Source organism: Streptomyces sp. NPDC093109, from assembly GCF_040701725.1.
Taxonomy (GTDB): Bacteria; Actinomycetota; Actinomycetes; order Streptomycetales; family Streptomycetaceae; genus Streptomyces.
This window is the reverse complement of the sequence record NZ_JBFBEZ010000013.1, coordinates 114461-171194: the sequence shown is the minus strand read 5'-3', so window position 1 is coordinate 171194 and position 56734 is coordinate 114461. Positions and strand designations below refer to the sequence as shown.

At 71.2% G+C, this 56734-nt stretch carries 56 protein-coding genes and 1 pseudogene (2 of these 57 cut by a window edge); 43 read left to right on the top strand and 14 right to left on the bottom strand.

What is annotated here, in order from left to right; translation table 11 throughout:
* Both AB0389_RS15515 and AB0389_RS15510 read right to left on the bottom strand, forming a co-directional pair.
* Positions 1-268 carry the 5' portion of a DUF3515 domain-containing protein gene (locus AB0389_RS15515; protein WP_366395897.1) on the bottom strand. Its footprint begins 218 nt before the window's first position, so the window shows 268 of its 486 coding nt (coding positions 1-268); it begins with the start codon at positions 266-268; its stop codon lies beyond the left edge, outside the window.
* Between the two features lie 156 nt (positions 269-424).
* On the bottom strand, positions 425-658 hold the full coding sequence (locus AB0389_RS15510) for an Lrp/AsnC ligand binding domain-containing protein (RefSeq protein WP_366395896.1): 234 nt from the start codon (positions 656-658) through the stop codon (positions 425-427).
* Between the two features lie 206 nt (positions 659-864).
* Between AB0389_RS15510 and AB0389_RS15505 the strand changes: the two genes are divergently transcribed.
* Entirely contained in the window at positions 865-1836 is a 972-nt protein-coding gene (locus tag AB0389_RS15505; protein WP_366395895.1) for a thiamine-phosphate kinase, read from the top strand.
* Between the two features lie 51 nt (positions 1837-1887).
* Entirely contained in the window at positions 1888-2700 is an 813-nt protein-coding gene (gene thiD, locus AB0389_RS15500) for a bifunctional hydroxymethylpyrimidine kinase/phosphomethylpyrimidine kinase (protein WP_366395894.1), read from the top strand.
* A 119-nt stretch (positions 2701-2819) separates the two neighbouring features.
* Here the strand turns inward: thiD and rpmB are convergent, their stop codons facing one another.
* Positions 2820-3005 carry a 50S ribosomal protein L28 gene (gene rpmB / locus AB0389_RS15495; protein ID WP_078877327.1) on the bottom strand — a complete coding sequence of 62 codons (186 nt, stop codon included), beginning with the start codon at positions 3003-3005 and terminating at the stop codon, positions 2820-2822.
* A 245-nt stretch (positions 3006-3250) separates the two neighbouring features.
* On the opposite strand from rpmB, the gene AB0389_RS15490 reads away from it, so the two are divergent.
* The 9 genes from AB0389_RS15490 (at position 3251) to mutM (ending at position 12618) form a co-directional block, all read left to right on the top strand.
* A complete protein-coding gene (locus AB0389_RS15490) occupies positions 3251-4987 on the top strand; it encodes a DAK2 domain-containing protein (RefSeq protein ID WP_366395893.1) in 1737 nt (578 codons plus the stop codon).
* Between the two features lie 36 nt (positions 4988-5023).
* Positions 5024-7246, top strand: coding sequence for an ATP-dependent DNA helicase RecG (recG, locus tag AB0389_RS15485; RefSeq protein WP_366395892.1), 2223 nt, complete (start codon positions 5024-5026; stop codon positions 7244-7246).
* Between the two features lie 106 nt (positions 7247-7352).
* Positions 7353-7937 (top strand): 16S rRNA (guanine(966)-N(2))-methyltransferase RsmD, encoded by a 585-nt coding sequence (gene rsmD, locus AB0389_RS15480; protein WP_366395891.1) that lies wholly within the window; start codon positions 7353-7355, stop codon positions 7935-7937.
* A gap of 26 nt (positions 7938-7963) precedes the next feature.
* Positions 7964-8452, top strand: a complete 489-nt coding sequence (gene coaD / locus AB0389_RS15475) for a pantetheine-phosphate adenylyltransferase (RefSeq protein ID WP_366395920.1) — start codon at positions 7964-7966, stop codon at positions 8450-8452.
* Between the two features lie 90 nt (positions 8453-8542).
* Entirely contained in the window at positions 8543-9727 is a 1185-nt protein-coding gene (locus AB0389_RS15470) for an ATP synthase F0 subunit B (protein WP_366395890.1), read from the top strand.
* A gap of 157 nt (positions 9728-9884) precedes the next feature.
* The gene (locus AB0389_RS15465; protein ID WP_366395919.1) at positions 9885-10529 is read left to right on the top strand and encodes a DUF177 domain-containing protein; all 645 of its coding nucleotides are present in this window, start codon (positions 9885-9887) and stop codon (positions 10527-10529) included.
* A 2-nt stretch (positions 10530-10531) separates the two neighbouring features.
* Entirely contained in the window at positions 10532-10705 is a 174-nt protein-coding gene (gene rpmF / locus AB0389_RS15460; protein WP_053675094.1) for a 50S ribosomal protein L32, read from the top strand.
* A 19-nt stretch (positions 10706-10724) separates the two neighbouring features.
* Positions 10725-11624 carry a ribonuclease III gene (rnc, locus tag AB0389_RS15455; RefSeq protein WP_366395889.1) on the top strand — a complete coding sequence of 300 codons (900 nt, stop codon included), beginning with the start codon at positions 10725-10727 and terminating at the stop codon, positions 11622-11624.
* 109 nt (positions 11625-11733) lie between these two features.
* Positions 11734-12618 (top strand): bifunctional DNA-formamidopyrimidine glycosylase/DNA-(apurinic or apyrimidinic site) lyase, encoded by an 885-nt coding sequence (gene mutM, locus AB0389_RS15450; RefSeq protein WP_366395888.1) that lies wholly within the window; start codon positions 11734-11736, stop codon positions 12616-12618.
* Here the strand turns inward: mutM and AB0389_RS15445 are convergent.
* Together AB0389_RS15445 and AB0389_RS15440 are read right to left on the bottom strand one after the other, a co-directional pair.
* Positions 12591-12986, bottom strand: coding sequence for a helix-turn-helix domain-containing protein (locus AB0389_RS15445; RefSeq protein WP_366395887.1), 396 nt, complete (start codon positions 12984-12986; stop codon positions 12591-12593). The genes mutM and AB0389_RS15445 overlap by 28 nt on opposite strands.
* 70 nt (positions 12987-13056) lie before the next feature.
* Positions 13057-14088: a CAP domain-containing protein gene (locus AB0389_RS15440; protein ID WP_366395886.1), complete on the bottom strand. Its 1032-nt coding sequence runs from the start codon at positions 14086-14088 to the stop codon at positions 13057-13059.
* Between the two features lie 92 nt (positions 14089-14180).
* On the opposite strand from AB0389_RS15440, the gene AB0389_RS15435 reads away from it, so the two are divergent.
* The 5 genes from AB0389_RS15435 to ftsY all read left to right on the top strand — a co-directional run bounded on the left by AB0389_RS15435 (position 14181) and on the right by ftsY (position 22065).
* On the top strand, positions 14181-14474 hold the full coding sequence (locus AB0389_RS15435; protein ID WP_366395885.1) for an acylphosphatase: 294 nt from the start codon (positions 14181-14183) through the stop codon (positions 14472-14474).
* A gap of 401 nt (positions 14475-14875) precedes the next feature.
* Positions 14876-15094, top strand: coding sequence for a hypothetical protein (locus tag AB0389_RS15430; RefSeq protein ID WP_030351764.1), 219 nt, complete (start codon positions 14876-14878; stop codon positions 15092-15094).
* A 199-nt stretch (positions 15095-15293) separates the two neighbouring features.
* On the top strand, positions 15294-19130 hold the full coding sequence (locus AB0389_RS15425) for an AAA family ATPase (protein WP_366395884.1): 3837 nt from the start codon (positions 15294-15296) through the stop codon (positions 19128-19130).
* A gap of 274 nt (positions 19131-19404) precedes the next feature.
* The gene (locus AB0389_RS15420; RefSeq protein ID WP_366395883.1) at positions 19405-20823 is read left to right on the top strand and encodes a sugar porter family MFS transporter; all 1419 of its coding nucleotides are present in this window, start codon (positions 19405-19407) and stop codon (positions 20821-20823) included.
* A 36-nt stretch (positions 20824-20859) separates the two neighbouring features.
* On the top strand, positions 20860-22065 hold the full coding sequence (gene ftsY, locus AB0389_RS15415; RefSeq protein WP_366395882.1) for a signal recognition particle-docking protein FtsY: 1206 nt from the start codon (positions 20860-20862) through the stop codon (positions 22063-22065).
* Between the two features lie 185 nt (positions 22066-22250).
* On the opposite strand, the gene AB0389_RS15410 is transcribed toward ftsY, so the two are convergent.
* Positions 22251-22913, bottom strand: coding sequence for a bifunctional DNA primase/polymerase (locus AB0389_RS15410; protein ID WP_366395881.1), 663 nt, complete (start codon positions 22911-22913; stop codon positions 22251-22253).
* Positions 22914-23435: 522 nt separating this feature from the next.
* On the opposite strand from AB0389_RS15410, the gene AB0389_RS15405 reads away from it, so the two are divergent.
* The 5 genes from AB0389_RS15405 to ffh all read left to right on the top strand — a co-directional run bounded on the left by AB0389_RS15405 (position 23436) and on the right by ffh (position 30963).
* A complete protein-coding gene (locus AB0389_RS15405) occupies positions 23436-24845 on the top strand; it encodes a hypothetical protein (RefSeq protein ID WP_366395918.1) in 1410 nt (469 codons plus the stop codon).
* A 315-nt stretch (positions 24846-25160) separates the two neighbouring features.
* The gene (locus AB0389_RS15400; protein WP_366395880.1) at positions 25161-26444 is read left to right on the top strand and encodes an ammonium transporter; all 1284 of its coding nucleotides are present in this window, start codon (positions 25161-25163) and stop codon (positions 26442-26444) included.
* Entirely contained in the window at positions 26441-26779 is a 339-nt protein-coding gene (locus AB0389_RS15395) for a P-II family nitrogen regulator (RefSeq protein ID WP_030351756.1), read from the top strand. The genes AB0389_RS15400 and AB0389_RS15395 overlap by 4 nt, the downstream gene beginning before the upstream one ends.
* Before the next feature lie 16 nt (positions 26780-26795).
* Positions 26796-29252, top strand: coding sequence for a [protein-PII] uridylyltransferase (locus AB0389_RS15390; RefSeq protein ID WP_366395879.1), 2457 nt, complete (start codon positions 26796-26798; stop codon positions 29250-29252).
* Positions 29253-29433: 181 nt separating this feature from the next.
* A complete protein-coding gene (gene ffh, locus AB0389_RS15385) occupies positions 29434-30963 on the top strand; it encodes a signal recognition particle protein (protein ID WP_366395878.1) in 1530 nt (509 codons plus the stop codon).
* A gap of 139 nt (positions 30964-31102) precedes the next feature.
* Here the strand turns inward: ffh and AB0389_RS15380 are convergent, their stop codons facing one another.
* The gene (locus AB0389_RS15380; RefSeq protein WP_366395877.1) at positions 31103-31936 is read right to left on the bottom strand and encodes a methyltransferase domain-containing protein; all 834 of its coding nucleotides are present in this window, start codon (positions 31934-31936) and stop codon (positions 31103-31105) included.
* A gap of 661 nt (positions 31937-32597) precedes the next feature.
* Between AB0389_RS15380 and AB0389_RS15375 the strand changes: the two genes are divergently transcribed.
* The 17 genes and pseudogenes from AB0389_RS15375 (at position 32598) to AB0389_RS15295 (ending at position 45612) form a co-directional block, all read left to right on the top strand.
* Complete coding sequence (locus AB0389_RS15375; RefSeq protein ID WP_366395876.1) at positions 32598-33191, top strand: hypothetical protein; 594 nt, start codon at positions 32598-32600, stop codon at positions 33189-33191.
* 199 nt (positions 33192-33390) lie between these two features.
* The gene (gene rpsP, locus AB0389_RS15370) at positions 33391-33828 is read left to right on the top strand and encodes a 30S ribosomal protein S16 (protein WP_366395875.1); all 438 of its coding nucleotides are present in this window, start codon (positions 33391-33393) and stop codon (positions 33826-33828) included.
* Between the two features lie 2 nt (positions 33829-33830).
* Positions 33831-34070, top strand: coding sequence for an RNA-binding protein (locus tag AB0389_RS15365; protein WP_030351741.1), 240 nt, complete (start codon positions 33831-33833; stop codon positions 34068-34070).
* A gap of 91 nt (positions 34071-34161) precedes the next feature.
* Positions 34162-34734: a ribosome maturation factor RimM gene (rimM, locus tag AB0389_RS15360; RefSeq protein WP_366395874.1), complete on the top strand. Its 573-nt coding sequence runs from the start codon at positions 34162-34164 to the stop codon at positions 34732-34734.
* Positions 34731-35552 carry a tRNA (guanosine(37)-N1)-methyltransferase TrmD gene (gene trmD, locus AB0389_RS15355; RefSeq protein WP_366395873.1) on the top strand — a complete coding sequence of 274 codons (822 nt, stop codon included), beginning with the start codon at positions 34731-34733 and terminating at the stop codon, positions 35550-35552. The genes rimM and trmD overlap by 4 nt, the downstream gene beginning before the upstream one ends.
* Before the next feature lie 129 nt (positions 35553-35681).
* Positions 35682-36032 carry a 50S ribosomal protein L19 gene (gene rplS, locus AB0389_RS15350; RefSeq protein WP_366395872.1) on the top strand — a complete coding sequence of 117 codons (351 nt, stop codon included), beginning with the start codon at positions 35682-35684 and terminating at the stop codon, positions 36030-36032.
* A gap of 42 nt (positions 36033-36074) precedes the next feature.
* Positions 36075-36836, top strand: a complete 762-nt coding sequence (gene lepB, locus AB0389_RS15345) for a signal peptidase I (protein WP_366395871.1) — start codon at positions 36075-36077, stop codon at positions 36834-36836.
* A pseudogene (lepB, locus tag AB0389_RS15340) lies at positions 36829-37948 on the top strand (signal peptidase I). The gene lepB (AB0389_RS15345) and the pseudogene lepB (AB0389_RS15340) overlap by 8 nt, the downstream one beginning before the upstream one ends.
* Positions 37833-38846 carry a signal peptidase I gene (lepB, locus tag AB0389_RS15335; RefSeq protein ID WP_366395917.1) on the top strand — a complete coding sequence of 338 codons (1014 nt, stop codon included), beginning with the start codon at positions 37833-37835 and terminating at the stop codon, positions 38844-38846. The pseudogene lepB (AB0389_RS15340) and the gene lepB (AB0389_RS15335) overlap by 116 nt, the downstream one beginning before the upstream one ends.
* An 84-nt stretch (positions 38847-38930) precedes the next feature.
* Complete coding sequence (gene lepB, locus AB0389_RS15330) at positions 38931-39704, top strand: signal peptidase I (protein WP_366395870.1); 774 nt, start codon at positions 38931-38933, stop codon at positions 39702-39704.
* Complete coding sequence (locus AB0389_RS15325) at positions 39691-40215, top strand: NUDIX hydrolase (protein ID WP_366395869.1); 525 nt, start codon at positions 39691-39693, stop codon at positions 40213-40215. Before lepB (AB0389_RS15330) ends, AB0389_RS15325 begins: the two co-directional genes overlap by 14 nt.
* Positions 40216-40270: 55 nt before the next feature.
* The gene (locus AB0389_RS15320; RefSeq protein WP_366395868.1) at positions 40271-40579 is read left to right on the top strand and encodes a DUF2469 domain-containing protein; all 309 of its coding nucleotides are present in this window, start codon (positions 40271-40273) and stop codon (positions 40577-40579) included.
* 118 nt (positions 40580-40697) lie between these two features.
* The gene (locus tag AB0389_RS15315) at positions 40698-41078 is read left to right on the top strand and encodes a YraN family protein (RefSeq protein WP_366395867.1); all 381 of its coding nucleotides are present in this window, start codon (positions 40698-40700) and stop codon (positions 41076-41078) included.
* The gene (locus AB0389_RS15310) at positions 41078-42703 is read left to right on the top strand and encodes a YifB family Mg chelatase-like AAA ATPase (RefSeq protein WP_366395866.1); all 1626 of its coding nucleotides are present in this window, start codon (positions 41078-41080) and stop codon (positions 42701-42703) included. The genes AB0389_RS15315 and AB0389_RS15310 overlap by 1 nt, the downstream gene beginning before the upstream one ends.
* Complete coding sequence (dprA, locus tag AB0389_RS15305; RefSeq protein ID WP_366395865.1) at positions 42700-43863, top strand: DNA-processing protein DprA; 1164 nt, start codon at positions 42700-42702, stop codon at positions 43861-43863. Before AB0389_RS15310 ends, dprA begins: the two co-directional genes overlap by 4 nt.
* A 293-nt stretch (positions 43864-44156) precedes the next feature.
* Positions 44157-44993, top strand: coding sequence for an RNA polymerase sigma factor WhiG (whiG, locus tag AB0389_RS15300; RefSeq protein ID WP_366395864.1), 837 nt, complete (start codon positions 44157-44159; stop codon positions 44991-44993).
* 79 nt (positions 44994-45072) lie between these two features.
* Positions 45073-45612 (top strand): helix-turn-helix domain-containing protein, encoded by a 540-nt coding sequence (locus tag AB0389_RS15295; protein WP_366395916.1) that lies wholly within the window; start codon positions 45073-45075, stop codon positions 45610-45612.
* An 18-nt stretch (positions 45613-45630) separates the two neighbouring features.
* Here AB0389_RS15295 and AB0389_RS15290 read toward each other — a convergent pair whose 3' ends face one another.
* The gene (locus tag AB0389_RS15290; RefSeq protein WP_366395863.1) at positions 45631-46227 is read right to left on the bottom strand and encodes a peptidoglycan DD-metalloendopeptidase family protein; all 597 of its coding nucleotides are present in this window, start codon (positions 46225-46227) and stop codon (positions 45631-45633) included.
* Between the two features lie 279 nt (positions 46228-46506).
* On the opposite strand from AB0389_RS15290, the gene rpsB reads away from it, so the two are divergent.
* From rpsB to AB0389_RS15265, 5 genes are all read left to right on the top strand, one after another.
* Complete coding sequence (gene rpsB, locus AB0389_RS15285) at positions 46507-47436, top strand: 30S ribosomal protein S2 (RefSeq protein WP_366395862.1); 930 nt, start codon at positions 46507-46509, stop codon at positions 47434-47436.
* 105 nt (positions 47437-47541) lie between these two features.
* Entirely contained in the window at positions 47542-48378 is an 837-nt protein-coding gene (tsf, locus tag AB0389_RS15280) for a translation elongation factor Ts (RefSeq protein WP_366395861.1), read from the top strand.
* Positions 48379-48537: 159 nt separating this feature from the next.
* The gene (pyrH, locus tag AB0389_RS15275; RefSeq protein WP_181957528.1) at positions 48538-49305 is read left to right on the top strand and encodes a UMP kinase; all 768 of its coding nucleotides are present in this window, start codon (positions 48538-48540) and stop codon (positions 49303-49305) included.
* A 139-nt stretch (positions 49306-49444) separates the two neighbouring features.
* Positions 49445-50002 carry a ribosome recycling factor gene (frr, locus tag AB0389_RS15270; protein WP_114665441.1) on the top strand — a complete coding sequence of 186 codons (558 nt, stop codon included), beginning with the start codon at positions 49445-49447 and terminating at the stop codon, positions 50000-50002.
* Positions 50002-51039 carry a phosphatidate cytidylyltransferase gene (locus AB0389_RS15265; RefSeq protein WP_366395860.1) on the top strand — a complete coding sequence of 346 codons (1038 nt, stop codon included), beginning with the start codon at positions 50002-50004 and terminating at the stop codon, positions 51037-51039. Before frr ends, AB0389_RS15265 begins: the two co-directional genes overlap by 1 nt.
* A gap of 189 nt (positions 51040-51228) precedes the next feature.
* On the opposite strand, the gene AB0389_RS15260 is transcribed toward AB0389_RS15265, so the two are convergent.
* From AB0389_RS15260 to AB0389_RS15235, 6 genes are all read right to left on the bottom strand, one after another.
* Positions 51229-52470 carry a site-specific integrase gene (locus tag AB0389_RS15260; protein ID WP_366395859.1) on the bottom strand — a complete coding sequence of 414 codons (1242 nt, stop codon included), beginning with the start codon at positions 52468-52470 and terminating at the stop codon, positions 51229-51231.
* 85 nt (positions 52471-52555) lie between these two features.
* The gene (locus AB0389_RS15255) at positions 52556-52792 is read right to left on the bottom strand and encodes a helix-turn-helix domain-containing protein (protein WP_366395858.1); all 237 of its coding nucleotides are present in this window, start codon (positions 52790-52792) and stop codon (positions 52556-52558) included.
* A 433-nt stretch (positions 52793-53225) separates the two neighbouring features.
* Positions 53226-54701: an ATP-binding protein gene (locus tag AB0389_RS15250; RefSeq protein WP_366395857.1), complete on the bottom strand. Its 1476-nt coding sequence runs from the start codon at positions 54699-54701 to the stop codon at positions 53226-53228.
* A 3-nt stretch (positions 54702-54704) separates the two neighbouring features.
* Positions 54705-55559, bottom strand: coding sequence for a bifunctional DNA primase/polymerase (locus AB0389_RS15245; protein ID WP_366395856.1), 855 nt, complete (start codon positions 55557-55559; stop codon positions 54705-54707).
* Entirely contained in the window at positions 55556-56278 is a 723-nt protein-coding gene (locus AB0389_RS15240; protein WP_366395855.1) for a DNA methylase, read from the bottom strand. Before AB0389_RS15240 ends, AB0389_RS15245 begins: the two co-directional genes overlap by 4 nt.
* A 237-nt stretch (positions 56279-56515) precedes the next feature.
* Positions 56516-56734 carry the 3' portion of a hypothetical protein gene (locus tag AB0389_RS15235; protein ID WP_366395854.1) on the bottom strand. It continues 60 nt past the right edge of the window, so the window shows 219 of its 279 coding nt (coding positions 61-279); its start codon lies beyond the right edge, outside the window; the stop codon is at positions 56516-56518.

The following is a 56734-nucleotide window of genomic DNA, read 5'->3' as shown; positions in this document are numbered from 1 at the left end:
CACCGCAGCGCAGCACGATCTCGCCGTCGCCCCAGCCGGCGGTCAGTTCGGAGTGCGGCTCGGGGTCGTTGCGGCCGAGGTCGGCGACGGTCTTCGGCAGCGCCTTGTACAGGGCCCGGCAGGCCGCGGCCTCCGCGGCGGGCGGGCTCGGAACCGGTACGGACGGCGCGCCGCCCGTACCGGAACAGCCCGCCGCCGCCCACAGCAGGGCGACGGCGGTCAGACGTACGGGAAGTCGGCCGGATAGCCTGCGGCGGGAACGTATCACCGGGCAAGCGTAGACGGCGGCCGGACAGGGGCGTCCAGCGCGTGCGGGTGGGTGAGGGAGCGGGCGGGAGCCATGGTGAGCGACGACAGCGCGACCCGGCCGGGGCCGGGGCGTCCGTACGCTCCGCGCGCCGCCGCCCGCCCGGTGCCCGGCGGTCTACAGATGGACGACCGGGCAGGTCAGGGTGCGGGTGATGCCCTCCACTTGCTGGATCCTGGCGACGACCATCCGCCCCAGATCATCGACGGTGTCGGCCTGTGCGCGCACGATCACGTCGTACGGGCCTGTGACGTCCTCGGCCTGGATCACTCCCGGAATCTTTGCGATGGTCTCGGCGACGGTCGTCGCCTTGCCCACCTCGGTCTGAATAAGGATGTACGCCTGTACCACGGAACCTCCAGGGCGGCCACGAGGATCATGTGGGGTGGAAAGAGACGCCACGGTATCGCGTCGTCACGGGCCGCGGGGAGACCCGCGGGGCCGGTGGCGCCCGACGGGTGGCGGACGGAGACGTACGTTGACGCGGCTCATGACGGTACCGACAGCAGCAGAGGACCGCGACCGCAGGCGCGGCAGACGAGGAGAGGGGAGTCTCGGTGAAGGGAACCGTGGGCGAGTTGGGGGAGTTCGGGCTCATCAGGGAACTCACGTCCCGGCTCACCACCACCCCGGCGGTCCGGCTCGGGCCGGGCGACGACGCCGCGGTCGTGGCCGCGCCCGACCGGAGGGTCGTGGCGAGTACGGATCTGCTGCTGGAGGGGCGGCACTTCCGGCGTGACTGGTCGACGGCGTACGACGTGGGCCGCAAGGCGGCGGCGCAGAACCTCGCCGACATCGCGGCGATGGGCGCCGTACCCACCGCGCTGCTGCTGGGGCTGGTCGTGCCGGCCGAACTGCCGGTCACCTGGCCCACCGAGCTGATGGACGGCATCCGTGACGAGTGCCAGGTCGCGGGCGCGGCGGTGGTCGGCGGCGATGTCGTCCGCGGTGACACGATCACCATCGCGATCACCGCGCTCGGCGATCTGCGCAACCACGAGCCGGTGGTCCGCTCCGGCGCGCGCGTCGGCGATGTCGTCGCGTACACCGGCTGGTTGGGCTGGTCGGCGGCCGGACACGCGGTGCTCTCGCGCGGTTTCCGCTCCCCCCGCGCCTTTGTCGAGGCGCACCGCAGACCGGAGCCGCCCTACCACGCGGGCCCCGCGGCGGCCGGGCTCGGCGCCACCGCGATGACCGACGTCAGCGACGGTCTCGTCGCCGACCTCGGGCACATCGCGGAGGCCAGCAAGGTGCGGATCGATCTGCGGTCGGGTCTGATCGACATCCCCTCGCAGATGAACGACATCGGCCAGGCCGTCGGGATCGATCCGCTCCAGTGGGTGCTGACCGGCGGCGAGGACCACGCGATCGTCGCCACGTTCCCGCCGGACGCGAAGCTGCCGGCGCGCTGGAAGGTGATCGGTGAGGTGCTCACCCCGTCGGCGCTGCCGCAGGTGACGGTCGACGGGGCGCCCTGGACCAGCAAGGGAGGCTGGGACCACTTCGGGGACCTGGACGAGGACCACTAGACCTCCGTCCGGGCGGGCGCCGGTGGATTCGGTGCTTGTAGATTCGGTGCCATGCCGATACCCGCGTCCGTCCCCGCACCCGCGCCGCCCCGTGTTCTCACCGTCGCCGGCTCCGACTCCGGCGGCGGTGCGGGTGTTCAGGCGGACCTGAAGACCATGCTGGCGCTCGGTGTGCACGGCATGAGCGTGATCACCGCCGTCACGGCGCAGAACTCGCTGGGGGTGCGCGGCGTCTGGGAACTGCCCGTGGAAGCGGTACGGGCCCAGTACCGCGCCGTCGTCGACGACATCGGCGTACAGGCCGTGAAGACCGGAATGCTCTCCTCCGCCGAACTGACCGCCGCCGTCGCCGAACTCCTCGCCGCGACCGGCGTCCCCGTGGTCGTCGACCCCGTCGGCGTCTCCAAGCACGGCGACGCGCTGCTGGCGTCCTCGGCGCTGGAGACCGTAAGGACGGCGCTGCTGCCCGTCGCGACCGTCGCCACCCCCAACCTCGACGAAGTGGCACAGCTCACGGGCGTACGGGTCGAGGACGAGAGGGATCTGCGGCGCGCGGCCGACGCCGTTCTCGCGTTCGGTCCGCGCTGGGCGCTGATCAAGGGCGGCCATCTGCCCGGGGACGCGGTGGATCTGCTCACCGACGGCACCGAGGAGCACTGGCTGCGGGCGCCGCGCCTCGACAACCGGCACACCCACGGCACGGGCTGTACCTACGCGTCCGCGATCGCCGCCGGGCTGGCCGGCGGGCAGGGCGTGGTGGAGGCGGTGACGGCGGCCAAGGAGTATGTGACGGGCGCGATCGCCCATGGCTTCGCGCTGGGCGGCGGCATCGGCCCGGTGGACCACGGCTGGCGTACGCGCTGAGCCCCGGACACGGGTACGACAGAAGCGGGTAGGCAAAAAGCGGGTACGGCAAAAAGCCGGCCCACCGAGGTGGACCGGCTTTTCAAGGCAACCGCAGGGGCTGCGCTACGACGCAGGCGTCAGCGCGAGACCTTGCCGGCCTTGATGCACGAGGTGCAGACGTTGAGCCGCTTCGGCGTCCGACCGACCACGGCACGCACGCGCTGGATGTTCGGGTTCCAGCGACGGGACGTACGGCGGTGCGAGTGGGAAATGCTGTTGCCGAAGCCCGGCCCCTTGCCGCAGACGTCGCAGTTGGCAGCCACGGGTCACTCCAAAGACTTCAGATGCTCGTACAGAGAAATCCGGCGTGGCTCGAATCAATGAACTGATGTGGCGTTGCCGGAGGGATCGGCCCGACTTTCATCGGGCAACCGAAGCAGCATACAACGCCCGCTTCGGTACAAGAAAACTACCACGGCCCCACTCGGCCCCGTTCCGCGCGGTGCTCCGCACGCCCGCCCGGGGCGGTGGGGGTTACCGGCGGCTACCCTGCGGTGGAGCCCGCATCATGGCCGCTCAAGGAGGTTCCCAGGTGCCGCAGACCCTCGATGCCGCAGCGGTACGGAGCTGGTGCTCGCTGGCGCTGGACGCGCTCGGCCGGGAGCGCGAGGAGATCGACGCGATCAACGTCTACCCGGTCGCGGACGGCGACACCGGCACCAATCTCTATCTGACCGTGGAGTCCGCGGCACAGGCGGTCGAGGCCGTGTTCGCCGCGTACGAGACAGGGACGGGCGGCGCGGCAGGACCCGCGCCGGGGGACGCCGTACGGGCCATGGCGCACGGCGCGCTGATCGGGGCCAGGGGCAACTCCGGCACGATCCTGGCGCAGCTGCTGCGCGGCATGGCCGAGGTGCTGGCGCGGGAGGAACCGGCGGACACGGCCGGCGGTGGCGGGGATCACCTCGCCGAGGCGCTGCGCCGGGCCGCCGAACTGGCCCGCGAGGCCGTCGCCCATCCCGTCGAGGGCACCATCCTCAGCGTCGCCTCGGCGGCGGCGGACGCGGCGGAGACAGCGGCGGCGGTGGCGGCACAGGCGGCCGGTGCCGGGGCCGGTGCTCCCGGCGGCGCCGTCGCCCGCGCCGCGCACGCCGGGGCGCGGGCCGCGCTCGACGCGACCCCCGGCCAACTGGCCGTCCTCGGCCGCGCGGGCGTCGTGGACGCGGGCGGCCGGGGCCTCCTCGCGGTCCTCGGCGCGCTCGTACGGGCGCTCACCGGAGTGGCGCCGGCCGCCTTCCCGGCGGGCCACCGGCGGCCCGGGGAACCCGTCGCCTGCACGGACACGGGGGGCGACGCCGGAACGGACGCCACCGGGCCCGCGTTCGAGGTGATCTATCTGCTGGAGGCGGACGACCACGCCGTGGCCCGCCTCCGTGAGCGGCTCGACGGACTCGGCGACTCCCTGGTGGTGGTCGGCGGCGACGGACTCTGGAACGTCCATGTGCACGTCGACGACGCGGGCGCCGCCGTCGAGGCCGGCGTCGAGGCGGGCCGCCCGTACCGCATCCGCATCACCCACTTCGGCCCCGCCCACTCGGGCCCCGCCCGCTCCGGCGCGACGGCAGGACCGCCCCCCGAGCAGGTCCAGCGGGCCGTCGTCGCGGTCGTCCCCGGCGAGGGACTCGCCGGGCTCTGCGCCGAGGCCGGCGCGACCACCGTCCTCGCACGCCCCGGCGAGCCGCCCGCCAGCGGTGAGCTGGTCGAGGCCATCCGGCGCGCCCACGCCCGCGAGGTGGTGCTGCTGCCCAACGACGCCGCGCTGCGCCACACCGCCGCAGCCGCGGCCGAACAGGCGCGCACCGAAGGCGTACGGGTCGCCCTCATCCCCACCCGGGCCGCCGTCCAGGGCATCGCCGCGCTCGCCGTGCACCAGCCGGACCGCCGCTTCGACGAGGACGTGGTCGCCATGACCACCGCCGCCGGAGCCACCCGCTATGCCGAACTGACCGTCGCCGAACGGCAGTCCTGGACCATGGCGGGCATCTGCCAGGCCGGGGACGTACTGGGGCTGATCGAGGGCGACGTGGCGGTGATCGGCGCCGACCTCGCCGGCACCGCAGAATCGGTCCTCGACCGGATGCTGGCGGCCGGCGGCGAACTCGTCACGCTGGTGCTCGGCGAGGACGTACCGGACACGCTGGCCGACCGGCTGGAGCGGTACGTACGGGAGGGCCATCTGGCCGTCGACACCGTCGTCTACCGGGGCGGCCGGCAGTCCGTACCGCTGCTCGTCGGGGTGGAGTAGCGTCGCGCCGCCCCGCTGTCGGTGGTGCCTGCGAAGATGGATCGCGTGTCCGCGCTGGATGAATCACTCAAGAAATCGCTCGGCCCCGCCACCGCGAAGGTGATGGCCGAACACCTCGGCCTGCACACGGTCGGCGATCTGCTCCACCACTACCCGCGCCGGTACGAGGAGCGCGGCCAGCTCACCAAGCTGGCCGAACTTCCGCTGGACGAGGACGTCACCGTGGTCGCGCAGGTCGCCGACTCCCGCGTGCTGACCTTCAACGGCGGACGCGGCAAGCGGCTGGAGATCACCCTCACCGACGGCAGCGGACGGCTCCAACTGGTCTTCTTCGGCAAGGGAATCCACAAGCCGCAGAAGGATCTGCCGCCCGGCAGCCGGGGCATGTTCGCCGGCAAGGTCTCCGTCTTCAACCGCAAGCTCCAGCTCGCGCACCCCACCTACGTCCCGCTGGGCGGGGACGGCGGGGAGGAGGCCGTCGACTCGTTCGCGGGCAGGCTGATCCCGATCTACCCCGCCTGCAAGGGCCTGGAGTCCTGGAAGATCACCAAAGCGGTCGACGCGGTCCTGCCCCGGGCCGCCGAGGCCGTGGACCCGCTGCCGCCCGCCCTGCGCGCCGGGCGCGGCTTCGTCCCACTGCCCGAGGCGCTCCTCAAGGTCCACCGGCCCGCCACCCGGGCGGACATCGAGGACGCCAGACAGCGGCTGAAGTGGGACGAGGCGTTCGTCCTCCAGGTCGCCCTCGCCCGCCGCCGGCACGCGGACGCGCAACTGCCCGCCGTGGCGCGCGAACCCGTGGCGGGCGGGGTGCTCGACGCCTTCGACGCCACGCTGCCGTTCACCCTCACCGACGGCCAGCGGAAGGTCACCGCCGAGATCTTCGCCGATCTCGCCACCGAACACCCCATGCACCGGCTGCTCCAGGGCGAGGTCGGCTCGGGCAAGACCCTGGTGGCGCTGCGCGCGATGCTCGCCGTGGTCGACGCGGGCGGCCAGGCCGCGATGCTCGCGCCCACCGAGGTGCTCGCCCAGCAGCACCACCGCTCCATCACGGAGATGATGGGCGAGCTGGCCCAGGGCGGGACGCTCGGCAGCGCGGAGAACGCGACCAAGGTCGTGCTGCTCACCGGCTCCATGGGCACGGCGGCGCGGCGGCAGGCGCTGCTCGACCTGGTCACCGGCGAGGCCGGGCTGGTCATCGGCACCCACGCGCTGATCGAGGACAAGGTGAAGTTCCACGATCTCGGGCTGGTCGTGGTGGACGAGCAGCACCGCTTCGGCGTGGAGCAGCGCGACGCGCTGCGCTCCAAGGGCAAGCAGCCGCCGCATCTGCTGGTCATGACGGCCACCCCCATTCCGCGTACGGTCGCGATGACGGTCTTCGGCGATCTGGAGACCTCCGTCCTGGACCAGCTCCCGGCCGGCCGTTCGCCGATCGCCACCCATGTCGTCCCGGCCGCGGACAAGCCGCACTTCCTGGCCCGAGCCTGGGAGCGGGTGCGCGAGGAGGTCGCCAAGGGCCATCAGGCGTATGTCGTCTGCCCCCGGATCGGCGACGACGAGTCCGACGAGGGGGAGAAGGGCGGCAAGAGCGGCAAGAGCGGGAAGAAGACCAAGCCCTCCCCGGAGGACGAGGCCGAGAAGCGCCCTCCGCTCGCGGTGGTCGAGATCGCCGGGCAGCTCATCGCCGGACCGCTGGCCGGGCTGCGCGTCGAGATCCTGCACGGCCGGATGCAGCCGGACGACAAGGACGCCGTGATGCGCCGCTTCGCCGCGGGCGAGGTGGACGTCCTCGTGGCGACCACGGTCATCGAGGTCGGCGTGAACGTGCCGAACGCCACCGCCATGGTGATCATGGACGCCGACCGGTTCGGCGTCTCCCAGCTGCACCAGCTGCGCGGCCGGGTCGGCCGCGGCTCGGCCCCCGGCCTCTGTCTGCTGGTCTCCGAGATGCCGGAGGCGAGCCCGGCCAGGGCCCGGCTCGGCGCGGTCGCCGCCACGCTCGACGGCTTCGAGCTGTCCCGTATCGACCTCGAACAGCGCCGCGAGGGCGATGTGCTCGGCCAGGCCCAGTCCGGGGCGCGCTCCAGCCTGCGGATGCTCGCCGTCATCGAGGACGAGGAGATCATCGCCGCCGCCCGCGAGGAGGCGACCGCGGTGGTGGCGGCGGACCCGGAGCTGACGGACAGCCCGGAGCTGCGTACGGCGCTGGACGCGCTCCTCGACGCGGAGCGGGAGCGCTATCTCGACAAGGGCTGACGTCCCCGTTCCGTACCCACGCCATATCGTGGGGGCAGCACCCGTACCCGTACCCACCCGTACCCGCGGCTGCCCGTAGCCGCCCACGAACCGAGGACCGACACCCATGACCCGCGTGATCGCCGGTGCCGCCGGCGGACGCCGTCTCGCCGTACCGCCGGGGACCGGCACCCGCCCCACCTCCGACCGTGCGCGCGAAGGCCTCTTCTCCAGCTGGGAGTCGCTCCTCGGCACCCTGGAGGGCGTCCGGATCGCCGACCTGTACGCGGGCTCCGGCGCCGTCGGGCTCGAAGCGCTCTCGCGCGGCGCCACGCACGCCCTGCTCGTGGAGGCCGACGCCCGGGCCGCCCGCACCGTACGGGACAACGCCAGGACCGTCGGACTGCCCGGCGCGGAGGTCAGGACCGGCAAGGCCGCGCAGATCGTCGCGGGACCCGTCCCGGAGATCCCGTACGACCTGGTCTTCCTCGATCCCCCGTACGCCGTCGGCGATGACGATCTTCGGGAGATCCTCCTCACACTCCGCACCAAGGGGTGGCTCACCGACGCCGCTGTCGTCACCGTGGAACGCAGCACCAGGAACGGGGAATTCGGCTGGCCCGACGGATTCGAGCCACTGCGTTCCCGTCGCTACGGCGAGGGGACGCTTTGGTACGGTCGCGCCGCCACTCTGTGCGAAGACGCACGATGACCGGACCGGAGAGCGAGGGAAATCAGTTGCGCCGCGCAGTCTGTCCGGGGTCCTTCGACCCCATCACCAATGGCCACCTCGACATCATCGCCCGCGCCTCCAAGCTGTACGACGTCGTACATGTCGCGGTGATGATCAACCAGTCCAAGCAAGGGCTCTTCACGATCGAGGAACGGATCGAGCTGATCCGCGGGGTCACCGCCGAGTTCGGCAACGTCGAGGTCGAGTCCTTCCACGGACTGCTCGTCGACTTCTGCAAGCAGCGCGACATCCCGGCCATCGTCAAGGGCCTGCGCGCCGTCAGCGACTTCGACTACGAGCTCCAGATGGCCCAGATGAACATCGGGCTCTCGGGCGTCGAGACCCTGTTCATCCCCACCAACCCCACCTACAGCTTCCTCTCCTCCTCCCTGGTCAAAGAGGTCGCGACCTGGGGCGGCGACGTCTCCCATCTGCTGCCCCCGAGCGTCCAGGCCGCGGTCATGGAGCGCCTCGGGCAGAACGGACCCCGCTGAGGGGCCGTCACCGGGTGTCGGCGGGGCGCGAACTGGCCGTACAGTCGTGATGTCCGTCTCCATACCAGCTGAGAGAGTGGCGAGCACCCGGTGGACGTGCAGAAGAAGCTCGACGAGATCGTCGACACGGTGGGAAACGCCCGTTCCATGCCCATGTCGGCCTCCTGCGTGGTGAACCGCGCCGAGCTGCTCGCGCTGCTCGAAGAGGTACGGGAGGCGCTCCCCGACTCGCTGGCCGAGGCGCGGGAGCTGATCGGCGGCCATGAGCAGATGGCCGAGCAGGCCCGCCAGGAGGCCGAACGGATCATCGAGGGCGCGCACGCCCAGCGCTCCACACTGATCTCCGACACCGCGGTGGCCCGGCAGTCCCAGGAGGAGGCCGACCGCATCCTCGCGGAGGCCCGCAGGGACGCCGAGGAGATCCGCGCGGAGGCCGACGACTACGTCGACTCCAAGCTCGCCAACTTCGAGGTCGTCCTCACCAAGACCATCGGATCCGTCGACCGGGGCCGCGAGAAGCTCCTCGGCCGCGCCCCCGGCGGCGGCGAGGACGACGACGCCCCCGAGTACAGCGCCGACCCGGCGACCCTGATCCAGCGGGCCGACGAGTACGTCGACGCCAAGATCGGCGCCTTCGAGGCCGTGCTCTCCAAGACCCTGGAGGCGGTCGGCCGCGGCCGGCAGAAGCTCCAGGGCCGGATCGCCACGGACGAGCTGGGCGCGCACATGGCGGCCCAGGACGCGGCGGGCCCGCAGGGCCGTACCAGCGACGCGGACTTCCTCGCGGACCTCGCGGGGACGCCCCGGGAGTCCCTCCAGTCGCCCGTGGCACCGCCGGCGCCCGCGGAGACGGCCCCGGCGCCGTACGCCGACCCCGCGTACCCCGGGACACCGCCCCAGACACAGCCGCAGTACGCCGACGCCGGCTACCAGGACCCCGCCTACGCCACGGCGGCCGACCCCGGCTACTCCGGCTATCCGCAGCAGGACGCGTACGGCTACCCGCAGCAGGACCCGTACCCGTACCAGCAGCAGGACGCGTACGGACAGGTCCCCGGGCAGCTCGCCGAGCAGAACCAGGGCTACGACCCGAACTACGGCTGGCAGCAGTCCGGCGCCCAGCCGCCGATGCCCGCGGCGCTCCCCGCGCTCCCCGCCCTGCCCTCCGGCGCACCGTCGTCCGGCGATGCGGGCAGCGGGCTCGACGAGACCAGTTTCTTCGACACCAGCATGATCGACATCGATCAGCTGCGCCGGTACGAACAGGGTCTCTGAGCCGTCGGACCTGCCCCGGACCTGCCCCGGATTGGGCCTATGGCGGCCGGTCCAGTACTCTGGTTCTTCGGCCGCGTGTATGCCCGCGGCTCAGGCTGCCCGCTTCGCTTTCGCGACGGTGGCGGCCCCTCTCACGATCCGAAAGCGGGAACAAGCCCTGAACGCGCGCCTCGACCACCTCAACCCCCTCGTGTTCGACACGCACGAGCTGGGGCGGCGTCCTGGTGCGCTCCGTAAGCTGACCCGCTCGGCGCCGGCCCCCAAGGATCTCGGCATCGCGGGGGTCATCGGGGTGCCCGAGGGCGCTCCCGTGGAGCTGGACCTCCGGCTCGAATCCGTCATGGAGGGGGTGCTCGTCACGGGCACCGCCCGTGCGACGGCCGAGGGGGAGTGCGTAAGGTGTCTGGAGCCGCTCGGCGAGGAAGTGGCCGCGGACTTCCAGGAGATGTTCTCGTACCCAGAAACCGATGGCCGGGGCCGCGCCGTGCGCGCGGAATCGGCCGACGATGCCGAGGGCGAGGACGAGGACAGGTTCTTCATCGAAGACAGCCTGTTCGACCTCGAACCCGTGCTGCGTGACGCGGTGGTGCTCGCACTGCCGATGCAGCCGGTGTGCCGGGAGACCTGTGCCGGCCTGTGTTCCACATGTGGGATCAGGCTGGACGAGAACCCGGACCACCACCACGACGCCGTCGACATCCGTTGGGCGGCACTGCAGGGACTCGCCGACACCGTCAAGGACGGCGAGAAGGACAACATGGGCGGCGCCGAAGCGGGCGTCGACGAGAAGCAGGAGAAGTAGCCGTGGCTGTTCCGAAGCGGAAGATGTCGCGCAGCAACACGCGCCACCGCCGGTCGCAGTGGAAGGCTGCGGTCCCCAACCTGGTTTCGTGTGAGCGTTGCCAGGAGCCGAAGCTCCAGCACATCGCGTGCCCGAGCTGCGGCACGTACAACAAGCGCCAGGTCCTCGAGGTCTGAGCGGCTGGTGAGAGGCTCAATGTCTGAACTGTCCCATGCCAAGAAGCAGACAGACAATGTCAGCACAGCCTCGTCCCACACGCTTCTGGAAGGGCGGCTCGGGTATCAGCTCGAGACCGCCCTTCTGGTGCGTGCGCTGACCCATCGTTCGTTCGCGTACGAGAACGGCGGTCTGCCCACCAACGAGCGGCTCGAATTCCTCGGGGATTCGGTGCTCGGCCTGGTGGTCACGGACACGCTGTACCGGATCCACCCGGATCTGCCCGAAGGCCAGCTGGCCAAATTGCGGGCAGCCGTGGTCAATTCGCGTGCGCTGGCGGAAGTGGGCCGCGGCCTCGAACTCGGCTCCTTCATCCGGCTCGGCCGGGGCGAAGAGGGTACGGGTGGCCGGGACAAGGCGTCCATTCTCGCCGACACCCTTGAAGCGGTGATCGGCGCTGTCTATCTCGACCAGGGCCTCGACGCGGCGTCCGAGCTGGTTCACCGGCTCTTCGACCCGCTGATCGACAGGTCCTCCAACCTCGGGGCCGGCCTGGACTGGAAGACCAGTCTCCAGGAGCTCACCGCGGCGGAAGGGCTCGGCGTACCCGAGTACCTCGTCACGGAGACCGGGCCCGATCACGAGAAGACCTTCACAGCTGCCGCCCGCGTCGGTGGTGTCTCGTACGGCACCGGCACCGGCCGCAGCAAGAAGGAAGCGGAGCAGCAGGCGGCGGAATCCGCCTGGCGGTCCATCCGGGCCGCGGCGGACCAGCGGAAATCCGCTGCCGCCGCCGCGAAAGCGGAATCCGCGGAATCCGCGGAGTCCGCAGAGTCCGCGGAATCCGCGGATGTTCCGGACGCGGAGTCGGCCGAAGCTCCGGTCGCGGATGCTCCGGAGACGGCGGATCCGGACCGGCCCCCGGCCGATCCGGTCTAGCCCCGGGCTCCGCACCGTTCCACCGGTTCGTCCGGTACGCCCCTCACGCCCTCCCGGCGCGAGGGGCGTTCCGTTCTCCGTACGCGCCCACCACCTGGAGGAGTTTCCCGTGCCCGAGCTGCCCGAGGTCGAAGTCGTCCGGCGCGGACTGGAACGCTGGGTCGCCGGCCGGACCGTCGCCGGGACGGAGGTGCTGCATCCGCGTGCGGTACGGCGCCACCCCGCCGGGGGCGAGGACTTCGCGGCCCGCCTCCAGGGGCGGACCATCGTCGCCGCCCGCAGGCGCGGCAAGTATCTGTGGCTGCCGCTCGGATCCGAGGGGGAGAGCGACCCGGCCGACGCGGACGCCTCGATCCTGGGCCATCTCGGGATGAGCGGTCAGCTCCTGGTCCAGCCGGAGTCCGCGCCCGACGAGAAGCATCTGCGGATCCGGATCCGCTTCACCGACAGCCTCGACACCGAGCTGCGCTTTGTCGACCAGCGCACCTTCGGCGGACTCTCGCTGCACGACAACACCCCCGACGGGCTGCCGGACGTCATCGCGCACATCGCCCGCGACCCGCTGGACCCCGCGTTCGACGACGCGGCCTTCCTCGCCGCGCTGAAGCTCCGCCGTACGACGGTCAAGCGCGCCCTGCTCGACCAGTCCCTGATCAGCGGCGTGGGAAACATCTACGCCGACGAGGCGCTCTGGCGCGCCAGGCTCCACTACGAGCGCCCCACGGCGACGCTGCCCCGGCCGCGCGCGGCCGAGCTGCTCGGGCATGTACGGGACGTGATGAACGCGGCGCTCGACGCGGGCGGCACCAGTTTCGACAGTTTGTACGTCAATGTGAATGGCCAGTCGGGGTACTTCGACCGGTCGCTCGACGCGTACGGACGCGAGGACGAGGCGTGCCACCGCTGCGGGACCCCGATCCGGCGGCGGCCGTGGATGAACCGGTCCAGCTACTTCTGTCCGCGCTGTCAGCGGGCGCCGCGCGCCGCGTCGTAACGCTCCCGGGCGGTGAGCACCTCGGGCATCCGCCCCTCGACCAGCTCGATCAGAGCGGTCAGCCGCGCGGCGACCTCCTGCCCCAGCGGGGTCAGCTCGTAGTCCACGCGCGGTGGATTGACGGGCTGCGCCTCGCGGTGCACGAGTCCGTCCCGTTCCAGCGCGTGCAGCGTCTGGGAGAGCATTTTCTCGCTCACGCCGTCCACGCGACGGCGCAGTTCGTTGAAGCGCAGCCGGCTTCCGGAGAGGGCGCCGAGCGTCAGGGAGCCCCAGCGGCCCGTCACATGCTCCAGCGTGGGGCGCGAGGGACACCGCCGGGAGAAGACGTCGAACGCGAGCGCGCCGTCGTCGGGAAGGGGACTGTCCATATCGGTCACCTTACAACCGAAAAGCGCCACCCAGAAGGTGGCGCTTTCCTTACGTTAGTGAGTCCGGGGCTCAGAAGCCGAAGTTCTGGGTCCACCACGGACCGCCCGAACCGGTGGCCACTCCGACCCCGAGCCGCGTGTAGTCGCAGTTCAGTATGTTCGCGCGGTGGCCCTCGCTGTTCATCCAGGAGTCCATCACCGCCTGGGCGGTGGCCTGCCCCCGGGCTATGTTCTCGCCCGCGAGGCTCTTGACACCCGCCTTGTCGGCCCGGTCCCAGGGAGTGTTGCCGTCCGGGTCGGTGTGGTCGAAGAAGCCGCGCTTCGCCATGTCCTCGCTGAACGCCTGCGCCAGCGCGTCCAGACTCGCGTCGGCGCGGAGGGCTGCGCAGCCGACCTTCGCCCGCTCCTGGTTGACCAGGGTAAGGACGGCCGCGACGGTGGAGTCCGGCGCGGGCGCGATACCGGCGCGGTCATCGGTGGCGGTCTCGGTCGCCGGAGCCGTGGCGGCGGAGGTCTCCGTACCGGACCCCGGGTCGGCGGCGGAGCCCGCGCCCGAGCCCGAGCCGGCCGTCGCGCCGAAGCTCGGCGTGCCCTGGGCCGTCCGCTTCTTGACCGGAGCGTCGGCCTCCGCGGATTCCTTCGAAGGGGTGGCGCTCGGCTTCTTGGAAGGAGCGGCCGACGCCGCGGGCTTCTTCGTACGGTCGGCGGCGGCGCCGGCCGAGTCCGTCGCGCCGGGCGTCGGCGTGGCGGACGAACCGCCCTGCTGCTGAAGCTCGGGCGCGATGTCGCTGCGGATCTGCTCGCCCGTGGCACCGCCGCCGCTGACGGTGAACTGGCCACCGCCGGGCAGCAGGCCCGAGGCGACCGCGACCGCGCCGACCGCCATAGCCGCCGAGGCTCCGAGCAGCCCGGTCCTGACGGGCTTGGAGACCCGCCCCTTCCGGCGTGCGCCGCCGCCGCGTCCGGCCGCGGTCGCGCCGTCCCCGTGCGAGCCCCTGGTGGGGGCCGGGTCGGAGACGGCGGGCGCGCCGGGGGCTGCTGAGCGTCCGTGGCGTCCCATCTGCTGTGCCTTCCCCATGCTCTCGACGACAACGTGACTCACCCATACGAGTGAGGCTCATTGCGACCGGACTGTACGGCATGGCTGGTGGGGGCGCCGGGGTCGGTGAGCAATTGGCTGATTGGCTTACGGGCATGGATGAAGAGGTAAACGAAGAGGTACGTCTTACCGCCTGGGTGCGCGGACGGGTGCAGGGAGTCGGCTTCCGTTGGTTCACCAGGGCCAACGCGCTGGAGATCGGGGGGCTCACCGGATTCGCCCTCAATCTCGACGACGGCCGTGTGCAGGTGGTTGCCGAGGGATCGCGTGAGAATTGCCACCGCCTGCTGGCGTGGCTCCGCTCCGCCGACACACCCGGGCGGGTATCCGGAGTCACTGAGATCTGGGACACCCCGCGCGGCGGGTACGAGAGCTTCGCGATCCGCTGATCCGCCCACCGTCCGGCCAGGGGGCGCGGGGGCGTGGAGCTCCATGATTGCCGCTGACATATGCGCAGGTCGGCGATGACCTGGTGGTTGCCAGAAATGGCCGGTTGTGCCAGGCTGCCCGGTCAACGACGATCTCCGCGCCCCCGGGCCCCCGCGAGAGAGCCGGCGCCGCCCCCGGGGCGGCCCCGCGCCCCCGGCCGCCCATCGGTACAGGCTGTGATCGTGTTGACCGTCAAACTTTTTGGTGAGACTCTGGAATCCCCGCGCACCTCAGCTGTTTGGCAGTAAGAACCACCGTGAAGAACAAGCGCAGAACAAGCGCTGTCAGACACCGCGGGTGCGATTTCCCTCACGACCCACACCGCATTCGGTCGGTCACTCATTGTGGAGGACCATTCATCATGGCAAAGGCGCTTCTCGGTTATGTCGGCGGCTCCGACCCGCGACTCCTCGCCGAGATGCGACGGCTTCAGCAGCGCGTCCAGGACCTCGAATCCGAACTCGTACGGATCCAGTCCGAGAACGACGTGCTGAATGCGGCTGTCGCACAGCACCCCGGAGAGTCGCTGCTCAACGGCATCGACATTGACGTACCCCAGGCGGAGCCCGCGCTCACCTGACGTCAGCCCCTGTCGGGGCCGGGTGAGAGACACTCTCGCAAGATATGCAAGGGACGCTTCGGCGTCCCTTCTTTCTTTCCATCTCCCGCTGTGCGAAACGGTGTTGGCGGTGACGCTGCTTTCTTAACGTCTGATGTGCCCTGCGCGTTCCGCGGTGAAACCGCCGAAGGCCGATCAGCGCCGGGTAGAGTCCGGCGGCGTGCACCTCAAGGCCATGACCCTGCGCGGGTTCAAATCCTTCGCCTCCGCCACGACACTGCGCTTCGAGCCGGGTATCACCTGCGTGGTGGGCCCGAACGGGTCCGGCAAGTCGAATGTCGTGGACGCGCTCTCCTGGGTCATGGGAGAACAGGGCGCGAAGTCGCTGCGCGGCGGGAAAATGGAAGACGTGATCTTCGCCGGCACGACCGGCAGACCACCGCTGGGCCGGGCCGAGGTCTCCCTCACCATCGACAACTCCGACGGTGCCCTGCCGATCGACTATGCCGAAGTCACCATTACCCGGATCATGTTCCGCAACGGCGGCAGTGAATACCAGCTCAATGGCGATACCTGCCGGTTGCTCGATATCCAGGATCTGCTCTCCGACTCCGGCATCGGACGCGAGATGCATGTGATCGTCGGGCAGGGCCGGCTCGACTCCGTACTGCACGCCGACTCCATGGGGCGTCGCGGCCTCATCGAAGAGGCCGCGGGCGTACTGAAACACCGCAAGCGGAAAGAGAAGGCGCTGCGGAAGCTGGAGGCGATGAAGGCGAATCTCGCGCGCGTGCAGGATCTCACCGACGAACTCCGCCGTCAGCTCAAACCGCTCGGACGGCAGGCCGCGGTGGCCCGGCGCGCGGCCGTCATTCAGGCGGATCTACGGGACGCGCGGCTGAGGCTCCTCGCGGACGATCTGGTGACGCTGCGTGACGCGCTGCGTACGGAAATCGCGGACGAGGCGGAGCTGAAGCGCCGCAAGGAGGACGCCGCGCGCCGGCTCGGCGCGGCGCTTGCGCGGGAGACGGAGCTGGAGGACGAGGCACGGCGGCTCGCGCCCCGGCTCCAGCGCGCCCGGGGGACCTGGTACGAGCTCTCCCAGCTGGCCGAGCGGGTACGCGGCACGATCTCGCTGGCCGACGCCCGGGTGACCAGCGCGACCGCCGTGGCCCCGGAGGAGCCCCGGGGCAGGGACCCCGAGGACCTGGAGCGCGAGGCGGCCCGGATCCGCGAACAGGAGGCGGAGCTGACGGCCGCACTGGAGGCGGCGGAGCACGCCCGCGACGACACCGTCGCGCACCGCACCGAGCTGGAGCGCCGACTCGCGGCCGAGGAGCGCCGGCTGAGGGACGCCGCCCGCGCCCTCGCCGACCGGCGCGAGGGGCTCGCCCGGCTCGCGGGACAGGTCACCGCCGCCCGCGGCCGGGCCGCCGCCGCGCGGGCCGAGATCGGCAGGCTGGCCGCCGCCCGCGACGGAGCGGCGTCCCGCTCGGCGGCTGCGCGGGCCGAGTACGAGCAGCTCAGGGCCGAGGTGGCGGGCCTGGACGCCGACGACGAGGAGCTGGCCGAACGGTACGCGGCGGCCCGGCGCGCCCTCGCTGAAGCGGAGGCCGCTCTGACGGCCGCGCGCGACGCCACCACCGCGGCCGACCGCGAACGCGCCGCCCTCGCCGCCCGCCACGACGCGCTCGCCCTCGGCCTGCGCCGCAAGGACGGCACGGGCGCCCTGCTCGCCGCGCACGACCGGCTCACCGGCCTCCTCGGACCGGCCGCCGAACTCCTCGACGTCACCCCCGGGTACGAGATCCCCGTGGCCGCCGCGCTGGGCGCCGCCGCGGACGCGCTCGCCGTCACCACGCCCTCGGCGGCGGCCGACGCGCTCCGCCTGCTGCGCGCCGAGGACGCGGGCCGCGCGGCCCTGCTGGTGGGCGGAGCCCAGGCGGCACCCGCTCCGGCGGGCGTTCCCGGCCAGGCGGGGGAGACCGGCGAGCAGGCGCGCGACCGTACGCGTGCCGACGTGCCGGGACCTGCCGTGCCGCCGGGCGCCGGCTCCGTACCGCCGCCCGGCGATCCGGCGGCACCGGCACCGGCACCGGCACCGGCAGCGGCGGCGGCAGCGGGTCTGCCCGGGCAGGCGGTCGCCTCGCGGGACGCCGGATCCCGCTCCGTCCTGTGCGCCGGGACGGCCGGGCCCCGGGTCGCCGATCTGGTGCGCGGGCCCGCCGCGCTGCTGGAGTCCGTGGCGCGGCTGGTCAGGGACATGGTGGTCGTCGCGACGCTGGAGGACGCCGAGCGACTGGTGGCCGCGCGGCCCGGCGTGATCGCGGTGACCGGCGACGGGGACGTGCTCGGCGCGCACTTCGCGCACGGGGGCTCCGCCGGGGCGCCGAGCCTGCTGGAGGTACGGGCCTCCGTGGACGAGGCGGCCGGCGCGCTGGCGGAGCTGGCCGTACGGTGCGACGGACTCGCCGGGGACCAGCGGGCGGCGGCCGGGCGGCGGGACGAGTGTGCCGCGCTCGTGGAGGAGCTGGCGGAGCGGCGCAGGGACGCCGACCGGGCGAAGTCCGCCGTCTCCGGGCGGCTCGGGCGGCTGTCCGGGCAGGCCGGGGGAGCCGAGGGCGAGGCCGAACGGACGGCCGCCGCCGTCGCCGGGGCGCAGGAAGCGCTGGAGCGCGCCACCGCCGAGGCCGAGGAGCTGGCCGAACGGCTGCTGGTCGCCGAGGAGTCCGCCCCCGCCGGGTACGGGGACGGGGGCGGGGACGGTGAGCCCGACACCTCGGCGCGGGACCGGCTCGCCGCCGACGGCGCCAACGCCCGGCAGACCGAGATGGAGGCGCGGCTCCAGGTCCGTACGCACGAGGAGCGCGTGAAAGGCCTCGCGGGCCGGGCCGACGGCCTCGACCGGGCGGCCCGCGCCGAGCGCGATGCGCGGGCCCGCGCGGAGCGGCGCCGGGCCCGGCTGCGCCACGAGGCGGAGGTGGCCGCCGCCGTCGCGGCCGGCGCCCGGCAGCTGCTGGCGCACGTGGAGGCGTCCGTCGTACGCGCCGAGGCCGACCGGGCCGCCGCCGAGGAGGCCGGGGCGCTCCGCGAACAGGAGCTGGCCGCCGAGCGGAACCGGGGCCGTGACCTGAAGGCCGAGCTGGACCGGCTCACCGACTCCGTCCACCGGGGCGAGGTGCTCGGCGCCGAGAAGCGGTTGCGGATCGAGCAGTTGGAGGCGAAGGCGCTGGACGAACTCGGCGTGGAGCCCGCCGGGCTGATCGCCGAGTACGGGCCTGACCAGCCCGTACCGCCGTCGTCGCCGGACAGCGCCGAGCAGCGGCCGGACGCGGGGGAGGAGCCGTCGGACGGGGAGGAGGATCCGGCTGACGGGGATACGCACCCGGCCGGGACGCCCGTCCCGTATGTGCGGGCCGAGCAGGAGAAGCGGCTGCGCGCCGCCGAACGGGCGTATCAGCGGCTCGGGAAGGTGAATCCGCTGGCGCTGGAGGAGTTCGCGGCGCTGGAGGAGCGGCATCGGTTCCTCTCCGAGCAGCTCGCCGATCTGAGGAAGACCAGGACCGATCTGCTGGAGGTGATCAGAAACGTCGACGAGCGGATCGAGCAGGTCTTCACCGCGGCGTTCCGGGACACCGCCGCGCAGTTCGAGCGTGTCTTCGCGCGGCTCTTCCCGGGCGGCGAGGGCCGGCTGATCCTGACCGATCCGGCGGACATGCTCACCACGGGGGTGGAGGTCGAGGCCAGGCCGCCGGGGAAGAAGGTCAAGCGGCTCTCCCTGCTCTCCGGCGGTGAACGGTCCCTGACAGCCGTGGCGCTGCTGGTGTCGATCTTCAAGGCGAGGCCCAGCCCGTTCTATGTGATGGACGAGGTCGAGGCGGCGCTCGACGACACCAATCTCCAGCGGCTGATCCTGCTCATGCGCGAGCTGCGGGAGAGCTCCCAGCTGATCGTGATCACGCATCAGAAACGCACGATGGAGGTCGCGGACGCGCTCTACGGGGTGTCCATGCAGGGCGACGGGGTCTCGAAGGTCGTCAGCCAGCGTCTGCGCTGATGCCGTCCCTTGCTGATCCGCCCCTCGGTGATCCGTCCCTCTTCACCTGCTGTCTTCATGTTTTGAACATTTAGTTCACGGGTGCCAGGGGACCAAACCCCCTTTACCGCAGCATTGCCGAGGAGCCCCTGGAGTAATGCTTCATAGGTTGAAGGATTACGCTCGTTCGTGTTGCTTTTGCCTTCAAGTGGTGCCTGACGACAAGTTATGACCCACTGGAAGGGCTCGCCGACCCCACGCCCGGCAACGCAGCCGGGCGGCTCCAGGAGTACACGTGACCAGCACAGCGCAGGTTCCGCCGCCCAGCGGCCGAGCGGCTCAGCCCGAGCACATCGGGCACATCATCTTCATCACGGCGGCAGCCGCGATGGGCGGCTTCCTCTTCGGCTACGACAGCTCGGTCATCAACGGCGCCGTCGAGGCCATCCGCGACCGGTACGACATCGGCTCCGCCGCCCTCGCGCAGGTCATCGCCATCGCCCTGATCGGCTGCGCGATCGGCGCCGCCACGGCCGGCCGGATCGCCGACCGTATCGGCCGCATCCGCTGCATGCAGATCTCCGCCGGCCTCTTCACCATCAGCGCCGTCGGATCCGCGCTGCCCTTCGACATCTACGACCTCGCGTTCTGGCGCGTCATCGGCGGCTTCGCGATCGGCATGGCGTCGGTGATCGGCCCGGCGTACATCGCCGAGGTCTCCCCGGCGGCGTACCGCGGCCGGCTCGGCTCCTTCCAGCAGGCCGCGATCGTGATCGGTATCGCCATCTCCCAGCTGGTGAACTACGGCATCCTCCAGCTCGCCGACGGCGACCAGCGCGGCAGGATCGCCGGTCTTGAGGCCTGGCAGTGGATGCTCGGTGTGATGGTCGTCCCGGCGCTGCTGTACGGCCTGCTCTCCTTCGCGATCCCCGAGTCCCCGCGCTTCCTGATCTCGGTGGGCCGGGTGGACCGCGCCAAGGAGGTGCTCGCCGAGGTCGAGAGCGAGGGCGTCGACCTGGACGCCCGGGTCGCCGAGATCGAGCACGCGATGCACCGCGAGCACAAGTCGACCTTCAAGGACCTGATGGGCAGCCGGTTCGGCTTCCTGCCCATCGTCTGGATCGGCATCGGCCTCTCCGTCTTCCAGCAACTCGTCGGCATCAATGTCGCCTTCTACTACTCGGCGACGCTCTGGCAGTCGGTCGGTATCGATCCGTCCGGCTCGTTCTTCTATTCGTTCACGACGTCGATCGTGAACATCATCGGCACGGTGATCGCGATGGTCCTGGTCGACCGGGTCGGCCGTAAGCCGCTCGCGCTGACCGGTTCCATCGGAATGGCGGTCGCGCTCGCCTTTGAAGCGTGGGCGTTCTCGGCGAAACTCGTGGACGGCAAGCTGCCGAACACCGAGGGGACCGTCGCGCTCGTCGCGGCCCATGTGTTCGTGCTGTTCTTCGCGCTGTCCTGGGGCGTCATCGTCTGGGTCTTCCTCGGCGAGATGTTCCCCAACCGGATCCGCGCCGCCGCGCTCGGTGTCGCCGCCTCGGCGCAGTGGATCGCCAACTGGGCCATCACCGCGAGTTTCCCGAGCCTGGCCGACTGGAATCTCTCCGGTACGTACGTGATCTACGCCTGCTTCGCCACCCTCTCCATCCCGTTCGTGGTCCTGTTCGTAAAGGAGACGAAGGGCAAGACACTGGAAGAGATGGGATAACCGCGGGACGGTTCCGTGGCTGATACTGAGTGGGTTATGGAAACCGTCATCCTTGTTGTAGTCATCGCCCTGGTCGCCATCGGCGCCATCGGCGGGCTCGTGGTCGGCAGCCGCAAGAAGAAGCTGCCGCCCTCGGCGCCGTCGAGCACACCGACCATCACCGCTCCGCCCGCCGAGCCGCACGTCGGTGACGAGGCGGAGACCCCGCGCGACGAACCGCGCCGCACGATCGAGGAGGTCGGCCTACCGGACTCCGGCGGCGCGCCGGTCGCCGTCGAGGAACCGGTCCTGGGCGCACCGCCCACGATCGAGATCCCAGAACCGTCCGCCGGCCGGCTGGTCCGGCTGCGCGCGCGGCTCGCCCGTTCGCAGAACGCCCTCGGCAAGGGGCTGCTCACGCTGCTCTCCAGGGAGCACCTGGACGACGAGACGTGGGAGGAGATCGAGGACACCCTGCTGGCCGCCGACGTCGGCGTCGCGCCGACCCACGAGCTGGTGGAGCGGCTGCGCGAGCGGGTAAGGGTGCTCGGCACGCGTACCCCGCAGGAGCTGCGCACGCTGCTGCGGGAGGAGCTCGTCCTGCTGCTCGACCCGGAGTCGGACCGCGTGGTCAAGACCGAGAGCGGGCTGGACACCCCGGCCGTCGTGATGGTCGTCGGGGTCAACGGCACCGGCAAGACCACGACGACCGGCAAGCTGGCGCGGGTGCTGGTCGCGGACGGGCGCTCGGTCGTGCTCGGCGCGGCGGACACCTTCCGAGCCGCCGCCGCTGACCAGCTCCAGACCTGGGGCGAGCGGGTCGGCGCCCGTACCGTACGCGGTCCCGAGGGCGGTGACCCGGCGTCCGTGGCGTTCGACGCGGTCAAGGAGGGCATCGCGGAGGGCGCGGACGTCGTCCTCATCGACACGGCGGGCCGGCTGCACACCAAGACCGGTCTGATGGACGAGCTGGGCAAGGTCAAGCGGGTCGTGGAGAAGCACGGCCCGCTGGACGAGGTGCTGCTCGTGCTGGACGCCACCACCGGGCAGAACGGGCTGGTGCAGGCGCGGGTGTTCGCGGAGGTCGTGGACATCACCGGCATCGTGCTGACCAAGCTGGACGGTACGGCCAAGGGCGGCATCGTGATCGCGGTCCAGCGGGAGCTGGGCGTGCCGGTGAAGCTGGTGGGGCTGGGGGAGGGGCCGGACGATCTGGCTCCGTTCGAGCCCGAGGCGTTTGTGGACGCGCTGATCGGCGACTGACGTCACGACGTGCTGACGTCGGGGACGGACCACGGTGCGGGGTTACGGGCGGAGGCGGCCCGTAACCCCGCACCCGTATCCCGATCCCGCCGATTCCGCCGATTCCGCCGTGCCCGCCGATCCCGACGTGCCCGGTCCGTTCCGAAGGCCGCCCGCGCACGCCCCGCCCCGTACACGTCCCGGTGTCACCCCGGGGCGAAGCGGTGGCAGAGGTACGCCAGGGTGCCGAGCAGCAGCCGGGCCTGCGGCGGGGCCGCCGCCGTGTCCAGGGACGGCGGCCGGAGCCAGCGCACCGGGCCGAGGCCGGCCGGCCGGGTCGGCGGCGCCGCGACATGGGCGCCGGGCCCCAGCGCGTGCAGATCGAGGCCGGCGTCGTCCCAGCCCATCCGGTAGAGCAGCGCCGGGAGTTCCGCGGCGGCGCCCGGCGCGACGAAGAACTGCGCCCGCCCGGCCGGGGTCACCGTCACCGGCCCCACGGGGAGCCCCATCCGCTCCAGCCGCACCAGCGCGCGGCTGCCGGCCGGTTCGGCGACATCGATGACGTCGAAGCCCCGGCCCACCGGGAGCAGGACGGACGCGCCGGGCACCGCGGACCACGCCCTGGTGATCTCGGCGAGCGTCGAGCCCGCCGGGATCTCGCCCCGGCCCTGCGGATGCGCGCCGGGCTCGGGGCAGGCCGGGTCGCCGCAGGAGCACCGCCCGTCCGGTGCCCGGGCGCCGGGGACGACGTCCCAGCCCCAGAGCCCCGTGTACTCCGCCACCTCGATGCACTCCGCGGCGCGCCCGCGGCGGCGCGAGCCGGACCGCATCTCCCGGATCTCCCGGATACCGCCGATCGTGAAACCCATGCCCCCTCCAACGGGTGAACTCGCCGGTGGTTACGTGTCGCAGTCTGCCTGTTACTCTGCGTCGCCTCCGGGGTGATCGGGGCGGCGCAAAGAAGCATTCAGGGGTGTGCGAAGTGAATTACGCGCCCCGGCGTGCGACGTTTTGGCCGTTCCCTGACCGTGACGTGTCAAGTCAATCGCGCTCTGACGTGCACGAGTTCATTCGAAGGGGTGGCGAATGGTGGCGATTCTGTGAGCACCCTCGCCGAAGGGGTGATCGTAGGATTACTTTCGGTACACGGGCTCGGGGGATAACGGTCCTGTGGGTATGCCAAAGGCAACTCGGTTTCCTGTTCGAAGGGGTGCATCCTCCGGACACAGAGCCATCACTCACGGCATTCTGATACCGGTCCGCACGGCGAGAGCCGTGACGCGACAAGGGCTTCACAGGTTTCGGCGGATGGGGGCGTTCCAGTGGACGGCGGCGGCGCGGACGGTACGACCACGGGCAAACGTCCGAACGGACAACTCGGCTCGTGGTTCATGCGCAGCGGCTGGTCCAAGGGCGAGCTGGCACGGCAGGTCAACCGCAGGGCACGCCAGATGGGCGCGCACCACATCAGCACCGACACCTCCCGGGTACGCCGCTGGCTCGACGGCGAACAGCCCCGCGAGCCGATCCCCCGCATCCTCTCCGAGCTGTTCTCCGAGCGCTTCGGCGCCGTCATCGCCGTCGAGGACCTCGGACTGCGCTCCGCGCACCAGTCGCCCTCGGTGTCCGGCGTCGATCTGCCCTGGACGGGACCGCAGACGGTCGCCCTGATCAGCGAGTTCTCCCGCAGCGATCTGATGCTGGCGCGCCGCGGCTTCCTCGGCACCTCCTTAGTGCTCGCCGCCGGGCCAGGGCTCGTGGAGCCCATGCAGCGCTGGCTGGTGCCCACCCCGGCCGGCGATCAGGGCCGTACCGATCCCGGGCCGGCCGCCCCGTCCCGCGTACCGCAGCTCTCCGGGCCCGAACTCGACCTGCTGGAGTCGACCACCGCGTGCTTCCGGCTCTGGGACGCCCAGTGCGGCGGCGGACTGCGGCGCAAGGCCGTCGTCGGGCAGCTCCACGAGCTGACCGACCTGCTCCAGGAGTCGCACCCGGAGGCCACCTCCCGGCGGCTCTTCCGGTGCGCCGCCGAGCTCGCCGAGCTGGCGGGCTGGATGAGCTACGACGTCGGCCTCCAGCCCACCGCCCAGAAGTACTTCGTCCTGGCCCTGCACGCCGCCAAGGAAGCCGGGGACAAACCGCTCGGCTCGTACATCCTGTCGTCCATGAGCCGGCAGATGATCCACCTGGGCCGGCCCGACGACGCGCTGGAACTGATCCATCTCGCCCAGTACGGAAGCCGCGACCGCGCCACCCCCAGGACCCAGGCGATGCTGTATGCGATGGAGGCCCGGGCATACGCCAATATGGGCCAGCCGAGCAGGACCAAGCGCGCCGTCCGGATGGCCGAGGACACCTTCTCCGACATCGGCCTGGACAGTGAGCCGGAGCCCGACTGGATCCGCTTCTTCTCCGAAGCCGAGCTGAACGGCGAGAACGCCCACTCGTACCGGGATCTGGCCTATTTCGCCGGCCGCAGCCCCACCTACGCCTCCCTCGCCGAGCCGGTCATGCGGCGCGCCGTGGAGCTGTTCGCCAAGGACGACGACCACCAGCGGTCGTATGCGCTGAACCTCATCGGCATGGCCACCGTCCACCTCCTCAACCGGGAGCCCGAGCAGTCCGCGGACCTTGCGGAGCAAGCCATGCGGGTGGCCGGCAAGGTCCGCTCGGAGCGGGTCAACACCCGGCTCCGCAAGACCCTCTCCACCGCCGCCAGGGACTTCGGGGACGTCGCCGATGTCGTCGATCTCACCGAGCGGCTCGCCGCCCGCCTCCCCGAGTCCGCGGAGGCCGTCTGAACTGCGGACATACCGTCCGCACCGCCCAGGCTCCGGCCGCGGCGCTCACCCCGTACAGCCCGACACGGCTCCCCCGCCGCCAGGACAGCAGGGTGACCGCCGCGGCCGGTTTACGACGTCCGGAAAGGGCGTTCACGGCCCTGTGGCGAGATCTGCCGGTTCACCGGGTCGTAACACACGGGACACCTTCGTCACCCGTGCGAAACGTCGAGCTGCACTGACCGAAACGGCGCTGCGCGAATCTCCTCAGCATTAGTCGGCCCTCAAACGTGAGCATCCGCACGGGCCGTTCCCACCCACGAGGAGACGCTGGCCTTGAATGGCGCAGATACCGCATTCGTACTGATCAGTGCCGCGCTCGTCATGCTGATGACGCCCGGCCTGGCATTCTTCTACGGCGGCATGGTGCGGGTGAAGAGCGCCCTCAACATGCTCATGATGTCCCTGATCTCGCTCGCCATCGTCAGCGTGGTGTGGGTCCTCTACGGGTACTCACTGACCTTCGGTGACGACATCGGCGGCGGGCTCCTGGGCAACCTGGACCACATCGGCTTCAAGGGCATCGGGGTCGACACCCTGACCGGAGGCAAGGAAGGCATCCCCGTCTTCGCCTTCGCCCTGTTCCAGATGATGTTCGCCATCCTCACCCCCGCGCTGATGAGCGGCGCACTCGCCGACCGCGTGAAGTTCAGCGCCTGGGCGCTGTTCATCACCCTGTGGGTCTCCATCGTCTACTTCCCGGTCGCGCACTGGGTCTGGAGCTCCGACGGCTGGCTGCACTCCCTCGGCGTGATCGACTTCGCGGGTGGTACCGCGGTCCACATCAACGCCGGTGTCGGAGCACTCGCCGCGGTCCTGGTCGTCGGCAAGCGCATCGGATTCAAGAAGGACCCGATGCGGCCGCACAGCCTGCCGCTCGTCATCCTCGGCATGGCGCTCCTGTGGTTCGGCTGGTTCGGCTTCAACGCCGGCTCCGAGCTGGCCGCCGACGGCACCGCCGCGCTCATGGCCTTCAACACACAGATCGCCACCGCCGCCGCGATGGTCGGCTGGCTCGCCTACGAGCGGATCCGGCACGGCGCGTTCACCACGCTCGGTGCCGCCTCCGGCGCCGTCGCGGGCCTCGTCGCCATCACCCCGTCCGGCGCCAACGTCAGCCCCTTCGGCGCCATCCTCATCGGAATCGTCGCCGGCGCTGTCTGCTCCTGGGCCGTCAGCCTCAAGTACAAGCTCGGCTACGACGACTCCCTGGACGTCGTCGGCGTCCACCTCGTCGGCGGTGTCATCGGCACCCTGCTCGTCGGCCTGCTGGCCACGGACGGCCTGGGCGGTCTCGAGCAGTTCGGCAAGCAGGCGGTCGGCGCCTTCTCGGTGATGGCGTACTCGTTCGTCGTCTCCTGGATCCTCGCCAAGATCGTCGACGCCACCATCGGCTTCCGCGCCTCTGAGGACGACGAGACCAGCGGTGTCGACATGGCATACCACGCGGAATCCGCCTACGACTACAGCGCGGTGGGGGGCTCCCCGTCGGGCCGTAGTAGCGTCGCCGCCTCGACCGAGACCCTCGCCACGGCGACGAACAAGAAGGTGGACGCATGAAGCTCATCACCGCAGTCGTGAAGCCACACCGACTGGACGAGATCAAGGAGGCGCTCCAGGCCTTCGGTGTCCAGGGGCTCACGGTCACGGAGGCCAGCGGATACGGCCGGCAGCGCGGCCACACCGAGGTCTACCGGGGTGCGGAGTACACCGTCGACCTCGTACCGAAGATCCGTATCGAGGTACTGGTCGAGGACGGCGACGCCGAACAGCTCATCGATGTGGTGGTCAAGGCCGCCCGCACCGGCAAGATCGGTGACGGGAAGGTATGGAGCGTGCCGGTCGACACGGCGGTCCGGGTACGGACCGGCGAACGCGGCCCGGACGCACTTTAGAGACGGGAACGACTGGGTGACGAGCCTCGAAGAGACCACCGAAGAGACAGACTCGGGACCCAGCGGCTACGCGGCGGCCCGGCTGCGCCTCCTCCAGGAGAAGGCGCAGTCCGGGCCGCCGCGCCGTGCCGCGCTGGCCCGCCTCACCGACGACTGGCTGAACGCGCTGTTCACCACCGCCGCCCGGGAGGCAGGCGTCCGCGGCGCCGCCCTGGTCGCCGTGGGCGGCTACGGACGCGGCGAACTCTCCCCGCGCAGCGACCTCGACCTGCTGCTCCTGCACGACGGAAAATCCACCCCCGGCGCCATCGCCGCCCTGGCCGACCGCGTCTGGTACCCCGTCTGGGACCTCGGACTCGCCCTCGACCACTCCGTCAGGACCCCCGCCGAGGCGCGCAAAACCGCCGCCGAGGACCTCAAGGCACAGCTCGGACTGCTCGACGCCCGGCATGTCGCCGGCGACCTCGGCCTGGTCACCGGCGTACGCACCGCGATCCTCGCCGACTGGCGCAACACCGCGCTCAAACGCCTCCCCGCCCTCGACGAACTCTGCCGCGAGCGCGCGGAACGCCAGGGCGAGCTCCAGTTCCTGCTGGAACCCGACCTCAAGGAGGCCAGAGGCGGCCTGCGCGACGCCACCGCGCTGCGCGCCGTCGCCGCCTCCTGGCTCGCCGACGCCCCCCGCGAAGGCCTCACCGACGCCCGCCGCGCGCTCCTCGACGCCCGGGACGCCCTGCACCTGACCACCGGCCGCGCCACCGACCGGCTCGCCCTCCAGGAGCAGGACCCCGTCGCCGCCGAACTCGGCCTCCTCGACGCCGACGCCCTGCTCCGCCAGGTCTACGAGGCCGCCCGCACCGTGTCGTACGCCTCCGACGTCACCTGGCGCGAGGTGAACCGGGTGCTGCGCTCCCGGTCCGCACGCCCCCGGCTGCGCGCCATGCTCGGCAGCAAACCGATGCCCGACCGCACCCCGCTCGCCGAAGGCGTCGTCGAACACGACGGCGAGGTCGTCCTCGCCCGTACCGCCCGCCCCGAACGCGACTCCGTGCTCCCGCTGCGCGCCGCCGCGGCAGCCGCCCAGGCCGGGCTGCCGATCTCCCTGCACGCCGTACGCAGGCTCGCCCTCGCCGCCAAACCGCTGCCCGTACCGTGGCCCGCCGAGGCCCGCGAGGAACTCGTCACCCTGCTCGGCGCCGGCGAGTCCACCGTCCCCGTCTGGGAGGCGCTCGAAGCCGAAGGGCTGATCACCCGGCTGCTGCCCGACTGGGAACGGGTCCGCTGCCGCCCCCAGCGCAACCCCGTCCACACCTGGACCGTCGACCGCCACCTCGTCGAGACCGCCGTCCAGGCGTCCTCGCTGACCCGCCGCGTCGGCCGCCCCGACCTCCTCCTCGTCTGCGCCCTGCTCCACGACATCGGCAAGGGCTGGCCCGGCGACCACTCGGTGGCCGGCGAGGTCATCGCCCGCGACGTCGCCGCCAGGATCGGTTTCGACCGCGACGACACGGCCGTCGTCGCCACCGTCGTCCGCCACCACCTGCTGCTCGTCGACACCGCGACCCGCCGCGACCTGGACGACCCCGCCACCGTCGGCTCCGTCGCCTCCCGCGTCGGCTCCCTCACCACCCTGGAGCTCCTGCACGCCCTCACCGAGGCCGACGCCCTCGCCACCGGACCGGCCGCCTGGTCGTCCTGGCGCGCCTCACTGGTCAACGACCTCGTCGCGCGCGTGGCCGCCGTCCTCGCCGGCGACGACCCCGCGGAGCCGGAACCCACCGCGCCCAGCGCCGAACAGGAACGCCTCGCCGTCGAGGCGCTGCGCACCGGCGGCCCCGTACTCGCGCTGCACGCGCAGACCGAGCCCCCGCAGGACGGCGACCCCGCGGGCGTGCCCGAACCCGTCGGCGTCGAACTCCACATCGCCCTGCCCGACCGGCCCGGCGTGCTGCCCGCCGCCGCGGGAGTCCTCGCGCTGCACCGGCTCACCGTACGGGCGGCCGATCTGCGCGCCATCGAACTCCCCACCGAACTCGGCACCTCCGAGGTGCTCCTGCTGAGCTGGCGCGTCGCCGCCGCGTACGGCTCCCTGCCGCAGGCCGCCCGGCTCCGCGCCGATCTCGTACGGGCCCTGGACGGCTCCCTCGACATCCGCGGCAGGCTGGCCGAGCGCGAGGCCGCCTACCCGCGCCGCCGGGGCGTCCAGGCCCCGCCGCCACGCGTCACCGCCCTGCCCACCGCCTCCCAGCACGCGACCGTCATCGAGGTCCGCGCCCAGGACGCACCGGGCCTGCTGCACCGCATCGGCCACGCGCTGGAGACGGCGGCGGTACGGGTACGCAGCGCGCACGTCTCCACCCTGGGAGCCAACGCGGTCGACGCCTTCTACGTGACGACGGACCGCGGCCGCCCCCTCCCGGCGACGGACGCCGCCGAACTGGCGCGCGCGGTCGAGAGCGCGCTGCGCGGCTGACGCGGACGACGCGTGACGACCGGGACGGCAGCAGCCCGTTCCGGTCGTACGCCCTCGTCGCACCTCACCCGTCCACAGGGGCAGACCCCACCGCGCGCGGCCGGATACCCTGGGGGACGGTCCGTCCGTTCCATACAACGGTCCCCACCACCCGCCCCCGACCTGAGGATCCGCGACCGCCGTGTTCGACACTCTCTCCGACCGCCTCGCAGCCACGTTCAAGAGCCTCCGGGGCAAAGGGCGCCTCAGCCCGGAGGACATCGACGCCACGGCCCGTGAGATCCGTATCGCCCTGCTCGAAGCCGACGTGGCACTGCCCGTCGTGCGCGCCTTCATCGCGAAGGTCAAGGAGCGCGCGGCCGGCGCCGAGGTCTCCCAGGCGCTGAACCCCGCCCAGCAGGTCGTCAAGATCGTCAACGAGGAGCTCGTCGGCATCCTCGGCGGCGAGACGCGGGTCCTGCGCTTCGCCAAGCAGCCGCCGACCGTGATCATGCTCGCCGGCCTCCAGGGCGCCGGTAAGACCACCCTCGCCGGAAAGCTCGGCCTCTGGCTCAAGGGCCAGGGCCACACCCCGCTGCTCGTCGCCTGTGACCTCCAGCGCCCCAACGCCGTCACCCAGCTCTCCGTCGTCGCCGACCGCGCGGGCGTCGCCGTGTACGCCCCCGAGCCGGGCAACGGCGTCGGCGACCCCGTCAAGGTCGCCAAGGACTCCATCGAGTACGCGAAGACCAAGCAGCACGACATCGTCATCGTCGACACCGCCGGCCGGCTCGGCATCGACGAGGAGCTGATGAAGCAGGCCGCGGACATCCGCGACGCCGTCAGCCCCGACGAGATCCTCTTCGTCGTCGACGCGATGATCGGCCAGGACGCGGTCAACACCGCCGAGGCCTTCCGTGACGGCGTCGGCTTCGACGGCGTCGTCCTCTCCAAGCTCGACGGCGACGCCCGCGGCGGCGCGGCCCTCTCCATCGCGCACGTCACCGGCAAGCAGATCATGTTCGCCTCCAACGGCGAGAAGCTCGACGAGTTCGACGCGTTCCACCCGGACCGCATGGCGTCCCGCATCCTCGACATGGGTGACCTCCTCACCCTCATCGAGCAGGCCGAGCGGACCTTCAGCCAGGCCGAGGCCGAGAAGATGGCCTCCAAGCTGGCGGGCAGCAAGGGCGGCAAGGACTTCACGCTCGACGACTTCCTGGCGCAGATGGAGCAGGTCAGGAAGATGGGCTCCATCTCCAAGCTGCTCGGCATGCTGCCCGGCATGGGGCAGATCAAGGACCAGATCAACAACATCGACGAACGTGACGTGGACCGCACCGCCGCGATCATCAAGTCCATGACCCCGGCCGAGCGCCACGACCCGGTCATCATCAACGGCTCCCGCCGCGCCCGCATCGCGCGCGGTTCGGGCGTCGAGGTCAGCGCCGTCAAGAACCTCGTCGAGCGCTTCTTCGAGGCCCGCAAGATGATGTCCAAGATGGCCCAGGGCGGCGGGATGCCCGGCATGCCGGGTATCCCGGGCATGGGCGGCGGCCCGGGCCGGGCGAAGAAGAAGGTCAAGCAGGCGAAGGGCAAGCAGCGCTCGGGCAATCCGATGAAGCGCAAGGCGGACGAGGCCGCGGCGGCGGAGCGCCGGGCGGGGCTGCCGGCGGGGGAGCAGGACCAGGCGTTCGAACTCCCGGACGAGTTCAAGAAGTTCATGAACTAGTTGTCGTGGTCCGGGCGGGTGTGGGGTGCGGCCGGTGCGGCCCCGTGCCGGGGGCCGATCGGCCGGCGCGTGCCCCCGTAGGGGCCGCCACCCGCCCACGCCCACCGGGCCCCGCCCAAGCCAGACAAGACACCGACCCCTACGGGGTCCGCGCGATCAGGTAGCGGAAGACGTTCGGCATCCATACCGTTCCGTCGCGCCGCAGGTGCGGATGGAGCGCCTCGCCGATTTCCTTCTCCACCTGCCGCCGGTCAGTCGCCCCGATCGCTCCGTCGAAGACGCCCGTCGACAGCAGCCCCCGGACCGCGCTGTCCTGGTCCGCGTAGCCGAAGGGGCAGGCCACCCGGCCCGAGCCGTCGGGTTCGAGGCCGGCGCGGGCCGCGACGTCCTCCAGGTCGTCGCGGTGTGCCGGGTGCCAGCCGTCCTTGCGGAGGCGGTCGGTGAGGCGGCCCGCGACCCGCAGCACCGCGTCCGTGGCACAGCGTTCGGGTGGGCCCCAGCCGGCCAGGACCACCGGGGTACCGCGGCCGGCCAGCGGGATGGCCGTGCGGAGGGCCGGCGCCAGCGCCGTCGCGTCCCGGGCCGCGGAGCCGATCGGCTGGAAGGCCGTGATCAGGTCGTACGGGGACCGGCCGGGCTCCGCGGCGGCGTCGGCCTTGGCGGCGTCGGCGATCCGGTCGGCGGGCAGCAGGGTGCCCGGCCCGTGCTCCTGGTCCGCGCCCAGCCGCTCGCGGGCCAGTGCGAGCCGTTCCGTGTCGGAGTCGACGCCGGTCACCCGCGCGCCCCGGGTGGCGGCGAGCACCAGGGCGAGCCCCGAGCCGCAGCCGAGGCCGAGCACCCGGGTCCCGGCGCGGACCTCCAGGCGTTCGTACACCGCTTCGTAGAGCGGTACCAGCATCCGTTCCTGGATCTCCGCCCAGTCACGCGCGCGCGTGACATGGCCGTCGTCGCGCTGGACGAGCGTACGTGTCATGGATAGCGCCCCAATCCGCCGAGAGGTCCGTGGTGTCCTGCTGGACAGCCCCCCGTGTATCGCGCGCTCACATCCCCCGAATGCCAGGGAACTCCCCATCCGGGCCCGCGTCCAGTGGGTGACGGGCCACCTCGGGTGTGCCGGGCGGTGGTTGGGCGGCGGGCCGCGGGGGCGCGTGTGGTGCTCGGCGAGCGGTTCCGGCCATCTCGGAAAGCTGCCGGTGACCCCGGTGTACGGGAAGAGCCGAGGTGGGGCGCCCGCGCCGGGCGGCGGTGCTGCGCGGGTGGGGGCGGATTGGGCCATACGGGTGTGGATCGAGGCGTGGCGAGCCCGTCCGGAAACGCGCGCCGACGGCCGGGGCGGTGCGGGAATTGGATTGTGCCCCCGGTACTGTCACCGTCGAGGCCGCGCCCGCCGGCGGCGCCGCCGCGCGCCCGGTGACCGGCGCGAACGGCGCGAGGGAGCCCGTAGACGTAGATCGTCTACGCGTGGCTGCGTACCCGGCGCTACGTACCGGCTTGCGAGGGGCTGCGAGGCTTTCTCCGCAGATCGACGCACCCGCCCTCGTCAGGACGCATCAAGGGCAACTGACGGGTACGTGCAAATTATTTGGGATGCCCCGTAATGGAACCCGGGAGGGTTCCGGCTCGTTGTTCACGACGTGAGCACGACACCACCTGTTCTCGCCGCAGAGCTGGCGCAGGCGTGGGCCGATATTCAGCGGTCCCACCCCGAGCTGCCGGATCTTGCCGCGCCAGAGTCCCTGATCGGAGAGTCGTCGTCCGCCTGCGGCGCCGAGCTCTCCTTCGAACGACTGCTTCACGAAGCGGTCCACGGCATCGCCGCGGCCAGAGGTGTCCGGGACACCTCGCGCGCGGGCCGCTACCACAACCGCCGATTCCTGGCGATCGCCGAGGAGATGGGCCTCGACCATCCCGATGAACCGCATGCCAGCAGCGGTTTCTCGCTGGTCGCGCTCAGCCCCGAGGCCAAGCGCCGTTACCGCCCGACCATCGAGCGACTCCAGCGCGCCCTCAAGGCGCACACGGTCGCGACGGCCGCCGACACCAAGCGCAGCTTCCGGGGTCCGGCCGCCCGGCACGGCTCCTCCGGGGGTGGTGTCCGGGTCAAGGCGGTCTGCGACTGCGGCCGGAACGTACGGGTCGTCCCGTCCGTCCTGGCCCAGGCGCCGATCGTCTGCGGTGGCTGCGGCAAGCCCTTCCGCATCCCGGAAGCGGTCGCCGCCGCGAGCTGATCCCGGTCTCGCGGATCCTGCCGTACCCCGGGCCGGTCAGGTCCCGGTCCGGGGTGTGGCAGAATGGCCAGCCGTACTCGACAGTCGCACAGGACCCCTCTCTCCTCCGGCTGACGCGTCCATCGGGCAGATCGGGTACCGCAACCCCACGCGGCTCCTGCTACGCCCAACCACGTCAAGACCAGGAGACACCACTCCAGTGGCAGTCAAGATCAAGCTGAAGCGTCTGGGCAAGATCCGTTCGCCTCACTACCGCATCATCGTCGCCGACTCCCGTACCCGCCGTGACGGCCGGGCCATCGAGGAGATCGGTCTGTACCACCCGGTGCAGAACCCCTCGCGTATCGAGGTCGACTCGGACCGCGCGCGTTACTGGCTCTCCGTCGGCGCCCAGCCGACCGAGCCGGTTCTCGCGATCCTGAAGCTCACCGGTGACTGGCAGGCGCACAAGGGCCTGCCGGCCCCCGCGCCGCTGCTGCAGCCGGAGCCGAAGGCCGACAAGCGGGCGCTCTTCGAGGCGCTCACGAAGGACGGCGACGAGCCCAAGGGTGAGGCCATCACCCCGAAGGCCAAGAAGGCCGACAAGAAGGCGGACGAGGCCGAGTCCTCGGCGGCCGCCGAGTCGACCGAGGCCTGAGCATGCTCGAGGAGGCTCTTGAGCACCTCGTGAAGGGCATCGTCGACAATCCGGACGAAGTGCAGGTCGCCTCGCGCAACCTGCGGCGCGGCCGGGTGCTGGAGGTCCGGGTCCACCCCGACGACCTCGGCAAGGTGATCGGCCGTAACGGCCGCACCGCACGTGCTCTGCGGACCGTTGTGGGCGCCATCGGCGGCCGCGGCATCCGCGTCGACCTCATCGACGTGGACCAGGTCCGCTGACACCGCAGAACACCGGCACGGGCCGGGGAGGGCCACCGCCTTCCCCGGCTCGTGCTGTTTTGGTTAATGACCGCCGCGAAGAGGTGCTGTAGTGCAGTTGGTAGTCGCGCGGATCGGCCGCGCTCATGGCATCAAGGGTGAGGTCACCGTCGAGGTGCGCACGGACGAGCCCGAACTGCGGCTCGGGCCCGGCGCCGTACTCGGCACGGAACCGGCCTCGGCCGGACCGCTGACGATCGAGACCGGCCGGGTGCACAGCGGCAGGCTGCTGCTGCGCTTCGCGGGGGTACGGGACCGTACCGGCGCCGAGGCGCTGCGCAATATCCTGCTGATCGCCGAGGTCGACCCGGAGGAGCTCCCCGAGGACCCGGAGGAGTACTACGACCATCAGCTGATGGACCTGGACGTGGTCCTGGCCGACGGTACGGAGATCGGCCGGATCACCGAGATCACCCATCTGCCCTCGCAGGACCTGTTCATCGTGGAGCGCCCGGACGGCAGCGAGGTGATGATCCCGTTCGTCGAGGAGATCGTCACCGAGATCGACCTCACCGAGCAGCGGGCCGTCATCGACCCGCCGCCGGGGCTGATCGACGACCGGGCGGAGATCGCCTCCACCCGCGAGGAGGACGCCACGACGGACGCCGGGGACGGCGACCGATGAGGCTCGATGTCGTCACGATCTTCCCGGAGTATCTGGAGCCGCTGAACGTCTCGCTCGTCGGCAAGGCGCGCGCCCGCGGGCGGCTCGACGTCCACGTGCACGACCTGCGGGAGTGGACGTACGACCGGCACAACACGGTGGACGACACCCCGTACGGCGGCGGACCCGGCATGGTCATGAAGACCGGGCCCTGGGGCGAGGCGCTGGACGAGATCCTGGCGGACGGGTACGAGGCGGACGCCCACGGCCCGGTCATGGTGGTCCCCACCCCCAGCGGCCGGCCGTTCACCCAGGAACTCGCCGTCGAGCTCTCCGAGCGCCCCTGGCTGGTCTTCGCGCCCGCCCGGTACGAGGGCATCGACCGCCGGGTCGTCGACGAGTACGCGACCCGGCTCCCCGTCGTCGAGGTCTCCATCGGCGACTACGTGCTCGCCGGCGGCGAGGCGGCCGTACTGGTGATCACCGAGGCCGTGGCCCGGCTGCTGCCCGGGGTCCTCGGCAACGCCGAGTCGCACCGCGACGACTCCTTCGCCCCCGGCGCCATGGCCGACCTGCTGGAGGGGCCCGTCTACACCAAGCCGCCCGAGTGGCGCGGCCGGGGGATCCCGGACGTGCTGCTCAGCGGCCACCACGGTCGGATCGCGCGGTGGCGGCGGGACGAGGCGTTCCGGCGTACGGCGCTCAACCGGCCCGATCTGATCGAACGGTGCGACTCCGCAGGCTTCGACAAGAAGGACCGCGAGACGCTCTCCATCCTGGGCTGGGCGCCCGAGCCCGGTGGCCGATTTTGGCGCAGGCCCGACACCGTGGAAGAATAGGCCGCTGCTGTGCGTCCGGCGTGCGCCCCTGCCACAGGGGGAACGACGCCCGCCCGGCGCGAACGGCACTCATACTCTCTCCCGATCATCCGCTGATGACCTGTGGCATCAGCGAGGAAGCAGACCCACATGTCCAACCTGCTCAGCACGGTCGACGCCGCGTCGCTCCGCAGCGACCTGCCCGCCTTCCGTCCCGGTGACACCGTGAACGTCCACGTGCGTGTCATCGAGGGCAACCGCTCCCGTATCCAGCAGTTCAAGGGCGTGGTCATCCGCCGTCAGGGCTCTGGCGTCAGCGAGACCTTCACGGTCCGCAAGGTCTCCTTCTCCGTCGGTGTCGAGCGCACCTTCCCGGTCCACAGCCCGATCTTCGAGAAGATCGAGCTGGTGAGCCGCGGTGACGTCCGCCGCGCCAAGCTGTACTACCTCCGTGAGCTGCGCGGCAAGGCCGCGAAGATCAAGGAGAAGCGCGACAGGTAGTCGCGCCGGGTCCACAAGGCGGCCGGATAAGATCTGGCCCCGATGGACACCGAAACGCAAGCGACCGAGCGCGACCGTTCTTCCGACACCCCCGAGGTGGACGGAGAGCGGTCGCGTTTCGCGCGTTTCGGCCCCGGAAGGCTTTCCTGGCGGTGCGTCGGACTGCTGAGTATTGCCTGCGCCGTTTTCGTACTGCTCTTCAGTACCTTCGTGCTCCAGCCCTTCCTGATTCCCAGTGGCTCGATGGAGCCGACTCTCCAGGTGGGGGACCGGGTGCTCGTCAACAAGTTGGCGTACCGTTTCGGTACCGAGCCGGAGCGCGGTGATGTGGTCGTGTTCGACGGGACCGGATCCTTCGTCCAGGAGCCCCCGGAGGAGAACCCCGTCACCACCCTGCTGCACGGGGCAGCCGCGGCCCTCGGTCTCGCGGAGCCCGCCGAGACCGACTTCGTCAAGCGCGTGGTCGGTGTGGGAGGCGATCGGGTGGTCTGCTGCGACAAGGGGGGCAGGGTCGAAGTGAACGGCAGAGCGGTCGAGGAGCGGTATCTGTACCCGGGGGACGCGCCCTCTGAGGTCCCCTTCGACATCGTGGTGCCCGAGGGAACCCTGTGGGTGATGGGCGATCACCGCGCCAACTCGCGGGACTCCCGCGACCACCTCGGCGAGCCCGGCGGCGGCATGGTCCCCGTCGGCAGAGTGATCGGCAGAGTGGACCGGATCGGCTGGCCGCTGGGCCACTGGAGCGGCCTGAGCCGTACGGACGCCTTCCGGGACGTGCCGGGGCCGGGAGGCTCGCATGGGTAAACGTGGACGTACCGCGGCCCACGGGTCCGACACCCGGCTGCCCACCGGCAGCCGGCCCACCACGGGCCGGGCACTGCCGGGCCGGGCCGAGCGGCGCAAGCTCGCCCGCCGGGTCAAGACGCGCCGGCAGCGCAACGCGATGAAGGAGATCCCGATCCTCATCACGGTGGCGCTGCTGATCGCCGTCGTCCTCAAGACGTTCCTGGTGCAGGCGTTCGTCATCCCGTCGGGCTCCATGGAAGCGACGATCCAGGTCAGCGACCGGGTCCTGGTGGACAAGCTGACGCCGTGGTTCGGCTCGAAGCCGCAGCGCGGCGATGTGATGGTCTTCAAGGATCCCGGCGGCTGGCTCGACGACGAGCAGCCCCCGCCGGACACCTCGCCCGCCGTGATCAAGAAGTTCAAGGAAGGGCTGACCCTGATCGGGCTGCTGCCGTCCGCGGACGAGCAGGACCTGATCAAGCGCGTGGTCGGCGTCGGCGGCGACACCGTCAAATGTTGTGACGCCGCCGGCAAAGTCACCGTCAACGGAATGCCCCTCACCGAGCCCTATCTCTACCCGGGCAACGCGCCCTCCACGATCCCGTTCGAGGTGAAGGTCCCCGCCGGCCGGTACTTCGTCATGGGTGACCACCGGTCCAATTCGGCCGATTCGCGCTTCCATCTCCAGGAGGGATTCAGCGGTACGGTCTCCCAGGACGAGGTGGTCGGGCGCGCGGTCTACATCGCCTGGCCCTTCGGGCACTGGAGCGGTCTGGAGCAGCGCGACACGTACTCCTCCGTTCCCGACGTGCCCACCGCCCCCGCCGGGCCCGCTGCGCCGACACCGGCACTGGGGCTGTCGAATAGTGTGTCCCCGCGAGATCTGAACGGATTGCTGCGGCTCCCGAGCCCTGCGGAACTCCCGCTCGTTATGGGAGTGGTGGGCCTGTCCCGTCTCCGGGACAGGCGATCTCACGGAGTATTCGCACGGAGTAAGGAGTGGATGTGGGGGATGTGGCGGTCGGCGCACGATCCGGACACGACGATCCCGAGGAGGGACGCGAGCAGCTCGCCGAGTCGCCCGAAGCCGTGACGGACGAGACGATGCGCATCAGGAGTATCGGCGGTGAGCCCGGTTCCGGCACCGGAGGCGGGACGGGCGGCGGGACCGGGACCGGTGGCGGGACCGGCGGCGGTGGGAACATCGGCGGTGACCAGGACGGCAGGGCCGATGACGGCACTGCCGACGCGGCACGGAAGCCGCGCTCCTTCTGGAAGGAGCTGCCGCTGCTCATCCTGATCGCGCTTGCGCTCGCGCTGGTGATCAAGACCTTCCTGGTCCAGGCGTTCTCGATCCCGTCGGACTCGATGCAGGACACCCTCCAGCGGGGCGACCGGGTGCTGGTGGACAAGCTCACCCCCTGGTTCGGATCCGAGCCGGAGCGCGGCGAGGTCGTGGTCTTCCACGACCCGGACAACTGGCTCGGGGACACCCCCGCGGTGGACCCGAACGCGGTGCAGAAGGTCCTGAGCTGGATCGGTCTGATGCCGTCGTCCGAGGAGAAGGACCTGATCAAGCGGGTCATCGCGGTCGGCGGGGACACGGTGGAGTGCAAGAAGGGCGGCAAGGTCCAGGTCAATGGACACGCGCTCAACGAGACGGATTACATCTATCCGGGCAACACCCCCTGTGACGACAAGCCCTTCGGCCCCCTCAAGGTGCCCGAGGGCCGGATCTGGGTGATGGGCGACCACCGGCAGAACTCGCTGGACTCGCGCTACCACCAGGAGCTGGACGGGAACGGCACCGTTCCCAACAGCAAGGTCGTCGGCCGCGCGTTCGTGGTGGCCTGGCCGGTCAACCGCTGGTCGACGCTGCCCGTGCCCGGTACCTTCGACCAGTCGGGCCTGAGCGCGGCGGCGGCGGTCGCGCCGGCCGCGGTACCCGGAGCGCTCGGCCTGGCCGGAGCGGTCCCGCTCGTGCTCTGGCGCAGGCGGAGGCTGACCCGCGGACGTACCGACGGGTAGGGTGCCGTCCCGGATCGTCTATCTCCGAGGGCCGCGCACTCCGTCGTACGGAGTGATCGTTCTCCGGAACGGGGGAGGGCTGGGATGAGCGGAACAGCGGGACGTACGAACGGCGGCCGCGGTCGCCTCGGCAGTGTGCTGTCGGGGCTGGCCGTGGCCGTCGGCTGTGTGCTCTTCCTCGGCGGGTTCGCCTGGGCGGCCGTCGAGTACCGGCCGTACGCCGTGCCGACCAACTCGATGGACCCGACGATCAAGGCCGGGGACCGGGTGCTGGCGCAGCGGATATCCGGGGGCGAGGTGCGCCGGGGCGATGTGGTGGTCTTCAGCGACGAGCAGTGGGCCAATATGCCGATGGTCAAGCGGGTGGTCGGAGTCGGCGGCGACAAGATCGCCTGTTGCGACAGCGACGGCCGGCTGACCGTCAATGGCAAGGCGGTCGACGAACCGTATGTGAAGGGGATGCTCGGCGGGCGGGCGTCCTCGACCGACTTCTCCGCGACCGTGCCCTCCGGCCAGTTGTTCCTGCTCGGTGATGAGCGCAGCGGCTCCCTGGACTCCCGGGTCCATCTGGAGGACGCGGCGCAGGGCTCGGTGCCGCGCACGGTGGTGGACGCGCGGGTGGACGCGGTCGTCTGGCCCCTGGGCGGACTGATCGGGCGGCCCGAGGGCTTCGCGGCCCTGCCGGGCGGGGTGTCGCAACCGGGCCCGGTGCGGCTGATCGTCGCGGCGGTGCTGGCCGGGGTGGCGCTGATTCTCGGCGGCGCGGCGTACGCACCGGTGGCGGGATGGCTGTCCCGGGCACGGTCGGGCAGGGGCGCCCGGAGCGCGGAGGGGGTGGCCGCGGATGCCGGCCGATGACGCGGTACGGGACGGGCAGGCACCCGGCGGCGGGCTGCGCAGAGTGGCACGGGTGGTGCTGCTGGACCCCGAGGACCGGATTCTGCTGATGCACGGCCATGAGCCGGAGGATCCGGACAACGCCTGGTGGTTCACGCCCGGCGGCGGTCTGGAGGGCGACGAGAGCCGGGCGGAGGCCGCGCTGCGGGAGCTGGCCGAGGAGACCGGGATCACCCGGGTGGAGCTGGGGCCGGTGCTCTGGCGCAGGACGTGCTCCTTCCCGTTCGACGGCCGCCGCTGGAACCAGGACGAGTGGTACTTCCTGGCCCGTACCGCACAGACCGAGTTCTCCCCCGGCGGGCTCACCGAACTGGAACTGCGCAGCGTAGCGGGGATGAGGTGGTGGACCTCCGCCGAACTGTCGGCGGCGCGTGAGACGGTGTACCCGACCAGGCTCGCCGAGCTGCTGCGCACGCTGCTCGACGAGGGTCCTCCGGGTGCACCGGTGGTCCTCGCCCCCGAAAACGTCTAGTGGGCGCGGGGGCCGGAGCACAATGGGGGGACGTACGGCTGAAGGGGAACATGCCATGAGCGCCGAGGACCTCGAAAAATACGAGACCGAGATGGAGCTGAAGCTCTACCGGGAGTATCGAGACGTCGTCGGTCTGTTCAAGTACGTGATCGAGACCGAGCGGCGCTTCTATCTCACCAACGACTACGAGATGCAGGTCCACTCTGTGCAGGGTGAGGTCTTCTTCGAGGTCACCATGGCCGATGCCTGGGTCTGGGACATGTATCGGCCGGCCAGGTTCGTCAAGAAGGTGCGTGTGCTGACGTTCAAGGACGTGAATATCGAGGAGCTGAACAAGAGCGACCTCGAAATGCCCGGAGGCTGACGCACGGCCACCGCTCACTCCGGAGAGTGAGCGAGTTTTCCACAACCGGCGCCTTGTCCACCAAGATCCACCAGCTTCGGGCCGACGCGGCAGAGTCGGTGCCGGAGGTGGTGCCGATATGAACGCTACGGCGGCGCTCGGGCGATACGGCGAGGATCTGGCGGCGCGACGGCTGGTCGCGGCGGGGATGACCGTGGTGGCCCGCAACTGGCGGTGCGGCAGGACAGGCGAGATCGATATCGTGGCCAGGGACACCGAGTCCCGGGGCCACGAGGTGCTCGTCGTCTGCGAGGTGAAGACCCGCAGAGCCGATTCCTTCGAACATCCGATGGCCGCGGTCACCCCGGCCAAGGCCGACCGGCTGCGGCGGCTCGCCGCCTGCTGGCTGGAACGGTGCGGCGGCCCGCCCCCGCCCGGCGGCGTACGCATCGACCTGATCGGTGTGGTGCTGCCTGCCAGGGGCGCGCCCGTGGTCGAGCACGCGCGGGGGGTGGCCTGATGGGATTCGCGCGTGCGTGTTCGGTCGCCCTGGTCGGCGTCGAGGGAGTGGTCGTCGAGGTCCAGGCCGATCTGGAGCCGGGCGTGGCCGCCTTCACCCTGGTCGGCCTGCCCGACAAGAGCCTGGTGGAGAGCCGGGACCGGGTCAGGGCGGCGGTCGTCAACTCCGGCGGGGAGTGGCCGCAGAAGAAACTCACGGTGGGACTGAGCCCGGCCTCCGTACCGAAGAGCGGCAGCGGCTTCGACCTCGCCGTCGCGGCGGCGGTGCTCGGCGCCGCCGAGCGGATCGATCCCCGGGCCATCGCCGATCTGGTGCTGATCGGTGAACTGGGCCTGGACGGCCGGGTCCGGCCGGTGCGCGGGGTACTGCCCGCGGTGCTCGCGGCGGCCGAGGCAGGCTACCGGCAGGTCGTCGTCCCGGAGAGAACGGCGGGCGAGGCGTCCCTGGTGCCCGGTGTGTCGGTCCTCGGCGTCCGGAGCCTGCGCCAGCTGATCGCCGTCCTGACCGACGAACCCGTCCCCGACGAGCCGCAGGAGCCAGGACCGGGCCGCCCGGACCCCATGCTGGCCGGGCTGCTGGTACCCGGCGCCGGAGTGGGCACCGGCCTCGCCATCGGCGCCGGGAGCCCGGAACACCGCCCCGATCTCGCGGACGTCGCCGGACAGGACGCGGCCCGCACGGCGCTGGAGGTGTCCGCGGCGGGCGGACACCATCTGCTGCTCCACGGGCCGCCGGGCGCGGGCAAGACGATGCTGGCCGAGCGGCTGCCCGGCGTACTGCCGCCCCTGACCGAACAGGAGTCCCTGGAGGTGACCGCCGTGCACTCGGTGGCCGGGATGCTGCCGCCGGGGGAGCCGCTCGTGCGCTCCGCGCCCTACTGCGCGCCGCACCACTCGGCCACCATGCAGTCACTGGTCGGCGGCGGCAACGGGCTGCCCAGACCGGGCGCGGTGTCCCTGGCTCATAGAGGCGTTCTGTTTCTGGACGAGGCCCCGGAGTTCTCTGGCCGGGCGCTGGACGCGCTGCGGCAGCCGCTGGAGTCGGGGCATGTGGTGGTGGCGCGCAGCGCCGGGGTGGTGCGGCTGCCCGCGCGCTTTCTGATGATCCTCGCGGCCAACCCCTGTCCGTGCGGGCGGCACACCCTGCACGGCGCCGGGTGCGAGTGCCCGCCCTCGGTGATCCGCCGCTATCAGTCGCGGCTGTCAGGACCGCTCCTCGACCGGGTGGATCTGCGGGTCGGTGTCCAGCCCGTCGGACGGGCGGACCTGCTGGAACAGGGCGGCCGGGGCGAGTCGACGGCGGTGGTGGCCGCCCGGGTGCGGGAGGCCAGGGCGCGGTCGGCACACCGGCTCGCAGGCAGCCCCTGGGCCGTCAACAGCGAGGTCCCCGGGCATGAGCTGCGCACCCGCTGGCCCGTGGAGCCCGGCGCGCTCGACGCGGCCGAGCGGGACCTGGAGCGCGGCCTGCTCACCGCGCGCGGTGTGGACCGGGTGCTCCGGGTGGCCTGGACGGTCGCGGATCTCGCCGGGCGCGACCGGCCGAGGGCGCGGGACGTGGCGCTGGCGCTGGAGCTGCGCACCGGCGTCGCGCGCGGCACGGTGGCCGCGGCGGGGGCGGCGTCATGACGGCCGCCGGAACGGAGGAGCGGCTGGCCAGGGCGGCCCTCACCCGGGTGTTCGAGCCGGGGGACGAGTGCGGTGGCCAGTGGCTGCGGCGGTTCGGCGCCGTCGAACTGCTGGAGCTGCTGACCGCCCCGGACACAGGGCCGCCGCGGCTCACCGGCGCCACCGAGCAACGGCTCGGGGGCTACCGGCTGCGGGCGCGGGCGGTAGCCCCCGAGGGCGATTTGGCGGCCATCGCGGAGCTCGGCGGCCGGTTCGTCTGCCCCGGCGACCCGGAGTGGCCCAGCCAGCTCGACGACCTCGGCGCGGCCAGGCCCATCGGGCTCTGGGTGCGCGGCCGTTCGGACCTGCGTATCTGGTCACTGCGGTCCGTCGCCGTCGTGGGCGCCCGCGCGTGTACTCCTTACGGGGCACATATGGCGGCCGGGCTGGGCACCGGACTGGCCGAGCGCGGCTGGGTCGTGACCTCCGGCGCCGCGTTCGGAGTCGACGGCGCGGCCCACCGGGGCGCGCTGGCGGCCGGCGGCGCCACCGTCGCCGTACTCGCCTGCGGCGTCGACCGTGCCTATCCGCCGGGCCACGCGGAACTGATCGGACGCATCGCCGAACAGGGGCTGCTGGTCGCAGAATTGCCGCCCGGCGACCATCCCACCCGCAGCCGATTCGTCCTCCGCAACCGGGTGATCGCGGCCCTCACCAGGGGAACCGTCGTCGTGGAGGCCGAGTACCGCAGCGGCTCCCTGGTCACCGCGCGCTGCGCGCAGCGGCTCGGCCGTTTCACCATGGGCGTACCGGGACCGGCCACCAGCGGGCTCTCCGCCGGGGTGCACGAACTGCTGCGCGGGGAGGGCGTGCTGGTCACCGACGCGGCCGAAGTCGCCGAGCTGGTGGGCGACATCGGCGAGCTGGCACCGCAGCGCCGCGGTCCCGTACTCGCCAGGGATCTGCTCGATCCCGTCAGCGCCCGGGTATTGGAGGCCCTGCCGGCCCGGGGGAGCGCGGTGGGGAAAGAGATCGCGCGCGGCGCCGGCGCGACCGTCGACGAGGCGCTCGGCAGGCTGTACGAACTCCACTCGTTGGGGTTCGTCGAACGGGAGGGCGACGGGTGGCGGTTGGCCGCGTGGCCGACTCCGGCCGGCGCCGTGCGGCGAGGCGGTACTTGACCTGGGGCATTCGGGTGAAAAGGTGAGAGAGGTGATCCTCGCTCGGCCGTCGGTGACGTCCGGAGGGCCGGCGCGACCCACGTCGGCCCCGGATCGAAGGCGTGACCGACAGATACCGCGGGAGGGGACCACGCCGTGTGCTCCTCGCGCAGCGCGACCTCCCAGTCACGCTACGCTCACCTGCATTCCGGTACGACAGATGTCCCCCACACGTACAGACCGTCCACCCGGCACCCGCACACTCCCGCATCTCACGCCCCCACACTTCACGGCAGAACGGCTCAAGGCGACGCATGCCCCAGCACACCTCCGGGTCTGACCGCGCGGCAGCGCCCCCGGCTGCCCGGAGCGGCGTGCGGCCCCCCGCGCCCTCGTCGCTCGACGAGCTGTGGCGGTCGTACAAGGCCACGGGCGACGGGCGGTTGCGCGAGCAGTTGATCCTGCACTACTCGCCACTGGTGAAGTATGTCGCCGGCCGGGTGAGCGTCGGGCTGCCGTCCAATGTCGAGCAGGCCGACTTCGTCTCCTCCGGTGTCTTCGGGCTCATCGACGCCATCGAGAAGTTCGACATCGAGCGGTCGATCAAGTTCGAGACATACGCGATCACCCGGATCCGCGGTGCCATGATCGACGAACTCCGGGCCCTGGACTGGATCCCGCGTTCCGTGCGGCAGAAGGCGAGAGCGGTCGAGCGGGCCTACGCCACGCTGGAGGCCCAGTTGCGGCGGACGCCGTCGGAGGGCGAGGTGGCCGCGGAGATGGCCATCACGCTGGAGGAACTCCACTCGGTTTTCAGCCAGTTGTCCCTGGCGAACGTCGTGGCGCTGGAGGAGTTGCTGCATGTCGGCGGCGAGGGGGGCGACCGGCTCAGCCTGATGGACACCCTGGAGGACACCGCCGCCGACAATCCGGTGGAGGTCGCCGAGGACCGGGAGCTGCGGCGGCTGCTCGCACGCGCCATCAACACGCTCCCGCACCGGGAGAAGACCGTGGTCACGCTGTACTACTACGAGGGCCTCACCCTCGCCGAGATCGGCAATGTCCTCGGGGTGACCGAGAGCAGGGTCAGTCAGATCCACACAAAGTCGGTGCTGCAACTCCGCGCGAAGCTGGCCGACGTCGGACGCTGACGCTGTGCCGCCGCGACCGGATCCGTAGAGTGGTGGTGTGCCAAGGATTCGAGCGGCCTCCGTGGCCGAGCACCGGACCATGCAACGAGGCGCCCTGCTGGACGCCGCGCGCTCCCTGCTGTCCGAAGGCGGTACGGAGGCGCTGACCTTCCCCGCCCTCGCCGAGCGCACGGGTCTCGCCCGGTCCTCCGTCTACGAGTACTTCCGCTCCCGCGCGGCCGTCGTGGAAGAGCTGTGCGCGGTCGACTTCCCGGTCTGGGCGGCCGAGGTGGAGGCGGCGATGGACGCCGAGGACGCCCCCGACGCCAAGATCGAGGCGTATGTCCGCACCCAGCTCGCCCTGGTCGGCGACCGGCGCCACCGCGCCGTGGTCGCCATCTCCGCCAGCGAGCTGGACGCGGGCGCCAGGGAGAAGATCCGGGCCGCGCACGGCGGGCTGATCGCGATGATCGTCGAGGCGCTGGCCGAGCTGGGCCACGACCACCCCAGGCTCGCCGCGATGCTCCTCCAGGGCATCGTGGACGCGGCGGTCCGCCGTATCGAACTCGGCGCGGCGGAGGTGCCGCCGGAGATCGTCGAGGCGGCCGTGTCCATGGCCCTGCGAGGCGTACGGGGCTGACACCGGCACCGGTGTCCCTCAGGGCGCCGGCCCGGGCTCCGGCACACCCCGGACCGGGAGCAGCCGCGACGGGCCCCGGCGCAGCAGGGACAGCGGGTCGAGATAGACCGTGCCCCGCAGCAGCCCCCAGTGGAGGCAGCCTGTCGCGCAGTGCGAGGGGCCCGGCGCCACCGTGCCCACCAGCCCGCCCGGATCCACCTCGTCCCCCCTCGCCACCAGCGGTTCCACCGGCTCGTACGTGATGCGCAGCGGGGGGTCACCGGTGCCGGACAGGGTGATCGAGACCACCCCGCGGCCACCGACCGGGCCCACGAAGGAGACCCGGCCGGCCGCGGCGGCCCGTACCGGGGTGCCCGCGGGGGCGGCGAGATCCACTCCGCGGTGCCCCGGACCGTATGCCGAGGCGGGCGGTCGCCAGCCGCGCTCCACCACGGGCGGCGGGCCCACCGGCCAGCCGCGGCGGCCGTCGGGGACGCGGTCCGCGCGGGCGGCGGACGCGGTGTGCGGCGAGGGCCACGCGAGGCCGGCGGTGAGGGCGAAGGTGAAGGTGAGGACGAGGGTTACGGTGAGAACGGAGCGGCGGGCGGGACGCCCGGAAACACGGACAGTGGTCATGCCCCACACCCTCGCGCGGAGTGCCGTGACCGCGCTGATCATGGCCCCGGTCTGTGGAGTACTGACCGGTTGTGGACAGCTCCGTCACCCGAGGGTGCGAAGGTCCCGTACACTTCATGTGGCGATCCGGGCCACCGGATCGACTTCGCACGCCCCGCCATCGGCCTCTTGTCGCCGATGACAGCGCTTCTCGGTCCTCCGCGGCACAGCGCGACCGGGGCGTCAGGCGCGACTGCCGTCCGGCGGACGCGACAACCGAGTACCTCAAGGAGTACGGCCATGGCCGTCGTCACGATGCGGGAGCTGCTGGAAAGCGGCGTCCACTTCGGTCACCAGACCCGCCGCTGGAACCCGAAGATGAAGCGTTTCATCTTCACGGAGCGCAACGGCATTTACATCATCGACCTGCTCCAGTCGCTGTCGTACATCGACCGCGCCTACGAGTTCGTCAAGGAGACCGTCGCCCACGGCGGCTCCATCATGTTCGTCGGTACGAAGAAGCAGGCCCAGGAAGCCATCGCCGAGCAGGCGACGCGCGTGGGCATGCCCTACGTCAACCAGCGCTGGCTGGGCGGCATGCTCACCAACTTCTCCACCGTCTACAAGCGCCTTCAGCGTCTGAAGGAGCTTGAGCTCATCGACTTCGAGGACGTGGCCGCCTCCGGCCTCACCAAGAAGGAGCTGCTGGTCCTCTCCCGCGAGAAGGCCAAGCTGGAGAAGACCCTCGGTGGTATCCGCGAGATGCAGAAGGTGCCCAGCGCCGTCTGGATCGTCGACACCAAGAAGGAGCACATCGCCGTCGGTGAGGCGCGCAAGCTCCACATCCCGGTCGTCGCGATCCTCGACACCAACTGCGACCCCGACGAGGTCGACTACAAGATCCCGGGCAACGACGACGCGATCCGCTCCGTCACCCTGCTCACCCGCGTGATCGCCGACGCCGTCGCCGAGGGCCTCATCGCCCGCTCCGGCGTGGCCACCGGCGACTCGAAGCCGGGCGAGAAGGCCGCCGGCGAGCCCCTCGCCGAGTGGGAGCGCGACCTTCTCGAGGGTGAGAAGAAGGACGACGCCGAGAAGCCCGCCGAGGCCCCGGCCGCCGCCGCCGCTGAGACCGAGACCGAGGCCCCGGCTGCCGCCGAGACCGAGGCGCCGGTTGCCGAGGCACCCGTCGCCGAGGCCGCCCCGGCCGCGGACGCCGAGCAGGCCTGACCTTCACCGGTTCGGCAGTCGACGGCGGGGGCCCACCCGGACAGGAGCTGGGCCTCCGCCGTCAACCCGTAGATCTTTCAGACCTTCGAGAGAGAATTACAGATCATGGCGAACTTCACCGCCGCTGACGTCAAGAAGCTCCGCGAGCTGACCGGCGTCGGCATGATGGACTGCAAGAAGGCGCTGGACGAGGCCGACGGCAACGTCGACAAGGCCGTCGAGCTGCTCCGCGTCAAGGGTCAGAAGGGCGTCGCCAAGCGCGAGGGCCGTTCGGCCGAGAACGGCGCCGTCGTCGCCCTCATCGCCGACGACCACAGCACCGGTGTGCTGGTCGAGCTGAAGTGCGAGACGGACTTCGTCGCCAAGAGCGACAAGTTCCAGGCCGTCGCCGACGCGCTCGTGGCCCACGTCGCCGCGACCTCCCCGGCCGACCTGGCCGCGCTGCTCGCCTCGGAGATCGAGGCCGGCAAGACCGTACAGGCGTACGTCGACGAGGCCAACGCCAACCTCGGCGAGAAGATCGTCCTGGACCGCTTCGCGCAGTTCACCGGCGGTTACGTGGCCGCGTACATGCACCGCACGATGCCCGACCTCCCGCCGCAGGTCGGCGTCCTCGTCCAGCTGGACAAGGAGAACGCCGAGGTCGCCAAGGACGTCGCGCAGCACATCGCCGCCTTCGCGCCGAAGTACCTGAATCGCGACGAGGTCCCGGCCGAGACGGTCGAGAACGAGCGCCGCGTCGCCGAGGCGACCTCCCGCGAGGAGGGCAAGCCCGAGGCCGCCCTTCCGAAGATCATCGAGGGTCGCGTCAACGGCTTCTTCAAGGACATCGTCGTCCTGGAGCAGGCGTTCGCGAAGGACAACAAGAAGTCCGTCCAGAAGGTTCTGGACGAGGCCGGTGTCGCCCTGGAGCGCTTCACGCGCATCAAGGTCGGCGTCTGAGTCCGTACGCGATCAACCTAAGACCCCGATAGGGTCTGAGGCAGTCGTCCGCGTCACGCGCCGGACGATCGCAGATCTGACGAGGAGGCCATTGCCGTACAGGGAACCGCAAGGACCCCCCGGCAATGGCCTTCTTCGTATGTGCACGAGGAGATCTCCATGAATCAGGCCGACCACAGCGACGAGGGCACGAAGCACAGCACGAAGCACGGACGTTTCATGCTGAAGCTGTCCGGTGAGGCGTTCGCCGGCCGGGGCGCGCTCGGCGTCGACCCCGATGTCGTCCACGCCGTGGCCCGCGAGATCGCCGCCGTCGTCAGGGACGGCGCCCAGATCGCGGTCGTCATCGGCGGCGGCAACTTCTTCCGCGGCGCCGAACTCCAGCAGCGCGGCATGGACCGGGCCCGCTCCGACTACATGGGCATGCTCGGTACGGTGATGAACTGCCTGGCCCTCCAGGACTTCCTGGAGAAGGAAGGTATCGACTCCCGCGTCCAGACGGCCATCACCATGGGCCAGGTCGCGGAGCCGTACATCCCGCTGCGCGCCGTGCGCCATCTGGAGAAGGGCCGGGTCGTCATCTTCGGCGCCGGCATGGGCATGCCGTACTTCTCCACCGACACCACCGCCGCCCAGCGCGCCCTGGAGATCGACGCCGAGGCGCTGCTGATGGGGAAGAACGGGGTGGACGGGGTCTACGACTCCGACCCCAAGACCAACCCGGCCGCGGTGAAGTTCGACGCACTGGAGTACAGCGAGGTGATCGCCGGTGATCTGCGGGTCGCCGACATGACCGCCATCACGCTGTGCCAGGACAACAAACTGCCGATCCTGGTCTTCGAATTGCTGACCGAGGGCAATATCGCGCGCGCGGTCAAGGGTGAGAAGATCGGCACACTCGTGAGCGACCAGGGCACCCGCGACTGACCTCAGGTCGGCCGCCCGGGCCGCCCCGCACGGGGATGGACAGAGCCCTGCCGGTCGGAGACCGTGCAGGACAGGACGCGACGCAGGATCCCGCCGGCCGAGACGCGCCGGGCCACTCAAAGACACGCAGGAGCAAGTGGTGATCGAAGAGACCCTCCTTGAGGCCGAGGAGAAGATGGAGAAGGCCGTCGTAGTCGCCAAGGACGACTTCGCCGCGATCCGAACCGGGCGCGCGCACCCGGCGATGTTCAACAAGATCGTGGCGGACTACTACGGTGCCCTGACCCCGATCAACCAGCTCGCCTCGTTCGCCGTGCCGGAGGCGCGGATGGCCGTGGTGACCCCGTTCGACAAGAGCGCGCTGCGCAATATCGAGCAGGCGATCCGCGACTCGGACCTCGGCGTCAACCCGAGCAACGACGGCAACATCATCCGCGTCACGTTCCCGGAGCTGACCCAGGACCGGCGCAAGGAGTTCATCAAGGTCGCCAAGACCAAGGCCGAGGACTCCAAGATCTCGATCCGCGCCGTCCGCCGCAAGGCCAAGGAGACCATCGACAAGCTGGTCAAGGACGGCGAGGTCGGCGAGGACGAGGGCCGCCGCGCGGAGAAGGAGCTGGACGACACCACCGCGAAGTACGTCGCGCAGGTGGACGAGCTGCTCAAGCACAAGGAAGCCGAGCTGCTAGAGGTCTGATGAACGACTCTTCCCGGGGGGCCCCGCCGACAGCCGGTTACTGGGGACCGACCGACCAGGGGGCCGCCCCGGCGGGTCCCGCGTACGACGGGCAGTCCGCACAGCAGACTCGGCCCATGCCCATCGTGCCCGACGGATTCGGCGACGAATCCCATGCCGAACTCCGTGACGAACCTCCGCAGGAGCCCATGGCCGTCCCGCCACCGCCCCCGCCACCGCAGAAGAAGCGGGCCGGCCGTGACCTGCGGGCGGCCATAGGAGTCGGAGTCGGACTCGGCGCGGTGGTCGCGGCGTCCCTCTTCATCGTCAAGGCCGTCTTCATCGGCGTCATAGCGGTCGCTGTGGTCATCGGGCTCTGGGAGCTGACCTCGCGGCTCGACGAGAAGAAGGGCATCAAGGCCCCGCTCGTACCGCTGGCCGTCGGCGGCGCCGCGATGGTCGTGGCCGGCTACGCGCGCGGCCCCGAGGGCGCCTGGGCCGCCATGGCGCTCACCGGGCTCGCGGTGCTGGTCTGGCGTATGACACAGCCGCCGGAGGGCTATCTGCGGGACGTGACCGCGGGCGTCTTCGCCGCGTTCTACGTGCCGTTCCTGGCGACCTTCGTCGCGCTGATGCTCACGGCGGACGACGGACCGCAGCGCGTGCTGATGTTCCTGGTCCTGACCGTCGTCAGCGACACGGGCGCGTACGCCGTCGGCTGGCGCTTCGGTACCCACAAGCTCGCGCCCCGGATCAGCCCCGGCAAGACCCGGGAGGGCCTGGGCGGCGCCGTCCTCTTCGCCATGGTGGCCGGCGCGCTCCTGATGGAATTCATGATCGACGGCGGCCACTGGTGGCAGGGACTCCTGGTGGGCCTGGCGGTCGCGGCCAGCGCCACGCTCGGCGATCTGGGCGAGTCCATGATCAAGCGGGACCTCGGCATCAAGGACATGGGCACCCTGCTGCCGGGCCACGGCGGCATCATGGACCGGCTCGACTCCCTGCTGCCCACCGCTCCCGTGGTCTGGCTGCTGCTGGTGCTCTTCGTCGGCTCCTGACCAGGCCCTGAGCGCATCGGGGGGTTCGTTGTCCACAGGACGGCGGGCCCCCTTCATACGTCTGCGACACTGGACGGACCATGCCTGTACCTGGAGAACTCGCGCCACCGGGTCGCCCATAAGCCCTCTACCAGCGGGTTTGGCGCTGAGAGAGGGCCACGGCCCCGACTCCGGGCCGTGCGTGGGCCGTCAGGCTGCTTCCTGGCCGGGGTGAAGCGCCTTGTCGATCGCGCGCCGGGCTCGCTCCCGGCTACTCGGCATCAGGTGGGCGTACACCCGGAGCGTCATCGCGGGATCGGCGTGTCCCAGGTACTCGCTCACGGCCTTGATGCTCTCCCCGGCGTCGAGCAAGACGGACGCGTAGAAGTGCCTGAGCGCGTGCATGCCGTGCTCGCGCGCCGCGTCGTACGGCTTGCCCGGGTCGGGCTCGGGAATGAAGCCAGCGGTGGCGATGGCGGGCTTCCACTCCTGAATGTTGAAGTTGCTGCGCCAGACGATGCCACCGGCCGTGTTCGTGAACAGCAGACGCTTCGTCACCAGGGGACCGTCCGGCTTCCGCCACGGCAGGGTCACCGCAACGGGCTTGAACGCGTCCATGTGGCCACGGAGTACCTCAGCCACCGAACCGGGGAGCGGCACGTCCCGTTCCTTGTTCCCCTTCGGCGGCGCGAACACGGCCTTTCCGCCGATGAGCTTCACCTGTCGCACGACGTGCACCGTGTCGGTCTCGAAGTCCAGCGCGTCATCCTCGGCCAGCCCGATGATCTCGCCCTGTCGGAGTCCGCATCCGGCGCCCGCGTCGTTCATCGCCCGGTACCGCTCCGGGAGCGCGGCCCGGACTGCGAGCACCTGTTCCGGCAGCCACGGGACGACACGCGCGGACTCGGCGGCCGGCGGCCGGACGGACTTCGAGCCGCACGGGTTCCTGTTGAGCAACCCGTCGTCCACGGCGGCGGACAGAACGGCGCGCACGTTCGCGTAGATGATGCGCGCGTATGTCCCCTCGATCGGGGAGTCTTCGAGAGCCTTGACGAGTTCCTGGATGTGGGACGGCCGGAACGAATCGAGCGGGCGCGATCCGATCCGGGGGAAGGCGTGCAGCCGGAGACGTGTCTCCGTCGCGATCTGCGTCGTGGGGTCGGTGGTCTGCGCGCTCAGCCAGCGTTCCGCGAACTGCCGGAACGTGGTCCGACCGGCGCGGGGGTCGACGTACGTTCCGCCCGACATGTCGGCGGCGATGTGGTCCAGCCACTTCTCAGCGAGGCGCTTCTGACGGTCCGGGAAGGACTTGGACTTCTCGGTTCCGTCGGGGCCGATGTAGCGAGCGCGGTAGCGCATGCCGGTGCCGTGGCGGTCTGTCTTGGCGCGGGTGGTCTTGCCGTTGGTGCTGGTCTCGGTCTTGTACCAGCGGTCTTGGATGTGGCCTGCCATGGGTGGCTGCTCCCTGGGGAATGGCGGCGGCCGGTGGCGAGGGGTGCTCGCCACCGGCCGTGGGGCTGGTGCTGGTGCGGGATGGTCAGGCTGTTGCGCTGTCGGCCATGAGGTCGTTGACCCATGCGCGGACGGCCGCCGGGTCGTAGCGGACGTGTTTGCCGATGCGGAAGCCGGGCGGTCCGGTGCGCTTCTTGCGCCAGCCGTAGACGGTTTCCAGTGGGACTCCGAACATGGCGGCGATGTCGTCGGGGGTGAGGTAGCGGTCCGGGAGTCCGGCCCGGAGGGTGGTTCGGGGGTCTGTGTGAGCCGTCGTGGCCACCGTGTCTCCTTGGCTGTGCTGTCCGAGGCGCGGATTTCTGCGTCATTGCGTCATCAGCGTCATTCACGCTTCTGACCTGTGGCTTTGCGTGACGCGGTGGTGGGGGCGTGCGTCATGGGTGCGTCATGGGGTGCGTCACCGGGTGACGCAGATGACGCAGGATGACGCAGGCCCCGCTGTCTGCGTCATGGCCGTTACGGCACGTCAGGTGCCGTTTGGCCGTCCGCATGACGCAGATGACGCAGCGTCTTCTCTCTTAGGACAAAGGAGGGGCTGTCTCTTGTTGTCGTGGGGTGCGCCTTCAAGCGTGAAGAAGGGGCCGCTGCGCGGCGCGACCGTTGGGGGCGGCGCCGCCGCCGACAAGCAAGAGGAGCACGCCCGGCGGGGCCCTGGTGCTCTTCTTGCTTGTCGGCGCGGGCGGTCGGGGTGCCGGTCAGAACATGGGTTTGTGCTCGGGCGGGCGCGGGGTGGCCGGGCGGGTCATTTCGAGGTATCGGCCTTCGCTGGTGCGGCCGGTGTCGATGAGGACGCCTCGGGCGGCGAGGGTGGGTTGAAGGCGCTTGAGGCGGTCTGAGAGGACCTTGCCGGTGGTCGGCCACCCTTTAGGAAGGGAGCGCAGTTCGTCGCCGCTGTAGAGGCGGCTGAGGCAGTGGAGCCACTCGGTGGACGTCATCCGCTGCTCAGCGCCGGGTTCGATGGTGTCGGCGTGCCGGAGAACGGTCTGCGCGAGGAGGTCACCCTCGATCACGTCGTCGTTCAGGTCGTCCAGACTGGCCCGGTACGCGGTGAGCGCCCCCAGGCCGGTTGCCGCATCGAGCTGCGCGCACAGGTGGGCGAAGTCCGCCATGCGTAGATCGGTGGGGGTCTCGGCCTCGGCCGCGCGGACCTTGACGGTCAGGTCCAGCAGCGAGCCGAGAACGACGGGCAGCACTTCCGCGTACTCCGCCCACAGTTCCGCCTCGGTGCGCCGCACCCGGGGCCGTTCCAGACGCAGTGGCAGGAGGCGTTCCGCGAGGTCGGGCCGGATGACGCCCACGTCGATGCCGGTCAGGAGCAGGGGTCGGCGGTAGCCGACACGGAACACGTCCCCGTCGGTGAACAGGGCTCGCTTGACGCTCTCGGCTCCGGTCACGATGCAGCACATCGCGTCGGACAGGTCCGGGGTCATGTGGGAGAGGTTGTCGAGCGCGGTGACCCATCCGGCGGCGACGGCCGCGATCAGGTTCTCCTCATCCTTCGGGGCCCGGCGCAGGTCGCCGCTCATCCCTTCGATGATCCGCACCAGCATCCGCCCGCCCGTCGACTTGCCCGCGCCCTGGGGGCCGGTGAGGAACGGCGCGGGGACGGGAACGGACGGCCCGAGACAGCCGATCAGCCACGCCAGCGCGAGGCACTCGGTCTCGGCGGTGGCGAAGTTGCACAGCCGGAGCAGCAGATCGATGCCCTTGCCGTCGGTGTCCTTGACCGGCAGCGGGAGTTCCCCGGTGAGCTGGGTGCGGCGCCAGCAGATTTCGCGCGGGTCGGGGGTGCAGATGTTCCAGCCGGTGGGGTGGATGCGTACGGACTGACCGTCGTCGCGTCCCAGGTCCAGCCACGTCGCCCCGTCGAACCCCGGGGCAACACGGATGTGGACGGGCTGCACGTCCTCGGACAGGGCGAGCGCTTCGATCAGGTCCAGCGCCTCTTTGAGCGCGCTCCCGTTGAACGCGCCGACCCCGTCGCGGAACAGGCCGACCATGAGTTCCTGCCGGTGACTGCCCGTCGTGCCCTGGGAGCGGATCGGACGGGCCACCGGGTGGCCGTTCTTCTGCGCGTACACGGTGCCGTCGGCGGTGCGGAAGTACCGGAAGTGGGACTGCGCGTAGTCGGTGATGACCTCACGCGCCGGGGTCTTCTCGTCCTCGGACATGACTCACATCCCCAATGCGGCGCTGGCGTTGGTCCACGCGTCGGCGCAGTGTCGGGGAGATTCGCCCTTGGCCTGAGCGGCGCTGAACAACCGCGTGATGTGGGTGTCGGTGAGGCAGCCGCACCGGCCGTGGACGGACAGCACCGCGAGGAACGTCCGGTACACGGTGGCGTGGACCCCGGCCGCCGCCCCGGTGATGCGCTGCTCCGCCATGGCGATGCCGCGCTCCAGGTAGGCGGGCGTCCGGTGCGGGCACTCCCCGCCCCCGGCCGGCGCGGCCACGGCGACGGCGCGCGATGCGGTCCGGGCCGGGGACGGCTTCGTGACGGCCAGGGCGCGCACCGTGTCGGGCAGGGTGGTCATGGTGCCGGTGCCGGGGCCGCGCCACTGTGCGTAGGACATCGTGGACTTGATGTCGACACCGTCACGTACGCCGTTCACCGAGCGCGTGGTGCCCCGGTAGATCCAGTGCTCGCCGCGTGTGGTCGGGACGGTCCGGGTGGCGGGGAGGGTCTGGCGGGCCCATGCGACGGCCGCCGCATGGTCGAGGTCCACTACGGTTACCCCGGCGCCGCCGGGGTGGTAGGCGACGGCCTGAGCCTTGCGCCATGCTCCGGCCCACGCGGGGGAGGTGAGGACGTGGGGGTCGGTGGTGGCGGCGGCCCATGCGTGGCAGGGGCGGGGGCACCCGCAGTTGCCGGGGGTCCTCATGTGGGGGCGTCCGCCGCAGGAGAGGTCCGCGCACATACGGCAGTTGCCGAACGGCACCTTCCCGGCCCGCAACGGCAGCACGGGCACACCGGAAGCGGCCAGTCCCAGCGCGGTGCGCAGGTAGTCGTGGTCGTGAGAGGCGCTCATGCGGCCACCGCCGTTTCGACGTGCGCGAGGAGCCCGGTACCGATCCACTGGGTGTAGGCGGGGGGAATGGCTTCGGTGAGTTCTTCGCGGACGTCGGTCCAGGTGATGCCCATGGCCTGCTGCATCTCGGGGACGGTGGCTTTGCCGCCGCCGGCGCCGTACGGGGCGACGTAGGGGCCGTCCCGGTAGACGCCGTGGCGGTAGCCGCGCACGTACCCCCGGTGCTTGGGATGCGCCGGCTGAGGGATCGTCCAGCCGCCCAACTCGAAGTTGCGGTGCCGGAGTACTCCGAGCCGGAACATCTCCCCGCACAGCCACAGGTCGCGCCGCACGGGGGCTTTCCCGGTGGGCTGCTCGATTACGTACGGAAGCCCGGTGGTGTCCAGCAGGGCGCGGAGTTCGGGGATGAGCTGGACGTGCTGACGGCCCCAGCCGCGCGAGGCGTTGGTGCCGACGGTGAGCGCGCATCCGGCCTGGCACGGCGGGGAGGTGTGCACCGCCGCGTACCGGGTGATCTCGCCGGTGGTGATGAGGGCGGCGAGGTAGCCGAGGGCATCGGCCCGGTGGAAGGTGAAGGGGTAGTTCGGGCGGTCGACGATGTCGACACCGACCACCTCGAACCCGGCCCGCTGGTAGCCGGTGGCCGCGCCGCCGGCGCAGCAGAACAGGTCCAGCAGGAGCGGCCTGGGGGATCGCCGGATGAGGGTGGGTTGAGTCATGCTGGGTTCTCCAGTTCTCTGTTGAGTTGTGCTGGATGAGGGCGGTCCCGGACTTTGGCGAGGCGGGGCCGCCCTCGGTGCTGAGTTGTGGTGTTCGGGCACGTGAACCAGATGCGCAAGATCACGTTATTTACTGTGAGTTTTCATAGGACTGACTGATGGGTCGTACCTGAGGGGGAAAGACCGGCAGACCGGGCCGCGATCGGTATGCGGGCAGGGCCAGGGGTGGTGTTCCGCTCAGAAGGGCGGTTCGTCGCTGTAGCCGCCGGTGCCCCACGGGTCCTGTCCCGCCGTACGGCGGCGGGGCAGGCGCGGGAGGGGCAAGAGCGTCCAGCGGCGGTTCGGGTTCCAGCAGTGGCAGAGATACGAGTGGGTTCCGGCGTACTCGCCGGTCTCGTCGCCGTAGTCCTCGTCCCAGCCGCCCTCACCCCGGCAGTCAGGGCAGTTCGGGCGGGG

Bases quoted from the DNA above. Each gene is read 5' to 3' on its own strand.
- tsf (WP_366395861.1), top strand. From the start codon at position 47,542: ATGGCGAACTTCACCGCCGCTGACGTCAAGAAGCTCCGCGAGCTGACC.
- lepB (WP_366395870.1), top strand. From the start codon at position 38,931: ATGAGCGGAACAGCGGGACGTACGAACGGCGGCCGCGGTCGCCTCGGC.
- pyrH (WP_181957528.1), top strand. From the start codon at position 48,538: ATGAATCAGGCCGACCACAGCGACGAGGGCACGAAGCACAGCACGAAG.
- AB0389_RS15325 (WP_366395869.1), top strand. From the start codon at position 39,691: ATGCCGGCCGATGACGCGGTACGGGACGGGCAGGCACCCGGCGGCGGG.
- recG (WP_366395892.1), top strand. From the start codon at position 5,024: ATGGATCGCGTGTCCGCGCTGGATGAATCACTCAAGAAATCGCTCGGC.
- rsmD (WP_366395891.1), top strand. From the start codon at position 7,353: ATGACCCGCGTGATCGCCGGTGCCGCCGGCGGACGCCGTCTCGCCGTA.
- AB0389_RS15410 (WP_366395881.1), bottom strand. From the start codon at position 22,913: ATGGGTTTCACGATCGGCGGTATCCGGGAGATCCGGGAGATGCGGTCC.
- rplS (WP_366395872.1), top strand. From the start codon at position 35,682: ATGTCCAACCTGCTCAGCACGGTCGACGCCGCGTCGCTCCGCAGCGAC.
- AB0389_RS15445 (WP_366395887.1), bottom strand. From the start codon at position 12,986: ATGGACAGTCCCCTTCCCGACGACGGCGCGCTCGCGTTCGACGTCTTC.
- AB0389_RS15430 (WP_030351764.1), top strand. From the start codon at position 14,876: ATGGCAAAGGCGCTTCTCGGTTATGTCGGCGGCTCCGACCCGCGACTC.
- ftsY (WP_366395882.1), top strand. From the start codon at position 20,860: ATGGAAACCGTCATCCTTGTTGTAGTCATCGCCCTGGTCGCCATCGGC.
- thiD (WP_366395894.1), top strand. From the start codon at position 1,888: ATGCCGATACCCGCGTCCGTCCCCGCACCCGCGCCGCCCCGTGTTCTC.
- AB0389_RS15250 (WP_366395857.1), bottom strand. From the start codon at position 54,701: ATGTCCGAGGACGAGAAGACCCCGGCGCGTGAGGTCATCACCGACTAC.
- AB0389_RS15435 (WP_366395885.1), top strand. From the start codon at position 14,181: ATGGATGAAGAGGTAAACGAAGAGGTACGTCTTACCGCCTGGGTGCGC.
- AB0389_RS15260 (WP_366395859.1), bottom strand. From the start codon at position 52,470: ATGGCAGGCCACATCCAAGACCGCTGGTACAAGACCGAGACCAGCACC.
- AB0389_RS15490 (WP_366395893.1), top strand. From the start codon at position 3,251: ATGGCCGCTCAAGGAGGTTCCCAGGTGCCGCAGACCCTCGATGCCGCA.
- rpsB (WP_366395862.1), top strand. From the start codon at position 46,507: ATGGCCGTCGTCACGATGCGGGAGCTGCTGGAAAGCGGCGTCCACTTC.
- lepB (WP_366395871.1), top strand. From the start codon at position 36,075: ATGGACACCGAAACGCAAGCGACCGAGCGCGACCGTTCTTCCGACACC.
- AB0389_RS15240 (WP_366395855.1), bottom strand. From the start codon at position 56,278: ATGACTCAACCCACCCTCATCCGGCGATCCCCCAGGCCGCTCCTGCTG.
- trmD (WP_366395873.1), top strand. From the start codon at position 34,731: ATGAGGCTCGATGTCGTCACGATCTTCCCGGAGTATCTGGAGCCGCTG.
- AB0389_RS15405 (WP_366395918.1), top strand. From the start codon at position 23,436: ATGCGCAGCGGCTGGTCCAAGGGCGAGCTGGCACGGCAGGTCAACCGC.
- AB0389_RS15290 (WP_366395863.1), bottom strand. From the start codon at position 46,227: ATGACCACTGTCCGTGTTTCCGGGCGTCCCGCCCGCCGCTCCGTTCTC.
- AB0389_RS15315 (WP_366395867.1), top strand. From the start codon at position 40,698: ATGAACGCTACGGCGGCGCTCGGGCGATACGGCGAGGATCTGGCGGCG.
- AB0389_RS15310 (WP_366395866.1), top strand. From the start codon at position 41,078: ATGGGATTCGCGCGTGCGTGTTCGGTCGCCCTGGTCGGCGTCGAGGGA.
- AB0389_RS15295 (WP_366395916.1), top strand. From the start codon at position 45,073: ATGCAACGAGGCGCCCTGCTGGACGCCGCGCGCTCCCTGCTGTCCGAA.
- AB0389_RS15320 (WP_366395868.1), top strand. From the start codon at position 40,271: ATGAGCGCCGAGGACCTCGAAAAATACGAGACCGAGATGGAGCTGAAG.
- dprA (WP_366395865.1), top strand. From the start codon at position 42,700: ATGACGGCCGCCGGAACGGAGGAGCGGCTGGCCAGGGCGGCCCTCACC.
- AB0389_RS15265 (WP_366395860.1), top strand. From the start codon at position 50,002: ATGAACGACTCTTCCCGGGGGGCCCCGCCGACAGCCGGTTACTGGGGA.
- AB0389_RS15395 (WP_030351756.1), top strand. From the start codon at position 26,441: ATGAAGCTCATCACCGCAGTCGTGAAGCCACACCGACTGGACGAGATC.
- AB0389_RS15380 (WP_366395877.1), bottom strand. From the start codon at position 31,936: ATGACACGTACGCTCGTCCAGCGCGACGACGGCCATGTCACGCGCGCG.
- AB0389_RS15245 (WP_366395856.1), bottom strand. From the start codon at position 55,559: ATGAGCGCCTCTCACGACCACGACTACCTGCGCACCGCGCTGGGACTG.
- rnc (WP_366395889.1), top strand. From the start codon at position 10,725: ATGTCTGAACTGTCCCATGCCAAGAAGCAGACAGACAATGTCAGCACA.
- AB0389_RS15365 (WP_030351741.1), top strand. From the start codon at position 33,831: ATGCTCGAGGAGGCTCTTGAGCACCTCGTGAAGGGCATCGTCGACAAT.
- whiG (WP_366395864.1), top strand. From the start codon at position 44,157: ATGCCCCAGCACACCTCCGGGTCTGACCGCGCGGCAGCGCCCCCGGCT.